At 43.4% G+C, this 57,671-nt stretch carries 48 protein-coding genes and 1 pseudogene (1 of these 49 running past the window's edge); 41 read left to right on the top strand and 8 right to left on the bottom strand.

All coding sequences use genetic code 11. The features are described 5' to 3' along the window. The 3 genes in view from JOC27_RS09385 to JOC27_RS09375 are tightly spaced (at most 9 nt apart) and all read left to right on the top strand, a layout consistent with a single transcriptional unit that may run on beyond the window. A protein-coding gene (locus JOC27_RS09385) for a prenyltransferase/squalene oxidase repeat-containing protein (RefSeq protein ID WP_205007038.1) crosses the window boundary here: on the top strand, positions 1 to 334 show its 3' end. Its footprint begins 1,034 nt before the window's first position; only the last 334 of its 1,368 coding nucleotides appear in the window; its start codon lies off the left edge, out of view; the stop codon is at positions 332 to 334. Beyond that, positions 331 to 1,041 (top strand): DUF4430 domain-containing protein, encoded by a 711-nt coding sequence (locus JOC27_RS13615; RefSeq protein WP_205007037.1) that lies wholly within the window; start codon positions 331 to 333, stop codon positions 1,039 to 1,041. The genes JOC27_RS09385 and JOC27_RS13615 overlap by 4 nt, the downstream gene beginning before the upstream one ends. Before the next feature lie 9 nt (positions 1,042 to 1,050). Next, positions 1,051 to 1,554: an ECF transporter S component gene (locus JOC27_RS09375; RefSeq protein ID WP_205007036.1), complete on the top strand. Its 504-nt coding sequence runs from the start codon at positions 1,051 to 1,053 to the stop codon at positions 1,552 to 1,554. Here the strand turns inward: JOC27_RS09375 and JOC27_RS09370 are convergent. Together JOC27_RS09370 and JOC27_RS09365 are read right to left on the bottom strand one after the other, a co-directional pair. Then, positions 1,551 to 2,150: a hypothetical protein gene (locus JOC27_RS09370; RefSeq protein ID WP_205007035.1), complete on the bottom strand. Its 600-nt coding sequence runs from the start codon at positions 2,148 to 2,150 to the stop codon at positions 1,551 to 1,553. The two genes, JOC27_RS09375 and JOC27_RS09370, sit on opposite strands and share 4 nt — an antisense overlap. Positions 2,151 to 2,252: 102 nt before the next feature. Next, positions 2,253 to 3,869, bottom strand: coding sequence for an amino acid permease (locus JOC27_RS09365; protein WP_239530224.1), 1,617 nt, complete (start codon positions 3,867 to 3,869; stop codon positions 2,253 to 2,255). A gap of 342 nt (positions 3,870 to 4,211) precedes the next feature. Here JOC27_RS09365 and JOC27_RS09360 point away from each other — a divergent pair, with 342 nt between their 5' ends. The 11 genes from JOC27_RS09360 to JOC27_RS09310 all read left to right on the top strand — a co-directional run bounded on the left by JOC27_RS09360 (position 4,212) and on the right by JOC27_RS09310 (position 18,487). Next, positions 4,212 to 5,651 (top strand): ethanolamine ammonia-lyase reactivating factor EutA, encoded by a 1,440-nt coding sequence (locus JOC27_RS09360; RefSeq protein ID WP_205007034.1) that lies wholly within the window; start codon positions 4,212 to 4,214, stop codon positions 5,649 to 5,651. Positions 5,652 to 5,669: 18 nt separating this feature from the next. Then, complete coding sequence (locus JOC27_RS09355) at positions 5,670 to 7,040, top strand: ethanolamine ammonia-lyase subunit EutB (protein WP_205007033.1); 1,371 nt, start codon at positions 5,670 to 5,672, stop codon at positions 7,038 to 7,040. Between the two features lie 203 nt (positions 7,041 to 7,243). Next, the gene (gene eutC / locus JOC27_RS09350; protein ID WP_205007032.1) at positions 7,244 to 8,044 is read left to right on the top strand and encodes an ethanolamine ammonia-lyase subunit EutC; all 801 of its coding nucleotides are present in this window, start codon (positions 7,244 to 7,246) and stop codon (positions 8,042 to 8,044) included. Positions 8,045 to 8,266: 222 nt separating this feature from the next. Beyond that, complete coding sequence (locus JOC27_RS09345) at positions 8,267 to 8,839, top strand: cob(I)yrinic acid a,c-diamide adenosyltransferase (RefSeq protein WP_205007031.1); 573 nt, start codon at positions 8,267 to 8,269, stop codon at positions 8,837 to 8,839. 338 nt (positions 8,840 to 9,177) lie between these two features. Beyond that, positions 9,178 to 10,329, top strand: a complete 1,152-nt coding sequence (queG, locus tag JOC27_RS09340; RefSeq protein WP_205007030.1) for a tRNA epoxyqueuosine(34) reductase QueG — start codon at positions 9,178 to 9,180, stop codon at positions 10,327 to 10,329. Positions 10,330 to 11,195: 866 nt separating this feature from the next. Continuing rightward, complete coding sequence (locus tag JOC27_RS09335; protein ID WP_205007029.1) at positions 11,196 to 14,051, top strand: sigma-54-dependent transcriptional regulator; 2,856 nt, start codon at positions 11,196 to 11,198, stop codon at positions 14,049 to 14,051. Positions 14,052 to 14,329: 278 nt separating this feature from the next. Next, the gene (locus tag JOC27_RS09330) at positions 14,330 to 14,827 is read left to right on the top strand and encodes a PTS sugar transporter subunit IIB (protein ID WP_205007028.1); all 498 of its coding nucleotides are present in this window, start codon (positions 14,330 to 14,332) and stop codon (positions 14,825 to 14,827) included. Positions 14,828 to 15,009: 182 nt separating this feature from the next. Next, the gene (locus JOC27_RS09325) at positions 15,010 to 15,987 is read left to right on the top strand and encodes a mannose/fructose/sorbose PTS transporter subunit IIA (RefSeq protein ID WP_205007027.1); all 978 of its coding nucleotides are present in this window, start codon (positions 15,010 to 15,012) and stop codon (positions 15,985 to 15,987) included. A 28-nt stretch (positions 15,988 to 16,015) separates the two neighbouring features. Beyond that, complete coding sequence (locus JOC27_RS09320; RefSeq protein ID WP_205007026.1) at positions 16,016 to 16,822, top strand: PTS mannose/fructose/sorbose transporter subunit IIC; 807 nt, start codon at positions 16,016 to 16,018, stop codon at positions 16,820 to 16,822. 18 nt (positions 16,823 to 16,840) lie between these two features. Further along, entirely contained in the window at positions 16,841 to 17,749 is a 909-nt protein-coding gene (locus JOC27_RS09315; protein WP_205007025.1) for a PTS system mannose/fructose/sorbose family transporter subunit IID, read from the top strand. 354 nt (positions 17,750 to 18,103) lie between these two features. After that, positions 18,104 to 18,487 (top strand): DUF956 family protein, encoded by a 384-nt coding sequence (locus tag JOC27_RS09310; RefSeq protein ID WP_205007024.1) that lies wholly within the window; start codon positions 18,104 to 18,106, stop codon positions 18,485 to 18,487. Between the two features lie 255 nt (positions 18,488 to 18,742). On the opposite strand, the gene JOC27_RS09305 is transcribed toward JOC27_RS09310, so the two are convergent. Then, positions 18,743 to 19,459 (bottom strand): SDR family NAD(P)-dependent oxidoreductase, encoded by a 717-nt coding sequence (locus tag JOC27_RS09305; RefSeq protein WP_205007023.1) that lies wholly within the window; start codon positions 19,457 to 19,459, stop codon positions 18,743 to 18,745. 467 nt (positions 19,460 to 19,926) lie between these two features. Here JOC27_RS09305 and JOC27_RS09300 point away from each other — a divergent pair, with 467 nt between their 5' ends. The 7 genes from JOC27_RS09300 to JOC27_RS09270 all read left to right on the top strand — a co-directional run bounded on the left by JOC27_RS09300 (position 19,927) and on the right by JOC27_RS09270 (position 30,339). After that, on the top strand, positions 19,927 to 20,925 hold the full coding sequence (locus JOC27_RS09300; protein ID WP_205007022.1) for a restriction endonuclease: 999 nt from the start codon (positions 19,927 to 19,929) through the stop codon (positions 20,923 to 20,925). 88 nt (positions 20,926 to 21,013) lie between these two features. Continuing rightward, a complete protein-coding gene (locus JOC27_RS09295; protein WP_205007021.1) occupies positions 21,014 to 21,997 on the top strand; it encodes a tetratricopeptide repeat protein in 984 nt (327 codons plus the stop codon). 57 nt (positions 21,998 to 22,054) lie between these two features. Next, positions 22,055 to 22,987 carry an NUMOD4 domain-containing protein gene (locus JOC27_RS09290; RefSeq protein WP_205007020.1) on the top strand — a complete coding sequence of 311 codons (933 nt, stop codon included), beginning with the start codon at positions 22,055 to 22,057 and terminating at the stop codon, positions 22,985 to 22,987. An 83-nt stretch (positions 22,988 to 23,070) separates the two neighbouring features. Beyond that, the gene (locus tag JOC27_RS09285) at positions 23,071 to 24,006 is read left to right on the top strand and encodes an HNH endonuclease (RefSeq protein WP_239530223.1); all 936 of its coding nucleotides are present in this window, start codon (positions 23,071 to 23,073) and stop codon (positions 24,004 to 24,006) included. A gap of 88 nt (positions 24,007 to 24,094) precedes the next feature. Beyond that, positions 24,095 to 24,754 carry a hypothetical protein gene (locus JOC27_RS09280; protein ID WP_205007018.1) on the top strand — a complete coding sequence of 220 codons (660 nt, stop codon included), beginning with the start codon at positions 24,095 to 24,097 and terminating at the stop codon, positions 24,752 to 24,754. 480 nt (positions 24,755 to 25,234) lie between these two features. Continuing rightward, entirely contained in the window at positions 25,235 to 29,611 is a 4,377-nt protein-coding gene (locus tag JOC27_RS09275; RefSeq protein ID WP_205007017.1) for an Eco57I restriction-modification methylase domain-containing protein, read from the top strand. After that, the gene (locus tag JOC27_RS09270; RefSeq protein WP_205007016.1) at positions 29,611 to 30,339 is read left to right on the top strand and encodes an N-6 DNA methylase; all 729 of its coding nucleotides are present in this window, start codon (positions 29,611 to 29,613) and stop codon (positions 30,337 to 30,339) included. Before JOC27_RS09275 ends, JOC27_RS09270 begins: the two co-directional genes overlap by 1 nt. Positions 30,340 to 30,513: 174 nt before the next feature. Here the strand turns inward: JOC27_RS09270 and JOC27_RS09265 are convergent, their stop codons facing one another. Then, positions 30,514 to 30,723 (bottom strand): hypothetical protein, encoded by a 210-nt coding sequence (locus tag JOC27_RS09265; RefSeq protein ID WP_205007015.1) that lies wholly within the window; start codon positions 30,721 to 30,723, stop codon positions 30,514 to 30,516. 339 nt (positions 30,724 to 31,062) lie between these two features. Between JOC27_RS09265 and JOC27_RS09260 the strand changes: the two genes are divergently transcribed. The 4 genes from JOC27_RS09260 (at position 31,063) to JOC27_RS09245 (ending at position 33,780) form a co-directional block, all read left to right on the top strand. Then, positions 31,063 to 31,659 (top strand): GNAT family N-acetyltransferase, encoded by a 597-nt coding sequence (locus tag JOC27_RS09260; RefSeq protein WP_205007014.1) that lies wholly within the window; start codon positions 31,063 to 31,065, stop codon positions 31,657 to 31,659. 380 nt (positions 31,660 to 32,039) lie between these two features. Next, the gene (locus JOC27_RS09255) at positions 32,040 to 32,609 is read left to right on the top strand and encodes a DUF3558 domain-containing protein (protein WP_205007013.1); all 570 of its coding nucleotides are present in this window, start codon (positions 32,040 to 32,042) and stop codon (positions 32,607 to 32,609) included. A gap of 92 nt (positions 32,610 to 32,701) precedes the next feature. Continuing rightward, complete coding sequence (locus JOC27_RS09250) at positions 32,702 to 33,160, top strand: ASCH domain-containing protein (protein ID WP_205007012.1); 459 nt, start codon at positions 32,702 to 32,704, stop codon at positions 33,158 to 33,160. Between the two features lie 287 nt (positions 33,161 to 33,447). Then, entirely contained in the window at positions 33,448 to 33,780 is a 333-nt protein-coding gene (locus JOC27_RS09245; RefSeq protein WP_205007011.1) for an inorganic diphosphatase, read from the top strand. 161 nt (positions 33,781 to 33,941) lie between these two features. Here the strand turns inward: JOC27_RS09245 and JOC27_RS09240 are convergent, their stop codons facing one another. Next, positions 33,942 to 34,898 carry a sugar-binding transcriptional regulator gene (locus JOC27_RS09240; protein ID WP_239530222.1) on the bottom strand — a complete coding sequence of 319 codons (957 nt, stop codon included), beginning with the start codon at positions 34,896 to 34,898 and terminating at the stop codon, positions 33,942 to 33,944. Positions 34,899 to 35,115: 217 nt separating this feature from the next. Between JOC27_RS09240 and JOC27_RS09235 the strand changes: the two genes are divergently transcribed. The 15 genes from JOC27_RS09235 (at position 35,116) to hemG (ending at position 53,476) form a co-directional block, all read left to right on the top strand. Continuing rightward, positions 35,116 to 35,931, top strand: coding sequence for an SDR family oxidoreductase (locus JOC27_RS09235; RefSeq protein WP_205007010.1), 816 nt, complete (start codon positions 35,116 to 35,118; stop codon positions 35,929 to 35,931). Between the two features lie 31 nt (positions 35,932 to 35,962). After that, entirely contained in the window at positions 35,963 to 36,394 is a 432-nt protein-coding gene (locus JOC27_RS09230; RefSeq protein WP_205007009.1) for a PTS sugar transporter subunit IIA, read from the top strand. A gap of 2 nt (positions 36,395 to 36,396) precedes the next feature. Continuing rightward, entirely contained in the window at positions 36,397 to 36,888 is a 492-nt protein-coding gene (locus JOC27_RS09225; RefSeq protein ID WP_205007008.1) for a mannose/fructose/sorbose PTS transporter subunit IIB, read from the top strand. A gap of 25 nt (positions 36,889 to 36,913) precedes the next feature. Next, positions 36,914 to 37,714 carry a PTS mannose/fructose/sorbose transporter subunit IIC gene (locus JOC27_RS09220; protein ID WP_338062799.1) on the top strand — a complete coding sequence of 267 codons (801 nt, stop codon included), beginning with the start codon at positions 36,914 to 36,916 and terminating at the stop codon, positions 37,712 to 37,714. Positions 37,715 to 37,725: 11 nt separating this feature from the next. Beyond that, on the top strand, positions 37,726 to 38,556 hold the full coding sequence (locus tag JOC27_RS09215; protein ID WP_205007006.1) for a PTS system mannose/fructose/sorbose family transporter subunit IID: 831 nt from the start codon (positions 37,726 to 37,728) through the stop codon (positions 38,554 to 38,556). Positions 38,557 to 38,582: 26 nt separating this feature from the next. Further along, positions 38,583 to 39,848: a zinc-binding dehydrogenase gene (locus JOC27_RS09210; RefSeq protein ID WP_205007005.1), complete on the top strand. Its 1,266-nt coding sequence runs from the start codon at positions 38,583 to 38,585 to the stop codon at positions 39,846 to 39,848. A gap of 196 nt (positions 39,849 to 40,044) precedes the next feature. Further along, positions 40,045 to 41,235: an SLC13 family permease gene (locus tag JOC27_RS09205; protein ID WP_205007004.1), complete on the top strand. Its 1,191-nt coding sequence runs from the start codon at positions 40,045 to 40,047 to the stop codon at positions 41,233 to 41,235. Positions 41,236 to 41,465: 230 nt separating this feature from the next. Then, entirely contained in the window at positions 41,466 to 42,353 is an 888-nt protein-coding gene (locus JOC27_RS09200; protein WP_205007003.1) for an AraC family transcriptional regulator, read from the top strand. Between the two features lie 172 nt (positions 42,354 to 42,525). Further along, entirely contained in the window at positions 42,526 to 43,395 is an 870-nt protein-coding gene (locus tag JOC27_RS09195) for a DUF2231 domain-containing protein (RefSeq protein ID WP_205007002.1), read from the top strand. 238 nt (positions 43,396 to 43,633) lie between these two features. Further along, positions 43,634 to 44,350, top strand: coding sequence for a glucosaminidase domain-containing protein (locus tag JOC27_RS09190; protein ID WP_338062798.1), 717 nt, complete (start codon positions 43,634 to 43,636; stop codon positions 44,348 to 44,350). A 461-nt stretch (positions 44,351 to 44,811) separates the two neighbouring features. Next, entirely contained in the window at positions 44,812 to 46,911 is a 2,100-nt protein-coding gene (locus JOC27_RS09185; RefSeq protein ID WP_205007000.1) for a sigma 54-interacting transcriptional regulator, read from the top strand. Positions 46,912 to 47,385: 474 nt separating this feature from the next. Beyond that, entirely contained in the window at positions 47,386 to 48,750 is a 1,365-nt protein-coding gene (locus JOC27_RS09180; protein ID WP_205006999.1) for a putrescine aminotransferase, read from the top strand. Positions 48,751 to 48,794: 44 nt separating this feature from the next. Next, complete coding sequence (locus JOC27_RS09175; protein ID WP_205007039.1) at positions 48,795 to 50,270, top strand: aldehyde dehydrogenase family protein; 1,476 nt, start codon at positions 48,795 to 48,797, stop codon at positions 50,268 to 50,270. A 105-nt stretch (positions 50,271 to 50,375) separates the two neighbouring features. Then, positions 50,376 to 51,809 (top strand): APC family permease, encoded by a 1,434-nt coding sequence (locus tag JOC27_RS09170; protein ID WP_205006998.1) that lies wholly within the window; start codon positions 50,376 to 50,378, stop codon positions 51,807 to 51,809. 305 nt (positions 51,810 to 52,114) lie between these two features. Next, positions 52,115 to 53,476 (top strand): protoporphyrinogen oxidase, encoded by a 1,362-nt coding sequence (gene hemG, locus JOC27_RS09165; protein WP_239530221.1) that lies wholly within the window; start codon positions 52,115 to 52,117, stop codon positions 53,474 to 53,476. A 222-nt stretch (positions 53,477 to 53,698) separates the two neighbouring features. On the opposite strand, the gene JOC27_RS09160 is transcribed toward hemG, so the two are convergent. From JOC27_RS09160 to JOC27_RS09150, 3 genes and pseudogenes are all read right to left on the bottom strand, one after another. Then, positions 53,699 to 53,911, bottom strand: coding sequence for a hypothetical protein (locus tag JOC27_RS09160; protein WP_205006996.1), 213 nt, complete (start codon positions 53,909 to 53,911; stop codon positions 53,699 to 53,701). Positions 53,912 to 54,109: 198 nt separating this feature from the next. Continuing rightward, positions 54,110 to 55,135: a HoxN/HupN/NixA family nickel/cobalt transporter gene (locus JOC27_RS09155; RefSeq protein WP_205006995.1), complete on the bottom strand. Its 1,026-nt coding sequence runs from the start codon at positions 55,133 to 55,135 to the stop codon at positions 54,110 to 54,112. A 763-nt stretch (positions 55,136 to 55,898) separates the two neighbouring features. Continuing rightward, a pseudogene (locus JOC27_RS09150) lies at positions 55,899 to 56,459 on the bottom strand (cupin domain-containing protein); the annotation flags it as partial. Between the two features lie 164 nt (positions 56,460 to 56,623). On the opposite strand from JOC27_RS09150, the gene JOC27_RS09145 reads away from it, so the two are divergent. Next, positions 56,624 to 57,025, top strand: a complete 402-nt coding sequence (locus JOC27_RS09145; RefSeq protein WP_205006993.1) for a hypothetical protein — start codon at positions 56,624 to 56,626, stop codon at positions 57,023 to 57,025. Positions 57,026 to 57,671 lie beyond the last annotated feature (646 nt).

Raw genomic sequence — 57,671 nt, 5'->3', positions numbered from 1 at the left:
TGCGCGGACACTTGAGTCGAGCAACCAAGCAGCGAAAACCCAAAAAACAAACGCTGTTGTTACTGAAGCAAAGGTAAAAAAAGAAACAAAAATTCCTGTGCATCAACCATCTTTATCTAAAGACGAATCTAAAGCATCACCTCCGGCATCGGTATCTAGCCCCAAACACCAGCGCCATTTGAAATCAGTTAAGAAGCACTCACCGGAACGTGAAATAAAAGCAACGAAGACGCTTCAGCTCAGTCCGCTACATCTTTATCTAGGATCCGCGTTTGTTTTATTAGGGGCGATCGGCCTTTTTGCCTGGAAGCGGTTCGGGGGTGTTCGCGGGTGAAGCGTGTCAATTGGATTGTGCTGGTCGTTTCGATCATCTTTATCGTCTCTGGTCTTGCTTTCATCGTTAGTGGAATTCAGGATAAAACAGTGACAGTGCCTCTTTCGGTCAAGGCAGATAAAATTTCTTCTGAGTCGAACAAATCGGATGCTACAAATAAAGTATCAGAGAAAAAAGCTCAGAAAAAGAGTGAGGCTAGTTCTTCGGCTATCCATTCAAAATTAAGTTCGCGTTCAGACACTGATTCAGCTGGGATTTCCAGTGCGCGTTCCAATTCTAAATCGGAATCAACAATTGCAAAGGCTGCAGCACATTCAACCGAAAAAACGCAAACCAGTTCGAAATCCTCGGGATCCAGTACGGATCAATCAAAAGCATCAAATGCTGCAGATAACACTAATCAAGCACGTGTCTTAGTCGAGATAAAAGGTTATGACAATAAAAATTTTTCTGGTCCGATTACTTTTAAAGATGGAATGACGGCGTTTCGCGCATTAAAAACGCTAGCCGATAGCAAAGGAATTGCACTCGATTATTCTGGATTTGGGTCAGCAGTCTATGTCAAGAGTATCAATGGACAAAGTGCGGGAGATAAATCCGCTCAAAGTGGCTGGATGTATACAGTTAATGGAAAAACACCCAATGTATCAGCGGGAATCTATGAACTTCACAGCGGCGATACGTTGGTATGGACCTATCAGGAATAAGGTGATCCCTTGTTAACCCGGAAAATAGCACTTATTTCATTATTAGCCGCTTTAAGTATTGTTGGTAGAATTTATATGTCCTCCATACCCAACGTACAACCGTCAACGGTGATTATTATTCTTACGGGTTTCGTATTTGGCGCCAGGTTTGGATTAACGCTAGCTTTGCTCACAGCAATTGGCTCTGATTTAGTACTCGGGTTTGGCCTGTTTACATTCATGCAGGTGATGGCCTGGGGCGTCATTGGTCTTCTTTCTGGATTTCTAGCGCGCTTTCGAACGAAAATTCCAATGGTCATGATGGCGTGTTATGCCTTAGCTTGCGGCTATTTATATGGATTTGTCGTCTCCTTGAATATGCTGATTGGTGGCGTGCCAAGTTTTATCGCCTATTGGATTATGGGCCTACCTTTTGATACGTATCATGCGTTGGGAAATTTCGTTTTCTATATCCTTTTGTCGCCAATCTTGATCAGGATGCTCGAGGCAGAGAAGAAAAAGTTGCGGATTTAATAGGGATCATCAGATGATCGAGACGCCTTGCGTGCGGAGGCGGGCTTTTCGTGGGAAAAACGAGACAAGTAGCCCCCTAGGCGTGAAAAATCAGTAGAGTAGGACGTAACATCGACAGAGTAGGAGCGAACATCGACAGAGTAGGAGCGAACATCGACAGAGTAGGGGCGAACATCGACAGAGTAGGAGCGAACATCGACAGAGTAGGGGCGAACATCGACAGAGTAGGAGCGAACATCGACAGAGTAGGAGCGAGCATCGACAGAGTAGGGGCGAGCATCGACAGAGTAGGGGCGAACATCGACAGAGTAGGAGCGAGCATCGACAGAGTAGGAGCGAGCATCGACAGAGTAGGGGCGAGCATCGACAGAGTAGGGGCGAACATCGACAGAGTAGGAGCGAACATCGACAGAGTAGTGCGCAACATCGACAGAGTAGGGGCGAACATCGACAGAGTAGGGGCGAGCATCGACAGAGTAGGAGCGAGCATCGACAGAGTAGGGGCGAGCATCGACAGAGTAGGAGCGAGCATCGACAGAGTAGGAGCGAACATCGATAGAGTAGGGGGCGACCATCGATAGAGTAGCGTCAAACATCGACAGCGTAGACCGAAACATACTTTAACAAAATAAAAAAAGCCATTCAAACGAGCGTATACTCGTGAATGGCTTTTTTATTGAAATGGAATAATTGTAGTGTTAATGCTGCACAGGATCGCCAGTAATTGCAAGATCTTCATCTTTCTTCTGCAGACGCTTACTGATTTCAGCGTAAGAGCCCAAGTGTGGTCCTTCGAAACGATTTTTCGCATAGGTGAAGAAGTAGATGGTCAAGAGGACGAGGACCGAGATGAAAATTTTTCCTGTCGCATAGTGAAGCGTATAGCTACCTGTGATAGCCACATCACTTGGCGAAATAGTCATCAGGATGACCAAGAAAATAATCCAGACACAGGCGATAACGCTGACCGGATTGCTCCAGTTTTTCAAGTTCCATGGGCCGTCGTCTTTCGCTGTCCAGACACCTTTGAATTTAGCTCTTAATTTAAGAAATATTGGGATAAAGTAAGAACCATACAGGCCGATGACGCTCAAAGAAGTAATGACTGCATAGACATTGTTGAATATGGCTGCAAGAAAAGCAATTAAAGTGATCAACCATATGGCGTAATTCGGTGTATAGAATTTCTTAGAAACATGAGCCCATAGATGTGAAAGTGGGAGCCCTTTGTCACGACTGAATGCGAAGACCATTCGTGATGACGAAGTGATTGAAGAAAGACCGCAGAACCACATCGCAATGGTGATCATCCACAGCATCGCCTGACCGAACCAGCCGCCGACCGCTTGCTGAATGGCAACAATAAATGCGTTATTTCCAGCCTGTGCGACAGCAGCTGGATCCTTGATCGACATGGTAACAATTGCGAGAAGGATAAAACCGAAGATACCAGAAATAGCTACGGAAAGATAAACGCCCCATGGTGCGCGCACTTTCGGATCGATTGTTTCCTCACTGGTATGTGCGGAAGCGTCATATCCGGTCAATGTCCATTGCGCCTGCAGAAGACCAACGAGGAAGGCAAACCAGTAAGGTGTGCTGCCGCTTGTCATTGTTGAGAAATTCGCATTGAAGAGATAGCCGACATTGTGGTGCGGACCAAAAGCAGTGAGGACACCAATAATAATAAAGACACCGATGAAATGATAGATAGCTGAAAAAGAGTTCAATTTGGAAACAACGTTGATGCCTATATGGTTAAATGTCGCGTGCATCACCAGAATGACAGCATAGGTAATTAGTGTTTGTGCATGTGTCGGATTGCCGAAGAGCAAAGCTGAAGCGAAGCCGGCACAGCCGAAGTCAATGCCAGCAACGATTGTCACCTGGCCGATAATATTTAGCCAACCGGTGAACCAGCCCCATCTTGGTCCGCCCAAAATCGAAGCCCAATGATAGATTGCACCAGACGTTGGAATCGATGATGTCAGTTCAGCCATTGCCGCTGCGATGAATAAAACAAACAGTGTAACGAGCGGCCAACCGACACCCATAATTGCCGGTCCACCTTGATTAAATCCGTAGCCGTAAAGCGTTACAGCGCCGGTAAGAATCGAAATGATTGAAAAAGAGACGGCGAAATTTGAAAATCCACCCATGTCGCGCAATAATTCCTGCTTATAGCCGAATGACTTGAGATCCTCAGATGAGACATTTTGCGCTCTGGATCCCTGAACGGAACGATTTGCTTTGAAAATAATGGCAAACATAACGACAAGCAGGATAAGATTCACCATAATACCAAATAGCAGCATAGAGAAGGAACTCCTTTTTTGAAATAATTAGCGAATGACAGCTTGACAACCTATCATTATTATTTTTAAAATAACAGAATATTAAGATATTAAAAGCTAGACTTTTAAGCAACAGGGATTCCTTTTTTATGAGGTGTTCCAATCACTGAGGATTACAAAAGACAAGAGCGTTCATTGATATCTTCATCTTTATGTTATATCACCTCACAATGATTAACCATAGTTCCATATAATGAGTTAAAATGAACATTGAAAGTAAAGATTTATAACATGTAACAATAATAGCACATCCCAGTCTTTCTGCAATACATTAATTGTTATATTGAGAGGAATGAATCGAAGTTGGAAAGTACCGTTTTAAGTGTAGGTATAGACATTGGAACGTCGACAACACAATTGGTTCTGTCGCGGTTGACGCTTCAAAATAAAGCTTCTTCGTTTTCAGTTCCGAACATTGTCATCTCAAAAAAGGAAATCATCTATCAGAGTGCTATTATTTTTACACCTTTAATGGATGGATACACCATTGATTATCCGCAAATCGCGCAATTTGTTGCTCAGGAATATCTAAACGCGGGAATAGATAGGGAAGCGATACAGATCGGTGCGATTATCATTACGGGTGAAACGGCACGTAAGGAAAATGCGGAGCGAGTCGTTCAGACACTGAGCCATGATGCTGGCGATTTTGTTGTTGCGACGGCTGGACCTGACTTGGAAGGAATTCTGGCAGCAAAGGGTGCGGGGGCAGGAAAGTATTCCAAGGGAAAAAAAGCACCAATAATTAATCTGGATATTGGCGGTGGCACAACGAATCTGGCTGCACTTGATGGTGATCAGGTTTTGGATACAGCCTGCTTTGATATAGGAGGGCGTTTAATTAGAATCGATCCGATCAGCATGGAAGTCAGCTATATTGCTCCGAAAATCAAGTATCTCATTCATCAGTTGAACATCGGGGTTCATGAAGGCAGTGTGCTACAATCGGCAAAACAACTGAATCCAATTATCGATGTGTTGGTACGCGTGTTGGAGAACAGTGTCGGTGTCGGTGAAAGAAATCCTTTTTTCGATCACTTAATCACGAATCATAGTTTTTCAAAACTGGATCCTTCATTGGTTCGGTTGATCACATTCTCAGGCGGCGTAGCGGATTGCATGGAACAGGATGAGACCCAAAATCCGTTTATCTACGGGGATATTGGTCTGCTATTAGGCCGTAAGCTTCGAGAATCAATGATTTTTCAGCATAAAACAGTTGTTCATTCGCATGAAACCATTCGAGCCACTGTTGTAGGTGCTGGATCGTATTCGGTTACTGTCAGTGGCAGTACGATTTCATACACACAGAGCGTGCTCCCGCTTCGAAATATTCCGATTCTGCGTCTTGCTATCGAAAAGGCGAAACTGGATACGGGCAAGCTTGCAAACTGTATAAAAAATCAGCTGGAAGTTTTTCGGATTAATGGTGTGCTAGCCAATGTAGCTATCTACATGACCGGACTAAGCAGCCCAACCTTTGCACAACTTCAATCCTGCGCGAAAGCCATCCGATTGGGCGCTGATGAGCTAATCAAAAACGAAGTTCCACTGATAGTGATGACCGATGAGGACATCGCTAAGGCGCTCGGCCATAGTCTATTTACTTTTCTCCCACCAAAATATCCATACGTCTGTATTGACCGTATTCGTGTGGGGAGTGGCGATTACATCGATATCGGCGAGCCGGTTGCTCATGCTGCGGTTCTGCCAGTAAGTGTGAAAACGTTGCTATTTTATTAAAATGAAGAGGTGATTTCGATGATACTAAAGACCATGCTGACTGGTCAAGTATATGCATTTCAATCGGTAAAAGAGGTTTTAGCGAAAGCAAACGAATTAAAGTCAGGGGACCAGCTAGCTGGTGTCGCCGCCAAAAGCAATCAGGAACGGGTAGCAGCTAAAATTGTGCTCGCTCAATTAACGCTCAACGATCTATATAATCATCCTGCCGTCCCTTACGATGACGACGAAGTGACGCGCACGATTATTGATGGCGTGAACCAGAGAATTTATCAATTGATAAAACATTGGACAGTTGAAGAGTTGCGCGAATGGCTGCTCTCTGATGTAGCGACAGATATTGAGATTCAGCGGCTTTCAAGAGGGTTGACTTCTGAGATGGTGGCAGCTGTCTGCAAGCTGATGACCAATATGGATTTGATTTACGCGGCGAAAAAAATACATATTATAAAAACGGCAAATACGACAATTGGCTGTCCGGGAACATTTTCATCGCGTCTCCAGCCCAATCATCCGACTGATGATCTAAATGGAATTATGGCTTCAGTCATGGAAGGCCTCAGCATGGGCGCAGGCGATGCTGTGATCGGCCTGAATCCGGTCAATGATTCGGTGGAAAGTGTACGGAATATATTGGACAAATTTGAGGAGTTCCGGAGTAAATGGGCGATTCCGACGCAAACGTCAGTGCTCGCACACATAACGACACAAATGGAGGCAGTCAGAAAGGGCGCGCCTGCTGGCTTAATTTTTCAATCAATCGCGGGTTCCGAAAAAGCAAATACTGCGTTTGGCATTAATCGGAGTCTGTTGGCCGAAGCCCGTCAACTTGCGGCGGAGCAGGGGCAGGCCTGGGGACCGAATGTGATGTATTTTGAAACCGGCCAGGGTTCTGAATTATCATCTGAAGCAAATTTTGGTGCGGATCAGGTGACGATGGAAGCCCGCTGTTACGGGTTCGCACGAGCGTTCGATCCGTTTCTTGTAAATACAGTGGTCGGCTTCATTGGCCCGGAATACTTGTATGACGCGAAACAAGTGATTCGTGCGGGGCTGGAGGATCATTTCATGGGCAAATTAACTGGGCTTTCAATGGGCTGTGACGTTTGCTATACGAACCATATGAAGGCGGACCAGAATGATGCTGAAAATCTTACCGTGCTTCTGGCCTCTGCAGGGTGCAATTATATCATGGGCGTTCCGCATGCAGATGACGTGATGTTGAACTATCAATCAACAGGATTTCAAGAGACGGCAACGATTCGTGAATTGTTCGGCCTTCATCCGATCAAAGAATTTGAGACGTGGATGGAAAAAATAGGAATATCCGAGAATGGGCATTTAACAGAGCGTGCTGGCGACGCATCGATCTTTCTAGAACGTGTCTAAAATTATTTCCCACAAGTAAAGAAAGACTTTTGACGAAAAATGGAGCAAAAGCACGAGACGCCTGCGGAAGAGCAGGACAAAGGAGGCTCCGGAGATTCCAACTTGTCTGAGGAGATCCTGTCCTGCCACGGCAAGCGAGCAACTGGAGCGTAATAAGACGAGGCGAATCCTGGTTTTTCTAAAATGCCGAGGAGATGAATTATATGGAACAAGAAAAGGAACAAATACTAAGCGACATTTCTCAAATCAATATGAAAGAGCAGCTTCTCGTCCCGAATCCGAATAATTATGAAGGGTACATGAAAATAAAATCATTCACGCCTGCGCGTCTCGGTCTCTGGCGTTGTGGGCCAAGATACAAAACGCAGTCGGTCCTTAGATTCAGAGCTGACCATGCAGCGGCTCAGGACTCTGTCTTTTCATCTGTCAATCCAGAGTTGATAAAAGAAATGCAATTTATTGCAATCCAGACACTCTGCCAGTCAAAGGATGAGTACTTGACACGCCCGGATTTAGGTCGCCGATTTTCAAAAGAGAATGAGGAGAAGATAAAACAACAGATTACGGGTCATCCAAAAATTCAGCTTGTCGTCGGTGATGGTTTAAGTTCGGCGGCTATTGAAGCAAATATTAAGGAAATCATTCCTTCGATTAAACAGGGATTAAATTACTATGATTTAGACTGTGAAAAGCATATCTTTGTCAAATATTGCCGGGTCGGCGTGATGGACCAGGTCGGCGAAATCACCGATGCAGATGTCGTTTGCATGTTGATCGGCGAACGGCCGGGGCTCGCGACCGCTCAGTCAATGAGTGCCTATATCGCTTATCGACCAACCATGGGGATGCCCGAGATGAGACGGACAGTTGTATCGAATATTCATGCACAGGGAATACCCCCTGTCGAAGCAGGCGCCTATATCAGCGAGCTTCTCTATAAGATGCTGCACTATAAAAAGTCAGGCCTTGATTTAAAAGCGGTTGAGAATGAAAATGACAATTAAAACCGATTTTTATAGAATTTTTACGCGGAAAATGCAGCGAGGATGCGAGGCGCCTGCGGGAAGAGCAGGACAAGGGAGACCCCACAGATTATTGCCTGTCTGAGGAGGCTCCGTCCTGCCCGCGGCAAGCGAGCGACCGGAGCGCATTGTTACAAAAAAGGATTTGGCAAAGCTAAGTTTATCTTAGAGCTTAATAGAATAGAAGTAAGGGAGTAACGGGGTGTGAAGTTATATACGAAACGTGGCGATCAGGGGATCACGCAATTGATTGGTGGCAGCAAGGTTTCAAAAGATGATAAACAAGTGATCGCTTACGGGACAATGGACGAATTGAATGCATGGCTGGGTTATACTATGGTGTGCTGTAGCAGTCGTGAAGTGCTCTTCATTAAAGAGTTGCAGGAAATTCAGCAATGTCTCTTTGATGCGGGACATGATCTGGCAACACCAACGAAGCATCCCGCCTACATTTTTAATGAAAAACAGGTGGGATGGCTCGAGCAGCGCATTGATTTTTACAGCGCCCATTCTCCGGAAATCACGCAATTTATTCTCCCAGGTGGCAGCCGCGTGGCAGCGGTTCTGCACGTTGCGCGTACGATAACTCGAAGGCTGGAGCGGCAAATTGTCGCGCTGCAAAAAGAGGCACCGATAAATGGCTCGGTGTTAAAATATGTCAATCGATTATCCGACTATTTCTTTGCCGCGGCAAGATATGCCAACGTAATAAACAATGTCGATGATATTTTCTATGATAGCGGAAGAAAAGAATTTGAGAGACGAGAAGATGATTAATATTGAGCAAATGAGTGGGTTCAGTTACTCATGCGAAAAAATCATAGGAACAAATTAAAGGATAAATTTGGAATAACTTGGATAGTTTAAGTTCCAACAGAAGACCTCTACGCATAGCGGCGCAGAGGTTTTTTCGTGATCAGACAGCTTGCCTAACTTATTTCTCAGATCCATCCGTTACCCAAAATCACTGGTAAGAAAAGGTGTTCCGTAATGATTTGCGGGCCGTGATTAATCACGTTATGATAGGGATCAGCAATCTTGAAATTAAAAAATATTTTCAGAGCAGAATTAACGATAGAATTTTTATTGGTAGATGATGAAAGGATATAAAAGGAATGAAGGATTTTCAAAAGTTGAAAGAACAACTGATCGCCTATAGCAAAGAGATAGGGGTGGACAAGATTGGTTTCACAACCGCTGATCCGTTCACTGAATTAAAGGCGCGACTCTATCAGCAGCAGGCGCTCGGTTATCAATCCGGATTTGAGGAAAAGGACATCGAGAAAAGGACCGAGCCGTCTCTGCTTATGGACGGCGTACAATCGATTGTCGCAATAGCAATGGCTTATCCGAAAAAAATGGCTGAGCATCCAGTTAATCGAAAAGGTGAGCGACGCGGCGCTTTCGCTCGGGTCTCCTGGGGACAAGACTACCATACCATTCTTCGCCAAGCGCTGCAGAAGCTGGGCGAGTTTCTGGTTGAGTCGCTACCCAGTGCCCAATACAAGAGTATGGTTGACACAGGCGAATTGTCTGATCGGGCGGTCGCTGAACGTGCGGGCATCGGCTGGGCAGGAAAAAGCACCAATCTGATTACTAAAGAATTCGGCTCGTATGTGTATCTAGGCGAGATGCTAACCAATATCCCGTTTCCGCCAGACAAGCCTGCAACTGACCTGTGCGGTGATTGTACACTATGCATTGACCATTGCCCGACCGAAGCGCTCGTTCAGGGTGGACAGCTCAACAGCCAAAAATGCATCGCCTATCTCACGCAAACAAAACAGGAGCTTCCAGAAGAATATAAAAAGGCGATTGGCAACAGGGTTTACGGTTGCGACATGTGTCAGCAGGTCTGTCCGTATAATCGTGATGTGGATAGCCATTTTCATGAAGAAATGGAGCCAGACCCAGAAATTGCCCGTCCGCTTCTAAAACCGTTGTTGTCCATGTCCAATCGTGAATTTAATGAAACGTTTGGTGAACTGTCCGGCTCATGGCGGGGGAAAAAACCAATCCAACGCAATGCAATTGTGGCGCTCGGAAATTATAAAGAAATCGATGCCGCGCCGGAACTGCTTCGCCTGCTGCATGAAGATCCACGACCGGTGATTCGTCGCACGGTTACTTGGGCGCTTGAGCAAATGTGGGATCGATTCGAGTCTGACCAGCGTGCGCAAATGATTCAATCACTGAAAAAACTACGCGAAATTGAAAAAGATGAAAAAGTTCAGCAGTGGATTAAAGGTAGATTGAAAGTGGATTAGGATTTGTGAAAACACCATATCATCTAATAGATTTAATGGAACGGATTCAGGTTCCGTTTGAGAAGTGTAAAATCTGTTAATCGCAACTTGCTACGTGATCCGCAAAATCAAGTCTCAATTAGAAAAAACCAGGCGCAGCCTGGTTTTTTTGATCCCCTTCCTAAGGCAAGAGCCAAGCAGCGAAATCTCGACTTTAGCTGTAGCATCAGCAGAGTAGGTGGGTTAGACCGAATTTCAGAAGTTAGGCCGAACCCGGAAAAAGTTAGACCGAATATCGAGAGTTGCACCAAATCGAGCAAAAGTCGCTCCTAAATCAAGGAAAGTTGCTCCTAATCATGTAAAAGTAGCACCGAATATCGAGAGTTGCACCAAATCGAGCAAAAGTCGCTCCTAAATCAAGGAAAGTCGCTCCTAATCATATAAAAGTAGCACCGAATTTCGAGAGTTGCACCAAATCGAGCAAAAGTCGCTCCTAAATCAAGGAAAGTCGCTCCTAATCATGTAAAAGTAGCACCGAATTTCAGGAGTTGCACCAAATCGAGCAAAAGTCGCTCCTAAATCAAGGAAAGTCGCTCCTAATCATGTAAAAGTAGCACCAATATCAGGAGTTAGACCGAAACGATGAAAAGTTAGACCGAAATCAGCAAAAGTTAGGCCGAATTTCAGGATTCGCACCAAATCGAGCGACTGGAGCACATTTGCTTCAAAAAAGGACTTAGCTGAGCCAAATTTTAAAAAATATATGATTTTGATCGAAAAATGCAGTCGAAATGAATTTATTGCAAAAAAGGACTTGGCGACGCCAAGTCCTTCCTAATTTGTGATACACTAGCGATACACAATACAATAAAAAAGGCGGCTATTGGATGACACGGCGTGAAAAAGTTTTAGCGTATCTGGAAAAGCACGCATTGAGTATCGATCAGGGCGTGACAACGAGCGAGATATCCGAAGCGATCGGTGTGCTACGCCCGAATGTGAGCAAGGAGCTAAACCAGCTGGTCAGAGAGGGAAAGATCGAGAAAATAAATGGTCGACCCACGCACTATTTCGTGAATCACGCAACCAAGAAACGTGAAATTAAGGTGGAGCAGCAGAAACCTACGATCGGATTCGCAGGAGCTGCCAAGATCAGCGAGCAGAGCATTAAAGAGCACGATGCGACGAATAAGAACGAAGTGGATGTTTTTGAGAACATGATTGGTAGTCGTGATAGCCTGAAGAATCAAGTCGAGCAGGCCAAAGCAGCACTGCTTTATCCGCCGCATGGGCTGAATACACTGATCATTGGGCCGACAGGATCTGGTAAGACGTATTTTGCCAATAAAATGTACCATTTTGCGTTGGATCGGGAGATTATCTCCAAAAAAGGATTTACCACATTCAATTGTGCCGATTATGCCCACAATCCGCAGTTATTGATGTCGCATTTGTTTGGCTACGTCAAGGGCGCATTTACTGGCGCCAACAGTGATAAAGATGGCCTGATTCAGGAAGCGGATGGCGGCATGCTTTTTCTTGATGAAGTCCATCGTCTGCCGCCTGAGGGGCAAGAAATGATTTTTTATTTTATGGATCATGGAACATATAGCCGTTTAGGCGAAACGACAAAAGTGCATCATGCAGACGTTCGACTAGTTTACGCAACGACTGAAGACCCGGAGAGCTCATTGCTGCAGACTTTTGTCCGGCGTATCCCGATCATCATTCAGCTACCGGACCTGAAACAAAGGAGCGCCCGTGAAAAGCTGCAATTACTCGAACAATTATTAACTCTTGAAGCGAACCGAATCCATAAAAATATTCGCTTAAATGAAGACGTCGTTCAAGCCTTGCTAGGAAGTGTCACCTACGGAAATGTTGGGCAGTTGAAATCGAATATTCAACTCGTGTGTGCACAAGGTTTTTTGAATAGCATGCATGATAAAAATGAAATAACCCTGCTTTTTAGCCAGTTGCCGCCAAATATCAAAGATGGGCTTTCCAATTTGGCGGACGATCGGAAAGAATTGGGGAATCTGAGCCGCTTGCTAGAACCGACGATGGTGATCAAGCCCGATGCGAAGCGCGGTTTGCCCGAAATTGACAGTTATGAACTGCCTTATAATCTGTATGAGATCATTGGTGATAAAGCGACGCTGCTGAAAGACGAAGGATTGGACCAAACAGCGATAAATAACTTCATTATGACGGATATCAATTTGCATTTAAAATCCTTTTATCGTCAGGGGAAGCTAGAAAAAATTGTCAGCAGCCTGAATGAGATCGTGGATCAGGAAATTATTGACTTAACCAAGCAGATTCAGCGGCTGCTTCAGGAAAAAGAGGATTATCCGGTCAGAGATAATTTCATCTACGCGATGAGTTTACACATCAGTTCTTTTATTAAACGGATTCAGTCAGGAAAACCGTTGCGCCATATTTCATCGGATTTGATTTCAATGGTTCATGATTATCCAGATGAACTTAAGATTGCTGAACATGTGAAAGATTTGATCGAAGAACATTATCGCTTTCCAGTCCCTGAATCTGAAGTGTATTATATGGCGATCCTTTTAGTTTCATTAAAATCAGAACCGAAAGCCGGAAAGGTTGGCATCGTTGTTGCCGCCCATGGGAATAGTACCGCATCCTCAATGGTGCAGGTTGTTTCGCAACTTTTGTCTGTTGATAATATTGTTGCCTATGATATGCCGCTTGAAATGAGTCCTAAAGTCGCTTTGGATGGCATTGCTTTGCAAGCTAAGAATATTGATCGCGGCAACGGGGTTTTACTCTTGGTCGATATGGGGTCTCTTAGCACATTTAGCAGTAAACTGACAGAGAAAACAAATATTCATGTCAAAACGATCGATATGGTGACAACAGCGATGGTGCTCGAAGCAGCACGTAAAACAGCGCTGATAGATAGTGATCTTGAAACAGTCTATCGCGAATTACGTGAGTTTAATGGCTATTCACGAACAATCGAAAAGGCTAAGAAAAAAAAGAATACTGTTCAGAAAAAATCCGATCATAGAGAAAAAGCTATTCTCGCAATTTGTTCGACAGGTGAAGGAACAGCCCGGAGAATTAAGGAACTGTTAGATGAGATATTAGTCGACAATCTGATTGATGATATCACAGTGATCACCGTATCGGTCGTAACTATGAAAGAACAAATTGCGAAAATCCAGCAAGACTATCAAATCGTAGCGACGACTGGTGTTGTGAACCCCCAACTCGCTGTTCCTTTTGTTTCATTAGAGAACCTATTGCAAGGTGGCGGCGAAAGTTTTGTCAGTCTGATTGAAGAGATAAACAATCATACCGCACGTGAGGCGGTGAATCTGGAACAATCGGAGTCATTAACCGAAGAAACGAGCCAGAAATATTTGGGACAGTATTTTACATTTATTAATCCCGCAAAAATTGTAAAGACATTGTGGGGGTATTGTGATTTTATGCAACAACGCAGTAACTCGCATCTGTCAAATGCTTTCAAAATTAGTTTGATCATGCATCTAGCAGGAGCTATTGAGCGTTATCTGACACGCTCAGAAATGAGTGTTCCTGATGAAAAACTTTCGCGCATCCGAACGGATAAATTGTATCCGATCGTGAAACAGGCGAATGAGCTGCTCCGTAAGAAATTTAATATCAATCTTTCAGATGACGAAGTGTATTATATCGTTGAATTATTTAATACAGAAAAAGAAAAAATTGATACACAAAATAAATGATACACTTTTATGTGTGTCATTTATTTTTTTTATTAGCAGAAAAAGTCTGCTATACGCGCTTTTTACTATGATACACAAAAATTGGCACGAATCTTGCTTATACAATTGTGTAGTATTCTGAGACGTTTCGGGCGTTCCGTGGTTTGAAACCCAAATCATGAAAACGCTCTTGCGGATTCAGAAACTACGAATAGGTGCTGTGCGTGGATTACTTACCTCGGAAAAGGCAGAGCGGGTTATTCGTTGTTTCGGTCGCATGAGTAGGTGGGTGGATTGTCATGACGATGGATGTTCGTTTATTACGTATTGACAGTCGCTTGTTACATGGGCAAGTGACGACGAATTGGGCAAAAGCGGTCAACGTAAATCGCATTTTGGTTGTGTCCGATCGTGTGGCACGCGACCAGACACGCAAAACATTGATCGTGCAAGCTGCCCCTCCTGGCATTCGCGTGAATGTCATCACATTAGACAAAATGATAAGAATCTATCACGATCGACGTTTTGACATATTAAAACCAATGATTCTGGTAGAGGACGCAGTGGACGCAAGGTGTATTGTTGAAGGCGGCATTAAGATTGATTCGATCAATATTGGTGCAATTAGCTTTGACGATACGCGGGTCATGGTTACCGATGCGATCGCTGTTAATGCGGCTGATGTGGCGGCTTTCAAGTGGTTTCATGCGCACGGGATTAAGCTTGATGTCCGCAAGGTTTCCAATGATAGTTCAAAGAATCTTTGGAAATCGCTCTCCGAAAAGGGTTTGGTGTAGGTCAAATGATGCTTAAACTTTCTGCTCTTTCTCGTTGCGTTCTTCCCTAAACATGAAGGGGGTGAGACGCGTTTCAGCACGGCTCGATCCGGTATGTTGTTTTTAATTTTATGAAAGCGATAACAGAACTGGGTGCTTCATTAATGTGCTAAAGAAAATATTTAAATAGGAGGTATGAAACAATGGTGGGTATTATCCTAGCAAGCCACGGCGATTTTGCCAAAGGCATTTACCAATCCAGCTCAATGATTTTTGGCGAGCAGGAAAATGTCAAAACTGTTACCTTAATGCCAAAAGAAGGTCCAGATGACTTTAAGGCAAAAATGAAAGAAGCAATTGCATCGCTCGACGATCAAGAAGAAGTACTGTTCTTAGTCGACCTGTGGGGCGGCACACCTTTCAATCAAATCAATGGCTTGTTTGAAGAACACAAAGACAAATGGGCAATCGTTGCCGGTATGAACTTACCGATGTTGATTGAAGCTTATGCTTCACGCCTATCGATGAACGCAGCACGTGAAATTGCTGCGCATATTTTGGGCACAGCCAAAGAAGGGGTCAAAGTAAGACCAGAGGAATTAGCGCCAGCAAAAGCAGCTGCCGCAACCCCTTCGAAACAAGCGAATTCAGGTGCTCCTGGCAAATTTGAGTATGTGCTCGCACGGGTCGACTCCCGTTTGCTTCACGGGCAAGTAGCGACTGCTTGGACCAAGACGACAAACCCGACACGGATCATCGTTGTCTCTGATGCAGTCACGAATGATGAACTTCGTAAGAAATTGATCCAACAGGCTGCGCCACCAGGCGTTAAAGCACACGTTGTTCCTGTTGACCAAATGATCAAGCTTGCGAAAGATGATAAACATTTTGGTGGTCAACGCGCATTACTTCTTTTCGAAAGTCCACAAGATGCGCTTCGAGCGGTTGAAGGTGGCGTTCCATTGAAGACAATCAATGTGGGTTCTATGGCGCACTCACCGGGTAAAGTGCAACCGAACAAGGTGCTTGCCTTCAGCCAAGATGATGTCGATACTTTCAATAAGCTAAAAGAAGCTGGTTTGAGTTTCGATGTTCGTAAAGTGCCAAACGATTCAAAGGGTGACATGGACGAAATTCTCAAGAAAGCTCAAGATGAGTTAAACAAGTTAAGAAAATCTTAATTATCAGGAGAAACGGAGGATTATTATCATGGATTTAAACTTTATTCAAGTGATATTAGTCGTTATCGTCGCATTTCTAGCTGGTATGGAAGGAATCTTGGATGAATTTCACTTCCACCAACCTGTAATCGCTTGTACGTTAATCGGCTTAGTTACAGGACACTTAATCCCTTGCCTTATTTTGGGTGGTACGCTTCAAATGATTGCGCTTGGTTGGGCCAATATCGGCGCCGCTGTAGCGCCTGATGCCGCATTGGCATCCGTTGCATCTGCAATTATTCTCGTTCTTGGTGGGCAAGGCACAGCGGGCGTTTCTTCTGCCATCGCGATTGCCATTCCGCTTGCCGTTGCCGGTCTCTTATTAACGATTATCTGCCGTACGATTGCAACAGCCTTTGTACACTTTATGGATGCTGCAGCTAAAGAAGGAAGTTTCAAAAAAGTCGAGTTCTGGCACATCACCGCTATTTGCATGCAAGGGGTACGTATTGCGATTCCAGCTGCCCTGATTCTAGCAGTTGGTGCAGGCCCTGTGAAAGGCTTACTTGCATCGATGCCACTTTGGCTGACAAGCGGTTTAGCAATTGGTGGTGGTATGGTCGTTGCCGTTGGTTATGCAATGGTTATTAACATGATGGCAACAAAAGAAGTATGGCCGTTCTTTGCAATTGGTTTCGTACTCGCGACAGTTACACAAATCACACTTATCGGTCTTGGTGGTATCGGTGTGGCTCTTGCGCTTATCTACCTCGCACTTTCCAAACAAGGCGGTTCAGGTAATGGCGGAGGCACAAACACGGGTGATCCATTAGGCGATATTATTGATAATTACTAAGAGGGAGGAGGAAATAAAATGGCACAAGTGAAATTATCAAAGAAAGATCGTGTTTCTGTTTGGTGGCGCTCAACTTTCCTTCAAGGTTCATGGAACTATGAACGTATGCAAAACGGTGGTTGGGCATATACAATGATTCCTGCAATTAAAAAATTATACAAGACAAAAGAAGACCGTGCGGCGGCATTAAAACGTCACTTGGAATTCTTTAATACGCACCCTTATGTCGCTTCACCGATTATTGGTGTTACCTTAGCACTTGAAGAAGAACGGGCCAATGGCGCACCGGTTGACGATATCGCCATTCAAGGTGTTAAAGTCGGTATGATGGGGCCTTTGGCAGGTATCGGCGATCCAGCTTTCTGGTTCACAGTGAAGCCAATCCTTGGTGCGCTCGCTGCTTCTCTTGCGATGACCGGTAACATCCTTGGACCAATTCTTTATTTCGTTGCATGGAATATTATTCGTATGGCATTCATGTGGTCGACTCAGGAATTTGGTTACAAAGCCGGTTCTAAAATCACTGACGACTTGTCGGGTGGTGTCCTTCAAGATATTACCAAAGGTGCATCAATCCTTGGTATGTTTATCCTTGGTGCGTTAGTTAACCGTTGGGTATCCGTCAAATTCACGCCAATTGTCTCGACAGTTAAACTTGACAAAGGTGCCTATATTGATTGGAATAATCTACCTGCTGGCGCGCAAGGGGTTAAAGAAGCATTGCAACAGCAAGCTTCTGGTCTCGCATTAGATGCGCATAAAGTAACGACGTTACAAAACAACTTGGATAGCCTGATTCCTGGTTTAGCTGCACTGGGATTAACCCTCCTTTGCATGTGGTTACTGAAGAAGAAAGTTTCGCCAATCGTTATTATTCTTGGGTTGTTCGTCGTTGGTATCGTTCTGCACTTGATCAATCTGATGTAATCGCGAAACGTATTATTCAATAACCAGTGTCATTAAATCGAGTATAAATCCTGCATGCCAGGTATTGTATACCCACAAATTAAGCCTGATTCCTCTTCAGTCAAGGATTTCAGGCTTTTTTTTTAAATAAGTAGGCTGTGTTAAAATCTGCTGTTGTTTTTAATCGTTTATTACCCTGTGTTCGCTTGCCGCGGGCGCACCGCAAGCTTGAACACGCGAATTGATCTCGGATTCAACTATCGAGAGCCTATCCACATCGCTTTTATGGCGCGATGAACGCTTGATTAATATTGTTTGTTTGATGGGAAAAAAGTATAATGACTGAAAATAGTCAAAGGGATTGGAGCAAAGAAAATGGTTCAATCAATTAATACAAAAGTCGATTTTGTAACCAACGCCACTTCATTTATTGGCATGGGTGATTACGGCAAAATCATGATTGGCGACAAAGGATTTGAATTTTATAATGAACGCGATGCGCGAAAATTCATCCAAATTCCTTGGGAGGACGTCGATTACGTCATCGCGTCAGTAATGTTCAAGGGAAAATGGATTCCACGCTATGCGATACGAACGAAGAAAAATGGAACGTACTCTTTCTCTTCGAAGCACCAGAAAGAAGTTTTGCGCGCCGTGCGAAAATACGTGAACCCCGATCGAATGGTTCGGTCGCTGACGTTCTTTCAAGTGATTAAGCGCGGTCTAAAAGCCCTGTTCAGTCGAAAAAGAAGTGATTAGTATTGTGTTACCACGGATAAGCTAATTTGTGCTTAATATAAAGATTGACTAGGAATTGATAGGAATTGCTGGTGTAACGATTTAGTGTAGCTTGCTTTAAATTGATATTTAATTGAGGTGATCAGTACTCACAAGGTATTGATCATTTTTTTGCGCCTTGCATGGGTGACAGATAGGCGTGAATATTGGCGAAGAAACTGTAAAGAAAAGGGGGTCCGCTCACACAAGTGAACGGATCCTATTAACGTCAAATAATTATTGTGCCGTGTAACCACCATCCGCATTAATTAAGGCGCCTGTAACGAAAGAGGCTTCATCACTCGCAACAAAAGCGATGACATTTGCAATTTCTTCTGGTTCTGCCAAACGACCTATTGGCATTTTTTCAATCATACTCGCTCTAACTTTTTGTGGAAGTGTTTTTAAGAGTGGCGTATTCACGTATCCTGGAGCAACTGAATTAAAACGAATTCCTTGCGCAGCATAGGTAATCGCCTGCGATCGCGTGTAATTCGCAACGCCTGCTTTGGCAGCCGAATAGGCTTGGGACTTAACCCCACCAACAACACCTAAGATAGAACTCATATTGATGACACTACCGCTCTTTTGCTTGACCATTTGAGAAACGACATACTTATTTGTTAAGACAACGCCGGTTAAATCAATAGCAATTACTTTATTCCAATTATCTAGATCTAAATCTGCTACAGCTGATTTTTTCTCCGCAACACCGGCATTCGCAACTAAAATATCAATTTTCCCGTATTGATCAACAACTGTATTGACCATATCTTGCAAGGATTGAGGATTAGTAACATCGGTTTTTACGAAATCAATGTTTTTATTTTCTGGTGCGGCAATATCCGCCGATATAACAGAAGCCCCTTCAGCAATGAATTTATTGGCCGCGGCCAAACCGATACCGGATGATCCACCCGTTATAATCGCAACCTTATCTTTTAACCGATTCATTATAGATAACCCCCCAATTAATTTATTTTAGCTCTTCACATAAAAAGTCTAAGCTCATATGTAATCGGTTACAAACTTTTAATACTGGATAAAAGAAACTTTTTAATTAAGTTTCCAAAAGCATGGTTCCAATCTATCTCTAGTTGCTTGAAATGATAGCTCACAAATAACCTATTTATCTTATTGATTGGCCGAAATGGAACACTGAAAAATATGGTATGGATTTTCTGTAATTATTGAAGGAAATTACCATTTATTGTCGAATGGTGATTAATAAAAACGTAGCAAAGATTGTGAAGTTGATGGGTATGCCAATCAAAGCTCTAACGCTTCAATTGAGCGGTATTGCATACGATTTTGTCTTTACGAAAATCAGTGATCCTGTGACATGATTATTCGTTTGGATCCTGCTTATTTAAGTAAAAGATTTTGATAAAGAAATAGCTAGAATTTGGAGGGAATAAGTAGTGACAAATTGGTGGATGGTTCGAGCTGGTGACAATAATGAACTAGTAGAAGAATGGTTAAAATTGGGGATTGCTTCAATAGGATGGCCGGAATTAGGGGATCCTGGAAGATTTAAAGCGAAAGAGCAAATATTAAAATATGCTGAAAACATCTATGCTGATGGAAGACCGCAATCGATAATGAATTGGGTAAGTCAAATTTGGCGATTTAAAAATGAAATCAAGGAAAATGATAGAGTGGTTTCTTATTCAAAGGAAAAAAGGGAATATATTGTTGGAACAGTTGTCGATGAATTTTTCTACGCTCCTTCATCTGGTGACGTGAATTATCCGAATCATATAAAAGTAAACTGGGAAGAAGCTATGGTCAATAGGGATTCATTAAGCCAGAGTGCAAAAAATAGTCTTGGATCGACTTTAACGATTTTTCAAATTACTCAATGGGGGAATGAATTCCAGCAGCTTATACAAAATCCTCATGCAGAGATGACTTTTATTCCTACAGATATTAAAGCTGCTGATGAGAGGGATGCGGTAGATGATTTCATAGCAAAGGCACAGTCAATGGTTGAGGATAGAATTGATCGTTTGGATCCATGGCAGATGCAAGATCTCGTTGCCGGATTGCTGGAAGCGATGGGTTATAATACACAGGTAAGTCCTAAGGGACCGGACGGCGGAATTGATATACTGGCCTATAAGGATGCATTTGGATTTGAACGCCCTATTATTAAGGTTCAAGTTAAGCATCGGAAAAGTTCTACTGGTGGTCCTGAAATACAACAATTGCTAGGTGCGAACCCATCTGACGCAAATAGTTTGTTCATTTCAACAGGAGGATTTACAAATCAGGCAGATAGAATTGCAAACAGAAATGGTGTAAAACTATTAGATCTTGAAAAATTGGTCACATTAATTATGGAATGGTATGATAAACTGCCCACTGACAAACAAGCACTAATACCACTTCAAAAAATTTATGTTCCTGATATAAATTAAGCCAATGATACAGAAGGTGGGGATAACTTATTAGGTCAAAACACCAAAAGAATCATGCATAATTTTTATAAAAATTGAGGCGGGCAATGTGAGAAAATATTTATCTTATTTATTGATATCGGCTTTGTTACTTAATTTAGCGGTATTAACATCTTGTGCGAATAATGCCGCAGACGTATATATTGAAAAAGGGAAAGTTAGTTTAACAAATGATAATTATGTGCAGGCAGAGAACTATTTTAAGAAAGCATTACAAAAAGAGCCGGGTAATAAAAAGGCAGCCCCTTATGAAAAACAGGCGGTTTCTTTGGAAGATGCAAGTATGGCTATTAGCAATAAGAATTATAACTCGGCAAGTATAAAGCTGGAAAAAATCAAGTCGTATCCTTCATTACTTGCCAGTACCAACACATCGATTAATAAATTGGAATTGAAGATACAGAAGCTAGAAAAACAGAACATGACTGAAAGTTATAAAAAAGAGTTAAAGAAAATAAATTCATTGATTCAGGATCAGCAATATGATAGTGCAATTGTTCGCTTGAATACCTTTAAGGATTTGAAAAGGGCTTCTTCTGCCTCAGTTGATAAGGAACTAAAAAAAACTGAGGATAATCTATCATCTGCAATAAAAAGCGGTAAGCAAGCAAAATCGGACAATATTAATACTTCTTATAATAAATATACAAATAACCGATTTGGATTCAGTATAGAATATCCTTCGAATTTTAATATGGGGGAAGCACCGACAAATAATGACGGACGTACATTTTCAGATGGACAATGTAATATAATCGTTTCTGGCAGTAACAACTCGATGAATGAGACGCTTAACGATAATTTTTCAGAAGCGGCAGTCGATGTCTCTAATTCGATAGACTATCAAGTTCATAAGAAAAACTATTATGTTTTATCCTATGTAAAAGGTAACAATATTGTATATATTAAAACATTTTTAAATCGCGGTGCGTTTGCCCAATTAAATATAACTTATCCTTCTTCTCTAAAGAGCAAATACGATCCAATCGTGGCTCATTTGGTTCAGACTTTCACACCTGGCCACGAGGGTTAAGTGATGGGACTGTTATCTTGTATGGGATAAAGATATTCAAGACAATTCTTACGAGAAATGAGGTGTGTTTCTATCAATTCTGTTAAATGGCTCGACATTGAAGGGTATGAGGAAATCTATCAGATTTCGAATGATGGAAGAATAAGGAGCTTAGATAGGAGCATAAATGGTAGGAACTATAAGGGGAAAATAAAAGTCAGAAATGGAGATCCTTATGGTTTCTCAACTGTTAAATTAGTTAATAAATATGGGGATGCGAAAAATTATAATGTGGACAATCTTTACCAACGATATTTTCCTGGAAATATGATGCGTGAAATTCATCGAGATCGTTTTAACATAGACTCTGAGCATGAATTGGTAAAGATCAGGAAAGTAATGAGTAATAAAGTGCAAACTTCCATAGCAAGTGAATCAAAAATAAATAATAATTTGAAAACAAACTCTATCACTAATGTAATAGAATCCCCGTATCGCAAGAAATTTATCGATTTTTTAGCACATAATATATTTGATGTAATCATGCTTAATAAAGAAATCAAAGATAACGATTTGCGAGCTTATTTTTTTAAAAGGGGAATGGGTGAAAACCTATACTTCTTAACACAAAGTTACTACAGACAAAATAAATTAAAATGTAATAAACACAATATGTCCGATTTTATTACTGAGGAAGCAAGAGAGATTTTATTATCTAAGGATACGAATAATAGTCTCATATTTGAACATATGGTGCCGAAGAATATTTACTTGAAAAAGATTTCTGATGCAGCAATGAATGGATCGTTGACAGAAAAATTAATAAACGAATTGTTTGATCAGTTTCTTTTTGTGTGTACAGTTGCAAAAAAGAATGAGAACGAAAGATTACCTGCAAACTCTATGGGGATGGATTGGGATCATCGGGATCCATTTTTCAGATATAAAGCTGTAGGAATACCATTCTATCCAAATATCTATAATCAACTGTATTTTCCTTCAAAAATATAACTTAAATATCATTGAACCATTGAGAATAGTACTCGTTATATAAATTCGTCAGATTCTTTTAATACTTTATAAGGGCGATGATGATGCCAATGAAAATGTATGTTGGCGTTACGGATTTTGATTGGTTTAAGACTTTGAAACAGGCAAACTGTGATGAGGTGAACTTTTGGAAGCCAGGTGGGCGTACAAATTTTAAAGCATTGAATGAGGGGGATATATTTTTATTTAAGACACATAGCCCGCGGAACTACATTGTTGGCGGTGGTTTCTTTTTAAACTATTCTATTCTCCCCACATCTCTTGCTTGGGATGCGTTTGGAATCGCCAATGGGGCAAATAGCTTAATGGAACTCAATAATCGTGTCTACAAATACAAAAGAACCAATCATTTTTCTGATCCGGATCCACAAATTGGTTGTATTATCCTTTCAATGCCATTCTATTTTGACGAAAAGGATTGGATCGCTCAGCCTGAGAACTGGAACAGTAATATTGTTCAGGGCAAAACTTATCAAACATCTGAACCTATTGGCTTATCATTATACGAACAAGTACAGGAGCGGTTGAGAAACATAGAAGACAGCCAAGCGTATATCATCAAGGAAGGCTCATTCAATCGCTTTGGCAAGGAACGCATCATCAAACCACGAGTTGGTCAAGGTGCTTTTAAAGTGATGATTGCAGATGCCTATCATAGAAGGTGCGCCATAACCGGCGAAAAAACGTTGCCTGTATTGGAGGCTGCTCATATTAAGCCCTATAGTTTGAATGGGCCTCATGAAATAACGAACGGCTTGCTCCTTCGAAGCGACTTCCATACTTTATTTGACCGTGGCTATATCACCATAGATAAGACTCTGACCGTAGAAGTGAGCCATCATATTAAAGAAGACTTTGGTAATGGCAAAGAGTATTATGCCTTTCACGGCAGCAAATTGGCCGTTTTGCCTGACCGCGGCGATCAACTTCCGAACCGGAATTATCTCGAATGGCATAATGAAAATGTGTATTTGGGATAGTCAATATGATTCAAGTAAAACGAATTCCAGTAACTTATTTTAGGAATCTTTAAAAATTATCAAGAGAACCGGATTAGGAGGAGTGGATATGGATCTCATTAGTAAAAAGGAATTATTAATGGAATTTGAAGTGGAAGCCAGCTTTTATAATGTGGGGATTGGTAATAGAGTATTTGAGTGTAGAAACCAAGCCAGAATAAAGCGAATCGGTTTTCCATCTAACACACTTGATGCCATTTTTATCCTTTGCAATCCAGGATCATGCGATCCTTTAATGAAGGAAATGGTTCCAGTACTCGATCCAAGGAGCGCAGAAGTTCCATTCATTAAAGCCAATTCAGATCCGACACAGGAACAAATCATGAGGCTTATGAAAATAGAACAGTGGAATCTGATATCCATTATAAATCTTTCTGATTTGTGCTCTGGTAATTTAACGGACTTTAAAGCCAAGTTAAAGGACGCAATGAACTGTTCTTTTACCTATCATTCTATTTTTTCTAGAGAACGAGAGAATGAACTAAAGAAATTGTTACAATTTAATCCGAGTGTCGAACTAATTGCCGGCTGGGGCACTGAGCCTTTTATCAAAAGTATGGTTGAAGAAGTATTTCAACACAAGTTAATTAAAAATATCAAGGGTTGGCGGCACAAAACCCGTCCCTATTATTATCATCCCAATCCACGTATTTACGAAAGCAAAAAAGAGTGGATTAATCGAACGCTTCAATCAATTGAAGCAAATTAGTTTATGGGGGAAAACAAGCGCTTATTCAAGAAATTAAAAACTTTTTTGGAGTGAAGGATTCAAGTAACAATAATAGATTTTCATGATTATGGCTCCAGTATTGTGAAAGCTGAAACCGTCGATTACAGGGAAATACCTGGTACGAGTAGTGCGTTAGAACTGGATCATGATGCTTTTATCTGCTCTACCAAACAAAATAAGATTTGTGAATTAATTTCTAATTTACAACCTGCATTCCCGGTTTCTGTAATGATGTTTGAGTAAAATCCTTGATTTAAAGCCATTTCCAATTCAAATCACTCGTTATAAATATCAATGTATAACAAGTGTGTGAAATCGGTGCAAACGGCCATACATCAACGTTTTCAAGTATTTATCGTTATACATTTCGGGAACTCAGGTTACAATTTTCATCTCGCTCAATGGTAATTTATGAGATAATTCTTTTGAGAGAAACAGTTCATGCGGGAGATGAATAAGATGAGCAGAAATTTTGAGTATTTAAAGCTAAACGAAGATAGTGCGAACTATTTTCCAGTAGCAGAAACAGCGGAGCGGCAGTTTGCTTCAGCTGAATATGCTTCAGAGCTAACAACTGCTCGCAAAATTGCGGAAAACATTTCAAAGTTTGTGCTGGATCAAAACTATATGCATGACAACGAAACATTCAGTCAGAACCTGTTGGAAATTAAGCACCATAATCTGCTGCATACCCGCATTCTTGATTTGTTGTATGCAATCAAACGTGCAGGAAATAGTGCTACGCACACGCTTAATCAATTCTCCCGTGATGAAGGACTTAAGGTACTCAGACAGTTGGCTGACTTATTGTATTGGTTTGCGGAGCGGTATTGCGATTATACAGGTGCACAACCGATTTTTACTGAACCTGTAGTTGAGCAGCCTTATACGACGTTTGATCGGAAAGTGATCTATGTCCAGACTGGGGACAATATTTCTGGCAAATGGCCGGCGTATGTTGGACGAGAAAAAATCGGCGAAGCAACCGTTGATGGCTATGAAACAGACCTGACTAAGAATAGCCCAGATCTTCGCGAAGCTTCTGAGGCTAGGATTCGTACATACATGGGGACATCCGCCGTACCGTTTAAGCTTGAATGGGCAGAATTGGCGTATCGCAAAGATAAGCATGTTTGGTTCAGTGACCACGATGTCCATCGTGTTTTGGATAGATCAGGTATTAAACGCGACCCTGAGTTGACTGAGAATGGGGGCCGCGAATGGTTTATAACCAATGTTAATACAGTCAAGTGCGCAATTGCGGCAGTTAAAGAAGGACGCGAATATATCAATGCACCAGTTACAAATACAAATGCTAAGCTCATTCTTCGGCCAGAGCAAATAGAAGCAGTTGCGCGAACCAAAAAAGTGTTTAAGCATTATAATAGGATGCTGTGGAATGCGAAGATGCGTTTCGGAAAAACTCTTTCTGCCCTGAAATTGATAAGAGATGAACAGTACGCAAAGGTGCTGATAATGACCCATCGGCCTGTAGTTAATAATAGTTGGTTTAATGATTTTAAGAAACTTGATATGGCCTCTGCTGGCTACATGTACGGTTCAAAGACTAAAGGCGCTTCGCTTGATAAGCTGTTCCAGGCGGATCAACCTTTTATTTACTTTGCTAGCATTCAGGATCTGCGGAGTTCAAAGACTTTCGGAGGTAAGGTCAAAGATAAAAACCGGTTGGTAAAGGAAGTTGATTGGAGCCTGGTCATTATTGATGAGGCCCATGAAGGCACTCAGACAGAACCTGCGCAAAGGGTGATCGCCGGTGTTACCAAATCGAAGACCCGCCTTTTGGAGTTATCTGGCACGCCGTTTAACTTGATTGACCAATATAATCCGGAGCAGGTGTATACCTGGGACTATGTCATGGAGCAGCAGGCTAAGGTGAAGTGGACGAGTGAACACCCAGATAAGGCGAATCCGTACCTTGTTCTGCCGAAGGTTTCAATGTATACATTTGAGATGAAAAAGCGTTTCGCGGATAGCAGGTTCCTGGACATAGATCAGCGTTCATTCAATTTCCATGAATTCTTCAAGGTAAACGAAGATGGCCAGTTCGTATATGAATCCAAGATCAACCAATTCTTGAATAACATCACGACCCCATCGAAAGAGACAAGCTTTCCGTTTTCGACCAAAGAATTTCGTGAGAAATTACGACATACACTTTGGCTTATGCCTTCTGTTGCCGCCGCTAAGGCAATGAAGGCATTGATGGAGCGGCATCCTATTTTTGGTTTTGATTACAAAATCGTCAATGTAGTTGATAATGGTGATGCGCTTGAAGCTAATGACGGCGACCTCGAGAGAGTTAGGAAGGCGATCACTGACCATCCAGCCCGTACTAAGACGATCACTCTGACAGTACGTAAGTTAACTACTGGAGTAAATATTCCAGAGTGGACGGGGATTATCTTTCTTTCGAATACCAATAGCGCCATGCAATATCTGCAAGCAGCGTTTCGTGCGCAGACGCCGTATGCCGATGAAGAGCTAGGTATGAAGAAAAATTGCTACATATTCGACTTTGCACCTGATCGTGCACTAACCGTCATAGCTGAATCTACACGGCTAAACACTGGCGCCGGCAAGCTTCAGACTCATGATCAACAGTTAAAGATGGGAGAACTTCTGAACTTTCTACCGATCATTGGTGAGCAAGGTCAAGGAATGCAGCCGTACAAGGTCGACAGTCTTTTAACACAACTGAAGCGTGTCTATGCAGAAAGGGCCGTACGATCTGGTTTTGACGATGATTCCTTGTACAGCGATGAGTTGCTGAAATTGGATGAAGCTGATGTTTCTAAATTTAATGATTTAAAGGCTATTGTTGGCACAACGAAGGCAGAAAAGAAAAAGGTCATAATTGATGTAAACTCCCAAGGGTTGACTGATGAAGAATATGATAAGGCAACAAAGGCAGAAAAGAAGCCTAATAAGGAACGAAGCGCCGAAGAGCAAGAGTTGCTCGATCGGATGAGGCGCCTCAAGAAACAGCGTAAGACTATGATTTCAATCTTGCGTTCCATATCGATTCGCATTCCGATGATGATTTATGGGATGGCAATCGATATCGGTAAGGATGTAGACATCCCAACTTTTATTCGCTTGGTTGATGATCGATCCTGGGAAGAATTCATGCCGAAGGGTGTCACAAAGGTTAAGTTCCGTCAGTTTGCAAAGTATTATGACTCACAAATCTTTATTGAGGCTGGACGTATTATTCGCCAACGTGTCCGTCGACTCGATAAGTTAGAACCATTTGAGCGTACTGCTGAAATAGCTGCTATTTTCGGCACATTTAAGAATCCAGATAAGGAAACAGTTCTTACTCCTTGGCGTGTGGTCAACATGCAATTGGGTAAAACGATTGGCGGTTATTCATATTATGACGATGATTATCGCTATACGTCCAAAGATGGCGTTCCGGTGAGACACTGGATTGATACCGATGAAACAGCTTCTGTGTTTAAGCCTGATGCGCGAATACTAGAGATAAACTCTAAGACGGGTCTATACCCGTTGTATGCGGCGACCTCACTGTATTCCCAAGCACAGAGTGAGCTGAATAATTATCGTGCTGGTAAGTTCACACCAGAAGATGAGGATAACTTATGGGAGAAGATACTTCAGGAGAATATCTTTGTTGTTGCGAAGACTCTGATGGCTAAGACGATTACTCAGAGAACCCTATCAGGATATCGAGATTATCAGACGAATATTGCCTATATTGATGGTATTGTTGAAACAGCTAAGGCCAGCATTGATGCTGGTGTAGAAAAAATTGAGGGGGCGTTTGCCAATATGAAGTTCGATGTTGTGATTGGAAATCCGCCTTATCAAGAAGAAGTCAAAGGAAACGGTCGAAGCAACCCCATTTATAACTTGTTTATGGATATGGCTATTAAAGTTGGGGAAAAGGTATCACTAATTACACCCGCTCGATTCCTATTTGATGCTGGTCAAACACCGCATGAATGGAACCGGAAGATGCTTGAGAATAATCACTTTAAAGTAGTTTACTACAATGCAAACAGTGCGGAAATATTTCCCAGAACAGATATTAAAGGGGGAGTAGCGATTACTTTTTATGATCAGCGATCGGAGTTTACCCCTGTCAAAATTTTTACTCCATACAATGAGCTAAAGACAATAATGACAAAGGTAGATAAACGTACTAAACAATCATTGTCAAATATCGTTTATGGTGGAGTAGCATACCGTTTTGCCGAACTTGTTGATCGAGAACATCCTGAAGTTCATAATCTGATGGGTAATTCATTTGATTTACGCTCTAACTCAATCGATAAGTTAAATAACATTGTTTTTTTGAAAGATAGACCAAGTGATGGTTTTGAGTATGTACAAGTGCTCGGCCTGTCTGATAAAAAACGATCGTTCCGGTGGATACGACGCGATTATTTGAAAGCACCGGACAACTTTGAACACTATAAAGTTATTCTTCCTGAATCCAACGGTAGTGGCGCACTGGGCGAAGCAATCAGTACACCTTTCATTGGTCAACCTTTCGTCGGCCATACGCAAACGTTCATTTCAATTGGTAATTTGCAAACTGAAGCTGAAGCAAAGGCACTGTTTAAGTATGTTAAAAGTAAGTTTGCGCGTGTTATGCTAGGAATTCTTAAAATTACTCAGCACAACCCTGTTTCAACATGGAGCAAGGTTCCATTACAAAACTTTGCACCGACATCAGATATGGACTGGTCTAAGTCAGCTGCCGAAATTGACCAGCAATTATATACCAAATATGGTTTGAGCGATGCAGAGATACACTTCATTGAGTCAAAGGTGCAGGAGATGAAGTGATGGTTGATGAGAAACTGATCAAGTCAAGTCAGCGCGTCAGAGAGCACGGCGAGGTGTTCACGCCCAAGCGGATCGTCAAGTTGATGCTCGACCAAAAGGAGTTGCAGGAAAATTTGCATTCTCTGACGGCAACTTTCCTAGAACCTGCTGCTGGCGAAGGTGCATTTCTAACTGAAATTTTGCATCGTAAACTCTGCCTTGCGGAAAAAATGAGTGCAACATTGGCAGAATATGAACAAAATTCGCTGATTGCGTTATCTTCGCTTTATGGTATTGAACTACTCGAGGACAATGTTGAGATGCTGGTGATGAATATGTTTGGCGTCTTCTATCGTGCTTATTTGAAACAGGTCGAACATTATACTGGAACGGACAACAGGCATGTGATAGATAGTGCAAAAATTATTATTCAGGCTAATATGGCGCAAGGAGATGCACTAAAGCAAACCACGACGAACGGACGGCCAATTATTTTTAGCGAGTGGCAGTTGCTGCCGGTTAGGCGTGGTGTACAGAAGGTCCAGCGTACGGAGTACACTCTGGGATCAATTATGAACAATAGCCAACCACCAGTTGGCAGTTCAGTGTCAGAGCGAGTAAACGAGCAGCTTGAGCTTTTTGTCGAGGTAGACAATTCGCTTCAAGAGTATTCTGCCGAACATCTGACGTATAGATACGTTCCGGTCAAGATAACAGAGGTATATAAGGAACTCGTGGAAGAGGTCTGAATGGGGGAAATTAAAGGTAAGTATAGCACTCTCTAATTGATGGTTCATTTTAAATAGGGGAGGATATTTAACATCTTCTCGAAAATTAAAATATTCGATATCTGGCCTAGGCATGGTAAAGTTAAAAAATGGCCAATAATTAAAAAGCATCCGTTTAGGGATGCAGTCTATCAATCAATATCGTTTGGTTTCCTCAAGATGTAATAAAAATGAATGTGATGTTACTCCATCAAACGCAATTGTATTAGGATCAGGTTTTAAAATAATCTTAGAATCACAATTGTTACTAGCGTTGTACTCTGATTGATAATTTTTTACACGCCTTAAAAGTTTTTCCTTATCACAATCAACAATTGCCATATCAACTGTAACCGGTTCAGTCATTATATCAACTCCTATATTTTATTAATAATCACATTATAAAATTACATTCTTTAAATCTGCAATAACCTTACATTATTACAATGTCATCGTGAACATACTTATTGGCAAATTGCTGATAATATTTTCTACAGTTTTGCATGATATTTGTTCATACTCTAAAGAGGTTTTAACACATGTTTTGATTAATACCAGTGAAATATATCAATATTGCCACCTCTTTTACCACTGATTACCAAGTATTTTATCAAATATCTTAGAGGATACAAAGCAGAATTCTTTACGCTTTTCGAAGATACTTTTAACGTCTCAACGAATATTAAAATTTCCGGGGGTCAACCAATGCTTCATTTTGAAGGAAAGCAAATTGTCATTCGTGATTGGCAGTTGAAAGATGCGGAGGATTATATTTTCTGGAGGCAGCCTGGACAAACCTGGCAAAAGTTTGATGGCCCGTATTATCCACGGATGTCACGAGATGAGGTGATTAAACTCGTCGATACCTTGTGCATGAAAATAAAGACGGATACTTTAGAAACGCCTCGTCTTGATTTGGCCATTGCGGATAGAAACACAGACAAACTCTTAGGAATGGTCGGCTGGTACTGGGAAAGCAAGGAGACGAATTGGCTGTGTGCCGGCATATCTATTTTCGATCCGAATTATTGGGGTAATGGACGTGGATTTGAGGCATTCGGATTGTGGACGGATTATCTGTTCGATGCCATGCCGCAAATTGTACGGGTTGATTTGCGCACGTGGTCAGGCAATTTTGGTATGATGCGCTTGGCGGAAAAACTAGGCTACACGAAAGAAGCATGTTTTCGAAAAGCTAGAATCGTCAATGGCGAGTATTATGATTCCATAGGTTATGGGGTGCTAAGAGAAGAATGGCTGCAAATGCATCCGGAAGGCTTTCAGAAAGACATTCTTCGATAAATATACTTGTGTAAATGGCTTTTCGTGATTAAATTTACAATAAACGTGATCTCAGAATTTAAATAAGTGTGTTTGACAGTAGAGTGGATTAAATCTATTTTCTTTGAAAGATTAATAAGTATAATGGTTTTTGCGTGAAAATGAAGCGAAGGTGCGAGACGCCTGCGGGAAGAGCAGGACAAAGGAGACCCCGCAGATTATCGCCTGTCTGAGGAGGCTCCTGTCCTGCCCGCGGCAAGCGAGCGACCGGAGCGCATTTGATACAAAATATGAAATGGGCGTTTGCCCAGATGTTACAAGTTATGAATCTAATAATCCTATCATTTCTCTCTCTCTTACTGCGTATATTAATGAAAAGACGTATAAATGGAGGAAGAGAAATGAGAAAAAATATAGCATTGATAATAGTAGTCGCGCTAGTTTTCTTTGCTCTACTCGCGGGGTGCTCAACGGACAAAGGATCAGGCACAGCCAAATCGGAGAAAATGGTTAAAGCCGATAGTGTGGTCAATAAACTAACAACTAGTGATTCGCCTGAAGCGCAGAATAAACAAACAGAGGTTGATTGGGTATTAACTGAGATCCAATTGTTTCAAAAGATGGAAAGTGATTTTAATACTTATAATACGCTGCTGAACAACCCGAAAAATACGAGCAAATGGGCAACAGACACGAATCAAGCCACGCTCCAGATAGAGACAGATATTAAATCGTTTCAGCGACATAAGCCGATTGGTAAGCAAACTGCCACTATCTACACTTCTATGAGCCCGGCACTGGCTACTGCTCAGAAAGCCATGAAACAAACCGAACTGGCGCTTCACACTGGGAAAACGAATGATATTCTAAAAGTTAATGAGTATCTGAACAAGGCGGCGAGTCAGTTAACTAAAGCCAACCAAGCGATGATGGTCATTGAGAACAAGATGCTTACAAAAACAGCCAAATAAATCCAATTGTCAGGTGCAGCACGCCTGGCATTCGCTTTAGATAAAATGCAGATGTATATTAAGAGAGAAACATAGCGAAGAGGAAAAATTTTATGGAAAACGAAGCAGCAATCCAACAGTTTTGGAATACATTTAAAGCCAAACAGGGGTTAACGAATGCCAATTATCTGGCATGGTCGTTTGGCAATAACCCGGAAATGGCCAATCGTTTGGCTGAATTAGTCGTCAAGGGCGTCAAGACAGCGACAACATCCGCTTATGCGTTGTACGAAGAAAATGAACCACTTCCGAAAGTCGGCGAGTATAATATTATCTTGAACGGCAATGGTGAACCGGTCGCGATTACGCAGACAGTTGTCACGGAAATCATTCCCTTTGATTCAGTATCTTGGGAACATGCTTACCATGAAGGCGAAGGCGATCGCTCATTAGCCTATTGGCGAGAAGTCCATGAAGCGTTTTTTAAGCGGGCGTATGCGGAGGCAGGATTAGCGTTTGATCAATCAATCCCTTGCGTTTGCGAGGTTTTTGAAGTGGTCTATAAAAAATAGGACAAGCTTTGACAGCAACGACGCAACGCTTGCCGTTGGAAAATGCTCAAGCTACATCATAGCGGCTTCTTGTTCGAAAAGTTCCACATTCAAACACGTAAGCGCGAGACGCCTGCGGGAACAGCGTGCCAGCGAGACCCCGCAGATTCTAGTCTGTACGAGGAGGCTCGCGGTGCGCCCGCGGCAAGCGAGCAGCTGAAGTGTGCTTAGTATAAGCTTAGTGGCTAAAAGCCGCATTCTGATTAAAGGTTGAGAACAAGGTACAGCCTGTTTGAGGAGCCGTTCCAATGGATTATCTATCACAAACGGTTAAAGTCATCATTGATCGCCCGATGTGCTCGCGGCATCCGGAACACGAAAACCTATATTATCCGATTAATTATGGTTATGTGCCCCATACCCTTTCTCCGGATGGTGAAGAAACAGACGCCTATGTCATCGGTGAATTTGTGCCTTTAAAAGAATATACCGGAGTCGTTGTCGCGATCATCCATAGAACGAACGATGACGATGATAAACTAGTTGTGACCAACAAGATTAATCGATACAGCAAGGAACAAATTATGGCGTTGGTCGAATTTCAAGAACGCTTCTTTGATTCGAAAATCATTACCGAATAACTGATGCGATGCGTCGATACATACCTGTCTTTGCTAGAAGAGCAATCCTCTAATAAACGTTGCAAGAAATGCTCAATGACAACATGCTTGCAACGTTTACTTTTATATCTATTTTTCCAAAATCGATTTAAGGAGTAATTAGGGTGCAATGGCCCTATTAATCACGCGTTGTCATTCAATAATGCTGCTGCTGTCTCAGAAGTCGTTACCAAAACGTTCATCTTCCCGCTTCTCAAAGCCCCCAAAATCCCCTTTACTTTGTCTAATGATTGAGCAACGCCGATAGAGTATCTGAGTCCCGCTAGTTGTTCGAGTGGAATTGAAATGGTCCTATCACTTAAATGGGTTTGGGCCGTTTTTCCATGAATGTCAAAAAACCGGGAACAGATATCGCCAGCAACGCCTTCACTAATAAGTTGTTCAATTGCTGAATTCCCATAAAAAGCCTGCCACGTTGAACTGCTGTGCACGATATCGATCGAACCAATGCCAAAGACAGCAACATTAATTTGCTGCCAAATGTGCTGTATCTCTTTAAAATACTCCGTTTCAATAATTCCAGTGCGCATGGCTGGTTTCTCAACGATGGCGGGAAAATCGATCATGATTGATTTTCCGTTAAATTTACGCGCAGCTTGGTAGCAGATCGTATTGACGTGACAATCACTATCTAGCTTGTTTGCGGGTCCTCCAAGTAAAGGCACACAGCGAATATTTTCGCGCTTAACGGTTACGTCCAGCGCTTGAACGGTTTTTGCCAGACTACTTCCCCAGGAAAAGCCAATCGTGTCATTGTCTTCAATAATTTGATCGAGAAAACGTGCGCATGCTTGGCCAAGCGCAGTCAATTTAATATCGTCGCTCTGGTTTGAATCAACGGTGGTCACAATCGCTTTTTTTAAGCCGAATTTCTCTTGGAGTTGTCTTTCCATCGTTAGATCATCGAGATCATAATTAATAATTATTTTGACAATCCCTTCCTCTCTAATTTTCTTTAAGAGTCGACTGATTGTGCTTCGATTGATTCCTGTTTTCTGTGCGATCTGGCTTTGTGTCAAATCTTGGTTATAGTACATCTCGGCAATCTGTATATAAAGTCTTCTTGTGTCTGTATCCAAAACAACTTCCCCCTTTCACACCGCTGCGATCATTGATCAGTGGTGCTCTTCTCTATTATAGAAAAAATTAAGTAATTACACAAATGTGATCTAATTTCACAAATTCTCAATAATTCCGGAATTGACTTCTAATGAAAGCGTTTTATAATAAACAGTGTAAAGAACAAATGTTCAAATGAATCACAAATGTGATTTTTATTCTGAGGAGGAATGCATCATGGGAGATTGGCTAGAAATAGAGGGTCGGACTTTTGTCGTCACAGGTGGTTCTTCAGGTATTGGTCAGGCAATCGTTAAATCTTTGCTTGAGAACAAAGCGAATGTCGTATTGGCCGATTTGCAAGAACCGTCTACTGAACTGACGCAGCTAGCGGAACCGAATCAGTTGCTATTTGTGAAGACAAATGTTGCGCAACGTGAAAGTGTCGAAAATTTATTTAAAGAAAGCATCGAGCATTTTGGAAAAATAGATGTGTTGGTCAATAATGCTGGAATCAATATGCCGCGGTTGCTCGTTGATGCGAAAGAATCAGGAAGCAGATATGAATTGAGTGATGAAGTGCTTGATCGGATGATCAGCATCAATCAGAAAGGCGTTGTTCTCTGCTCACAGATTGCAGGTCGCGAAATGGTCAAATCGCAAAAAGGCGTCATTATTAACATGGTGTCTGAAAGTGGGCTTGAGGGTTCGGAAGGACAAAGTGCCTATGCGGCAACTAAAGCAGCAATTTACAGCTATACACGTTCCTGGGCGAAAGAACTCGGTAAGTTTAATATTCGGGTCGTCGGCGTAGCACCTGGCATATTGGAAAAAACAGGCTTGCGCACGCCAGCGTATGAAGATGCTTTGGCGTATACGCGTGGCATCACCGTTGAACAATTGCGTCAAGGGTATACGAATAAATCGATTCCAATCCGTCGTGATGGCAAACTTGCGGAAGTTGCCGATCTCGTTCTGTTCCTAGGATCGGATCGCGCAAGTTATATAACCGGTACCACTTATAATATTGCCGGTGGAAAGTCGCGTGGCTGAGATTATCAGGATTCAAAGGAGATGAGCAGTTTTGGAAGAACCGAAACAGCAGTATTCCATTATTGTTTGTGCACACGGTGATTTGGCTGAATCTTTGAAACGATCTGTTGAGATGATTTTCGGCAAAACGGAAGCGCTTTATCCGATTCGCTTCGTCCCAGGTGAGAACCTCGAAGATATTAAAAAGAAATTGGTTGCTGTTATCGAGAGATATGAGTTGAACAATATTTTGGTCTTGACTGATTTATTCGGTGGTAGTCCTTATAATGCCTCTGCAACGTTAGCGTTTGAGAGGAATGATATGGATGTCGTCAGCGGGGTCAATCTTCCGATCTGCATCGAGGCTGTTGCAAATCGGACGCAAAAAAGTCTGGAACAAATTGTTCCGTATCTTCAGCAGATTGCGGTTGATTCTGTTAAATCCTTCAGAAGCCTAATGACCGAAGAAGAGGAGGAGCTCTAATTATGAAAATCAATTTTTCAAGAATAGATGATCGATTGATTCATGGTCAAGTCGCCACGGTATGGTCCAAGAAAGCAAATGCAAAAAGAATCATTGTATGCAGCGATGAAGTCGCCAATGATGATGTACGCAAAATGTTGCTGAAACAGGCAGCACCTCCAGGTATTAAAGTCAATGTTTGCTCGATTGAAAAGGCAGTTAAAGTCTATTTTAATCCTGTATACGAAAATGAAACCGTTTTCTACCTATTTACGAATCCGACCGATGTGTTGCGGATGGTGAAACAGAATGTCCCAATTCAATCGCTCAATATCGGCGGGATGGCTTTCAGAAATGGGCGAAAGCAAATTACCAAAGCGGTTTCTGTCGGAAAAGAAGATGTCGATGCGTTTAAAGCGTTAAATCAATTAGGGGTGAAACTGGATCTCCGAGTTGTAGACAGCGATTCACCTGTCGACATGATGAAGAAAATAGAAAACATTGCACTGACCTAAAAAAGAGGTGGGATGGATCATGGATATTAATGTCGTTCAGATTGTTCTTATTTTCCTTTTTGCGTGTATTGCCGGCATGGGGAGCGTTTTGGATGAATTTCAGACGCATCGTCCGCTAATTGCCTGTACGATTGTCGGCCTGATACTTGGTGATATCCGAACCGGCATTATATTAGGCGGTACGCTTGAATTGATTGCGCTCGGTTGGATGAATATCGGTGCCGCTCAGTCACCCGATTCGGCACTAGCCAGTATTATTTCGACCATTCTTGTTATCATCGGAAAACAGGATATTCAAGCAGGTATTGCGATTGCGTTGCCTGTGGCTGCAGCAGGGCAAGTGTTGACTGTATTTGCGCGAACCATTACCGTGTTCTTCCAGCACGCGGCAGATAAAGCGGCCAGAGAAGTCAACTTTCATATGCTCGAATTTCTTCATTTATCGGCCTTACTCGTACAGGCGTTGCGTGTCGCCATTCCAGTCTTGCTTGTTACCATCTTTATGAATGCGGGTAGTGTGCAGCATCTTTTAAGTTCCATTCCACCTGTTGTGACCGGCGGACTGAATGTTGCCGGGGGCTTTATCGTCACTGTCGGGTATGCGATGGTTCTTAATATGATGGGCGCTAAATATCTGATGCCGTTCTTCTTTCTCGGCTTCCTCATTGCTTCGTATCTCAATTTCAGCCTGGTTGCTTTCGGAGCCGTTGGTCTGATTATCGCTTTCATCTACATTCAGCTAAATCCGAATTACCACGAAAACCAAACAGCATCGGCTGCTAGCGGACAGTCATCAACCGTTGCAGACGATATGTTGGAAGACTAGGAGGTGCGGTCATGAGCGAGTCAAAAAGAAAGTTAACAAAAAGAGATTTATTCAGTATGTTCGTCCGTACGAATTTTCAACAGGCCTCTTTCAACTATGAACGTATTCACGCACTGGGTTTCTGTTTCGATATGATTCCGGCGATTCGTCGCATGTATCAGACAAAAGAAGAACGAGCGAAAGCGTTGGAACGCCACTTGGCTTTCTTCAACACCACGCCAGCCGTTTGTGGCCCAGTGGTCGGTGTAACCGCTGCAATGGAGGAAGCACGTTCGGATGGCGAACCGATTGATGATGGAGCGATTAACAGTTTGAAAGTGGGTATGATGGGACCACTCGCTGGTGTCGGCGATCCATTGATTTGGGGGACGTTGCGCCCGATCACAGCAGCGCTAGGCGCGACATTTGCCCTCACTGGTAATATTTTCGGACCGATCCTTTTCTTCCTAAGTTTCAATATCGCACGTCTTGCTTTGAAATGGTACGGCTTAAAATACGGCTATGATGCTGGAATGAATATTGTCAGGGATATGGCGTCAAACACCCTGAAGAAATTGACGGAAGGCGCAAGTATTCTTGGCCTGTTTATTATGGGCGTTCTGGTTACAAAGTGGACGAAAATCAACGTACCGATTGTTATCTCGCAAACAACGAACCAGCTCGGTCAAAAAACAACAATGACCGTTCAAGGAATATTGGATCAATTATGTCCCGGATTGCTTGCCCTGGGAATGACGCTGCTGATGATGTATCTGCTTAAAAAGAAAGTAAGCCCGATTCTGCTCATCTTTGCACTATTTGGTTTCGGCATCCTAGGTTTCTGGCTTGGGTTCTTGAAATAAATATTAATTAATAAGGGGAGATTCTAATGGAAACGACAGCACTTCGTTTGTATGGTAAAGAAGATTTGAGACTTGAAAAATTTGAGCTTCCGGAAATAAAAGAGGATGAAATTCTGGCGACAGTTGTGACGGACAGTATCTGCATGTCTTCTTGGAAAGAAGCGAAAATCGGTTCGGATCATAAGAAAGTGCCGAATGATATTGCGGAGAAACCAATCATTGTTGGTCACGAATTCTGCGGCAAGATTGTCAAGGTTGGTGAAAAATGGAAAGACAAATTCCAAGAGGGCAGCAAATATGCGATTCAGCCGAACCTGCAGCTACCGGATCGCCCAGATTGCCCCGGCTATTCTTTTCAATATATTGGCGGCGATGCCACTTACGTAATTATTCCAAAAGAAGTTATGGAACAGGATTGTCTGCTTGAATATAATGGTGAAAGCTATTTCGAAGGATCGTTGCTCGAACCGCTCTCATGTGTCGTCGGGGGATTTAACGCCAACTACCACTTGATCGAAGGCACCTACGATCACAAAATGGGCATTAAAGAAAACGGCAATCTGATGATTATGGGTGGAACAGGACCGATGGGTTTGCTGCAAATTGACTATGCGCTGCATGGACCGATCAAGCCGAAGACGGTTGTTGTCACTGATTTGTCCGATGAAAAGCTCGAAAACGCCGCTCGTTTGTATAGCCCGGTAGAAGCGGCAAAATCAGGCATTCAACTCCATTATGTGAATGTCAGCAAATACGATGATCAGGCCGCTTATTTGCAATCGCTCGTGGATCAGGAATCTTTTGATGACATTTTCGTACTGGCTCCTGTAAAACCTTTAATTAAACAGGCGTCAAGCCTGCTTGCGAAAGACGGTTGCCTCAATTTCTTTGCGGGCCCACGCGATAAAGAATTCTTTGCGGAAATTAATTTGTATGATATTCATTATAATTTTACCCACTATGTTGGTACATCAGGTGGCAATACAGATGACATGCGGGCAGCGATTAAATTGGTTGAAGATCGAAAAGTAAATGTCGAGAAAGTTATCTCGCACGTTTTGGGACTCAATGCAGTAGCTGAGACAACACTTAATTTGCCAGGACTCCTGCCAAGCGGCAAAAAACTGATTTATGTACAGAAAAATATGCCGAGAAAATCGCTCGAGGAAATCGCGACAAACACTTACTCGGATGCATTCTACCAGGGACTGAGCGATATCATCCGTCAGAATAACGGTCTATGGTCGAAAAAAGCTGAAGATTATGTGCTAGAAAACGCGCAAAATATCTAAACAAAAATGTTGCTTTAAAAACTAAATCATTCTCCTAATCATAAAGCCTCAAATCTATTTCTAAGATTTGGGGCTTTTTTGCACATGCGTGTCTATGATTTTTCGTCGAAAATGCAGTGAAAAGCTATTGTAGTCATGGCCGACGTTCGAAAAATTAGGCAAAACGCTCGAAATCGGGTCGGATCCGCTCGAAAAAGTGGACAAAGCACTCAAACCGAGTCCAAAACAGCTTGAACACGCAACGATTAATCGCTACACTGGTCACATGAAAGCTTATTATCCTGTCCTCATTAAAAAAATTCGAAAGGATACGCTGCTCTGGATATCCTTTATTTTCGCGATCGCGAGCCTGTTCTTAAGCAGGCCACAGCTCAATGATATTAACTGGAAGACGATGACTTCGCTTTTGTCATTGATGCTAATAGTTCTTGTTTACAAAAAGCTCCATATCCTCGATTATTGTGCGATGGTGCTCATCTCCAAGGTCAGTCATCTGCGTCAATTGATTCGTTTCCTATTACTCTTATCTTTTTTCAGCGCGATGCTGTTTACCAATGACGTAGCGATACTTACGTTGGTACCCTTTTTCGTGGCGATCGCCAGAAAGATTGACGCCCCACTGATGCTGCCTGTCACGCTGATTACGCTTGCGGCGAACTTGGGCAGTGTGCTGACACCCTTCGGCAACCCGCAAAATTTATTTCTCTTGGCGCATTATCATCTAAGCGCCGGCGCGTTCTTTCGTTTGTCCTTGCCGATCACCTTAGTTAGCTTTCTATTGATTCTGTCCACATCCTTTTTGTTCGGCAAACAAGAAGTAACGACACCGAAGCTGATCAAATATCAGATTGCTGCGCGTCCGCTGACTTTGACCATTCTGGTGACGCTTTTTATCTTTCTCGGCGTCTTTTCGGTCGTTCCAAGTTGGCTAGCGGCCGCGGTAACTGTCCTCTTCGTTTGTCTATTTGATCGCCGATTAGTGAAGCAAGTCGATTATGGACTGCTTGGCACATTTCTCTGTTTCTTTATTGCTGTCGGCGATATCAGTCGTTCGCCGATCATTGCTGACCTCATCCGTCATTTAGAAAACAATCGCTTGGCCGTTTACATGAGTGGGCTTGTGACCAGTCAGTTGATCAGCAATGTCCCCGCCGCAATTCTGCTCGCTAAATTCACCAGTCACGTGTCCGCACTTTTTCTAGGCGTCAATATCGGCGGTTTAGGCACGTTGGTGGCCTCGATGGCGAATCTGATTGCTTACAAACAATATCGGCAGCTTGTGCATCAGAACGTCGGCACATTTCTTTGGCTGTTTTCAGCCGTGAATTTTGCCGGTTTGCTGATCCTCGGCGGCATCGGTTGGCTCCTGCTCGCGCTGATCGATTAATAGTGGTGGCGATAAAGCGCCTTAGGCAAGCGAGTAGCCGAAGCACATCTGTTGCACTGATGAGCTGGGGCAACCACTCGATGGACAACGGCGCACGTTTGACGCGACAAAAATGAGATTTTTCTAATTTATATTAATGCGCAAACTCTCATCAAACATGCTATGCTTTGCTATGACATAAGTCATCGAGAATCGCTGGAAAAGTGTCAGAAAGGGGATGAATGGCAATTATGTATCGTTTAAAAAAACAGAATCCTGTCGGCCAGGAATTTCCTTTCCAACTATGCATCGATGAATATAAAAGCGGCGAATCGGTCGAATTGCACGTTCATGAGTTTACGGAAATGGTTTATATCGCAGGTGGTCAAGGGATTTATCAATACAAGGAGCAGAAAACGCGTATCAGACAAGGAAGTCTCCTTATTATCCAGCCAGGCATGAAACACGCTTTTCAAGTGGCCAGAGGCTCTTATCTTAAGCTGTACCGTATAACGTTTGACCAGAGTCTTTTTAGCGATGATTGGACCGTTTTAGATCATGCGCTAACGGATATTGATCCTTTTTTTATTGATCCTACGCTTGTGAGACGGAATGATTTCACGTCTTCCTTTGTACTCGATTCGGGTCAACAATTTGAGTTGTTAGTGCTGCTGAATCGGATCTACAAAGAATATAACCAACGCATGTGGGGGCAACACTGCCTGATTCGCCTGCAATTGATGGAGTTGTTTCTGTATCTCGGAAGATGGTCGGCGCATGAACACCATGAACCCTCGGAGACTACTATTGAGAGTAACGAAGATTTGTTTGATACGATCAGAAGCTATGTGAAGACGAATTATATGCAGCCGATCAGTTTGAAACAAATGTGTGATTATTGCGGGATGAGCCGTTCAACCTTCACAAAGTATTTTAAAGAAGCAGCCGGTATGTCATTTATCGACTACCGGAACACCATACGTATTCAAGTGGCGAAAAAGCTTTTAATCACAACGAGCTTGACGATTACAATGATTGCTCAAAAAGTCGGTTTCAGTGACATCAGCAATTTCAACAGAACATTCAAGCATTTTGAACATTTAACGCCATTGATTTATCGAAAAAGTCAAGCAGAATAAACTGCTGAATCTTTATCGATGTTCACTTTTTTATCACAAATACCCATTCATTTAGCCGATTAGCTAACTTCTTTGGTCGATTTGCAAAGTTTTTCTCCGCTTACCCCCTTAAAATAAAAAAGGAATCAAATGGATTTTCTTTTTTATATTATTCGAAAGTGGGGGTAAGAAATTGGTAACACCAAACGTTTTTAACACATTCCATTTTCTCGTGCTGCATTTCCCAATTGCACTGATTGTTGTCAGCTTCCTCTGTGATCTCGTTGCATCGGCAATGAAACAGTCGAAGTGGAACCAAACACTTAAAAAAGCAGGTTTCATTACACTCGTTGCGACAGCCGTCATGGGCATCGTCACTTGCCTTGCAGGACTCGTCGCTGCAGAATCACTTGGACTGATGGCAAAAATCGGACCACATGCGACAAAAGCTATTATTTTTACTATCTATGTGACGATTTTGGCTGTTGTCCGAATCGTATTTTACAAATCAACAAAGAAAGATATCGGCGACAATCTGTTCTATCTGATCTTTTCATTGATTGGCGCGATCCTTGCGTTTACGCTATTCAAAATTTATCGCTACCCGCATTGGGGCGTTCTTCAATTTACAGTTCCGCTTGTGATTATCGGCTTCGTTGCTGACGTCTCTGCCTTGATCGGAAAAACCAAGAGCTGGGCGAAGAGCCTGCAGGACATTGGCTACACCTTCTTGATTCTAGGTACGGTAACAATTATTGCGACGGTTATCACCGGTTATATGCGCGCCGCACAAATGCCTGCATTGGCGCATGCTGCTGTGGAACCGGTCAAGTATAATCCAGCAGCGCTTGATCTTCATGAATTCTGGGGTGTCATTACGATGATCGCCTTCATTATTCTGAGTGCTATCCGCTCTTATTTTCATTTTAAATTCGAAGCAAAAGATTTGCTCAAAGGCAAAACCTTCTATATTGTCGGTGCAGTTGTTTGCATCGTGATTATTTCGGTCGCTTCGCACATTGGCGGCACGGTTGCTCTGTTCCCAGAACTGTTTGGAAAATAAGACTTACAAATTAATGTGAATTGCATTCATTCAAAACCCACATCTGATGTGGGTTTTGTTTTGCATCGAACCCGATTTTTTTTCGCGTAAAAAAAGGCATTGTGTCAGGAAAATTTGTCTAGTGAATCCGAACACTCTTTGAATAAATTGAATAGTGATCAGACAGAAATCTGATCACGAATTTCGGCGCAGTACAGCTTGATGGGTTCGATGAGTTGCTGCCCGCGATTGGTGTTGGATTCGGAGGCGATTTTTACTGAGTAAAGAAGCGTTTATCAAAAAGATTAGTGGGTACGCGCAGAAAGCAGGTGACGCGAATAAAATTCTGCCGTCGCTTATTATCGCCCAGGCCGCGCTGGAGTCGGCATGGGGGACTTCGGTGCTAGCGGTCAGGGACAGCAATTTATTTGGCATTAAAGGTGCGTATCGCGGTCAATCCGATCAGTTAACGACCTCGGAGTACGACGCGAAGAATGGCTGGCGTAAGATTGTCGCTCCGTTTCGCAAGTATCCGAATATTTATGCATCTGTCCTCGACCTGGTTGCTTTATACCAGCTGCCCAGATATCGAACTGTGATCGGTGAGATGGATTATAAAAAGGCGGCACAGGCGATTCAAGACGCGGGTTTTGCGACCGATGCAAACTATGCGGCTAAACTGATTACGACGATTCAAGTCAACGATCTGCAGCGCTTTGATGGGAAAAAAGTCAACACGGTTAAAAAAACGGTTAAGCAAGTGACATCGCGGCTAGCGATTGTGCCGTATCCGGGCCGTGTGCTCAGCATCGGTAGTACAGGAAAGGATGTGCAGCGCATCCAAAACGCGGTCGGTATCCAAGCCGACGGTATTTATGGACCACAGACGGCAGCAGCGGTCAGAGCCTATCAACGCCGCCATCGTTTGGACGTAGATGGGCAAGTTGGCCCCGTAACATGGGCGATCATGTTCTGAAGATCACTTAACACCCTCTGAATTTTTTTTCCGAGGGCGTTAAGCGATCTACTTATTTAAGAAAATATAAAACGAAACTGAAGCAGCGAGGGCGGTCAATTGCTAAAAGTGCGCGTCCTATCGCTAGAAGCGCAGGCTCAAACGCCAGAAGAGCCGGTTCAATCGCAGCAGCGCCAGCCCAATCGCGAAAAAAATGCGGCGGAGGCGCGAGACGCCTGCGGGAACAGCGTGCCAGACGGGCCTCGCAGACTCTAGTTTGTCCGAGGAGGCTCGCGGTGCGCCCGCGGCAAGCAAGCAGCTGGAGCACATTGGTTGAAAAAGGACCTGGCTCAGCAAAGTTTCCCTATGAACATATAAAAACGAAAGCAGCGCCCGCTCAATCGCCAGAAGCAAATTCATGAAAGCTGTAAGATCGATAGGATGTGTTAAAATAGTTAACAAAGCAGGAGAGGAGCGCTGGCATGGTCGCGATTAATTATGAGAAAATCAAACCGATACGAATGGTTTCTTTGAGCGAAATAGAAGAAAATCCCTTGTTCTTTACGGATGACTCGTGCGATGATTATATTTTTATAAAAAATAACGAGCGCCTTGCTGGTTATCTCTATGCGAAAGAATTGCAGCGGGACAATACGCTGCCCATTACGACAGACTACATAAAGCATCATATCCATTCATTGTCCTCCGCCTGTTTTCTCGATCATGAAATCTCTCCAATTGATCTATTTCGTGTGATTGGTGAACCCGTTACCCTCGTGAAAAATCAGAATCAGCAGATTATCGGCTATATCACCCGTGAAGATCTGATCATTGCGCTGTTTAAAGATGATGCTCAGAATACAGATCTACTGAAAACGATACTGACCTCGATTCCAATGGGGATATTCGTCCTCGATTCCTTGGGACGAATCATTAATTTCAATGATGCCGCCTTGAAAATGACGAAGCGGCAGCCAGATAAGGTTTTGAATCAGCCAGCCACGATTATTTTTAATGCTCAGGATATCGCGCATGTCTTTCAGACGGGCGAGAGTGTCCTGAACCAAATTCTTGTGACTGATCAAATGGGAATACTTGCGGATTACAGCCCCATTCTAAATTTAAAAAAAGCGGTTGACGGCATCGTCATTGTCGTTCAGGATCTGCCAATGATTGAAAAAATGGCAATGGAAATCGAATCTGTGAAAAATTTGAACGCGGACCTCAACGCGGTTTTATCGAGTATTTACGATGAAATCCTTGTGCTAAATGATCGTGGCGTGCTGATTCGTTGCAGCGAGACGATGACACCGGAATACTGGGTGATTAATTTCAAAAAATTCATCGGCAAGAATTTGCTGCAACTTGATGAAGGTGGTCCGATTCAGCCAACGGTGATCCGCCACGTGATCCGTGATAAGAAGAAATACTCGGCTGTCGAAGAAACACCGCTTGGGAAAAAAGTGTTATTGGTCTGTACACCGATTTTGGATGCAGATGGAGAGTTGCGGCGGATGATTATTGCTTTGCGCGATATCACCGAAACGACGCGGCTCAAGTCAGAATTGAATAAGTACAAAAAAGAACTCGATGATTTTAAAAAAGAAACAATTCTTCAGCAAAAAATGATTTTTCGAAGCGCGAAGATGGAAGAATTAATGATTCGGGCGCGTAAGGTCTCCGAATTTTCGTCCACCGTTCTGATCAGTGGTGAATCAGGCGTCGGCAAAGAGGTAATTGCCCAGGCCATTCATCAAATGGGCAAACGCAATAAACTGCCATTTATTAAGCTAAATTGTGGGGCAATCCCAGAAAATTTGTTGGAGAGTGAGTTATTCGGTTATGTGAATGGCGCGTTTACAGGAGCCAGTGTAAAAGGGAAAAAAGGGTATTTTGAACAGGCGAACGGTGGCGTGCTTTTTCTTGACGAAATCGGTGAATTGACGCCGCAACTCCAAGTGAAACTCTTGCGCGTCCTTCAAGAAAGTGAGGTTGTCCCGCTTGGCAGTACACGGTCGATTCCAATTGATGTCCAGATTGTTGCAGCGACCAATCGGAATCTAAAAGAAATGGTGCGTGCCGGCAGTTTCCGAGAAGACCTCTATTACCGTCTGAACGTCATACCTATTCATGTTCCGCCGCTCCGGGAACGTCCTGAGGATATTGCTGTACTCGCCCTTCACTTCTTAAGGCAATTCAATCAGCGCTATCAAAAGAATTATCTGCTAATGCCGGATGCGTTGAATTTGCTTGAACTCTATCACTGGCCGGGAAATATCCGAGAATTGCAGAATGTGATGGAACGATTGATGGTTGTTTCTGAAAATGAAACGATACAAGCGTCGCTGGTCAGTAAATTGATCCGCTTCGATCAGCCGCTTGCATCCAAAGACCTGATGATTCGTCAGATACTTCCAATGAAACAGGCGAAAGAACGCTTGGAAGATGAATTGATTACACTCGCGATGAAGAAATTTAAAACCACGACACGAGCTGCCGAAGTGCTTGGTATCAGCCAATCCTCAGTCAGCAGAAAATATCAGAAAATCGTCGCCGCTCGCGTCGCGTCAGAAAAACAGTGAACGCAGGATCGCTAAGGGTCCTGCGTTTTATTGCAAGATAAGATAATATAAAAAATTTGTGTAAAAAAATGGAGCGAAAGCGCTCGGACGCCTTGCGGGAAAGCGAGCCGAGTGAGCCCCGCAGACTCCAGCCGTTTGAGAAAACGCGCGGCGCCCGCGGCAAGTGAGCAGGTGGAGCGCAATCTTTGTAAAAAGACTTGGCGTAACCAAATTTATTTATGCATCATTGCATTGGTTATTCAAAATTGAATAATATTCTGATCTTTTTTTATTTTTGAATTTATATGTCATTTATTGTAACCTTTCTTGTGAACTACATATGAAATATGCGCTAATAGCATAATGATAGGACAGAATATCTGACATAAAGACGCTTTTTTCTGTTTTGGCATGAAGTTTGCTTATAGTGTTGTGTAACAGTTAAGAGCTGTCGGAAGAACCGATGGCAAAGGCAAACAAACAGGAGGATTTTTTATGAGCATTGATTGGGAAACACAGGCCAATGAGAAATATGCCGATGCAAGTCAGTATGCGCAAAAAGTTCTGGATCTGATCAACAAAAGCAATGACGCGATAACGGATGAGGATGCGTCATGGATTACCCAGGAGACGGTCGATTGTTTCCGTGATTTTGTCAATCCGGGTTTTCTCGATTATCGAAAGACAGTGACTAAAGACAAGCAATTTGCCGCAGTTGAATGGTCGGATGAAGGGGAAAGTTTCAAGGACGTCAATGGCAAGAAATATATTGATTGTCTGGGCGGCTTCGGTATTTATAATGTCGGTCATCGTAATCCTAAAGTCGTTCAAGCAGTTGAGAATCAGATGCATCGTCAGGCGCTGCACAGCCAGGATCTGCTGGATCCACTTCGGGCTTTTCTCGCTAAATTGCTTGCTCAGATCACACCAGGCGACCTACAATACTCTTTCTTCACGAATAGTGGCACTGAGAGCGTTGAATGCGGCTTGAAGCTTGCTAAATTGTACAGCGATCGATCGACGATACTTGCAGCGACGAAAGCTTTCCATGGCAAAAGTCTTGGATCACTAACGGCAACGGCGAAAGGCGTCTTTCGCAAGCCATTTATGCCGCTTGTCTCCGGATTCCGCCATGTCGCCTATGGGGATATCGAGATGATGGAGAAGACGATGGAAGCCTGTCATCTCGTCGGTGAAGATGTGGCAGCCGTTCTGCTTGAACCGATTCAAGGAGAGGGCGGCGTGATTGTTCCGCCGGATGATTATTTGCCGAAAGTTCGCGCGCTCTGCGACAAATATGGGGCCTTACTTATTCTCGATGAAGTGCAGACCGGGATGGGACGTACCGGGAAGATGTTCTGCTGTGAACATTACGGTGTCGCACCGGATATTATTTGCCTCGCTAAAGCGCTTGGCGGCGGCATTGTTCCGGCTGGTGCAGTTGTGGCCAGCGAAAAAGTCTTCAAGAATTTCTTCCCTAATCCCTTTATTCATACCACGACGTTTGGCGGCAATCCGCTCGCTTGTGCCGCAGCGATTGCGACAATCAATGTATTAATTGACGAACATCTGCCGGAACGCGCGGCGGAAATGGGCGCTTATATGCTTCAGGGGTTGCGGGATGCGGCAAAAGGTCATGAAGACAAAGTGATGGAAATCCGCGGCAAAGGTTTGATGATTGGCATCGAATTCCAGGAAGACCAAATTGGCTATGACTTTTCTAAGAAATTGTTTGATAAAGGGGTTCTCGTCGCTGGAACATTAGTCAATGCCAAAACCATCCGAATTGAACCGCCACTGACCATTAAAAAAGAAGATATCGACAAAGTGATTGCGACAGTGGCTGAGGCATTGAAATAATCCATTAATGGGGGGATATCATGCAGACGGCGGTGGATCACAAAATGCTACAGCTCAGCATGTATATTAACGGCGCATGGCAAGCCAATAACAGCGTCGCAAAGCGGCAGATTATCAATCCAGCAAATGGAACGGTGATTGCTGAAGCGGCTGAAGGCACAGAATTGGATGCCGAGCAGGCGATCCAAGCGGCCAAACAGGCTTTTGAGCAAGGGCCGTGGCCAAGGATGAGCGCCGAGGAACGTGCCGGTTATCTTTTGAAAATTGCCGAACGAATCGAGGCGCATCACGAAGAACTCACGCGTTTAGAGACAATGGACAATGGCAAGCCGCTTCGTGAAGCTGGCTATGACGTCAGCGACGCAGCCGCGTGCTTCCGGTATTATGCCGGATTGATTCTTGCCCCGCATGGAGAAACCTATCCGGTGCCTGATCAGATGCAAGCGATGGTGGTTCGTGAACCGATTGGCGTTTGCGGGCTGATTGTCCCTTGGAATTATCCTTTACTAATGAGTGTTTGGAAAATCGCGCCGGCACTCGCTGCTGGAAACACGATTGTCTATAAACCGTCTGAATTAACGCCGGTTACGGCAACGAAACTCTTTGAATTTTTTGATCAAATTAAATTACCGAAAGGCGCAGCCAATATGGTGCTGGGTGCAGGAGAAACCGTCGGCCACGCGATCGCCGCGAGCGATGACGTCGCGATGGTTTCGTTTACCGGCGGTACGGCTACGGGACGCAAAATTATGCAAGACGCGAGTGGTAATATGAAAAAAATCTCGCTTGAACTTGGCGGGAAATCTCCGAACATCATTTTTGCGGATGCTGATTTCGAAGCTGCGGTGGACTATGCCCTGTTTGGTATTTATGCGGGTGCGGGCCAAATTTGTTCCGCAGGATCACGGATTTTAGTGGAGGAAAGTATTAAAGAACGTTTCATCACACGATTCGTAGAGCGCGCCAATCAAATCGTTGTTGGCGCAGGCGATAATCCAATCACAGAAATGGGACCGCTTGTTAGTCAACAGCAGATGGATAAAGTGCTGCATTACATTGCGCTCGGTCAAAAAGAAGGGGCGAAGCTGGTGTGCGGCGGTTGTCGTCTCACAGGCGGTGCCTATGACAATGGCTTTTTCGTCGCGCCGACTGCATTTGCGGAGACAACGCCGGAGATGCGGATTGTGCAGGAAGAAATATTCGGACCGGTGGCTGTTTTTCAAACCTTCCGCGACGAAGCGGAAGCGATTCAATTGGCAAACGACACGAAATATGGTCTGGCTGGCGCTGTGTTCACAAATAACGCGGCCAAAGCGATGCGCGTGATCAAAAAAATCCGCGCCGGGATCACTTGGATCAACACGTATCACGGTACCTATAATGAAGCGCCTTGGCATGGCTATAAACAAAGCGGGATTGGCTCTAGCCTTGGAACATATGGTCTCGATGAATTTATGGAGGTCAAACAAATCAATTTCAATCTTGACGTCGCGCCTATTGGCTGGTTTGCTAATCGCTAATTTTTTTAACTGTAAATATCAGAATACAGGAAAAATTCTTTTTAAATGAAGGCGAGATAATAAATTGAGTATATAATCTAAATTATTAAACGGGGTGATAGGGTTATGGCGGGAAACCACGAACTTAAATCCAATGAAATTACGGCTTTTGACTCGGTTATTATGGGAATAGCTGGAACGGCGCCGGCTTATACGATTTCAGCAAGCACTGGGGCGTTGATTGCGGCAGTCGGTGTGATGGGTCCTGGATCGATTTTATATGCGGCGGTTGTCATGTTCGGTATTGCCTTTGCTTTTATGTACTTAAATAAGTGGCGCTCCGATGCGGGTGCGAGTTATGCCTGGGTTGGCCGCGCGATCCATCCAGCGCTTGGCTTTATGAGTGGTTGGGCCTTGATTGTGGCCACCTGTCTCTTTATGGTTGCAGGTTCACTCCCAGTCGGTACAGCGACCTTGGATTTAATCGCGCCATCACTCGCGAACAATGTCGTCGCGGTGACGATTGCCGGCGCGTTCTGGTTTCTGGCGATGAATACACTTATTATGCTCGGTATACAAATCACGACAAAATTTCAGAAGTACATGACGATGCTTGAAGTCGGCATTCTGCTGATTATCGCTGTCGCTGCCTTTTTAAAATTTGGCATGCATCCGGTCAAAGCTTTTTCATGGTCTTGGTTCTCGCCAATGAATTTCAATTTGAACACGTTTATGTCTGGTTCACTTATCGCCATTTTCTATTATTGGGGCTGGGATGTAACGGCCAATCTGACTGAAGAAACAAAGGACAGAAATCGTGCGCCGGGCTATGGCGGCGTTTTTGGGATGATTGGTATTTTCGTCTTATTCGAGTTGATGCAGATTATTTTCCAAATGGGGCTGACAACCAAACAGATTACCACAGCAGGCGCCAATCTGTTGCCGGTTATCGGTAATATGATTTTTCCTCGGCCATGGGGCGATATTGCACTGATTGCTGTGACAGTCAGTACAATCGCCACGTTGGAAACGTCTTTGCTCCAGGCGAGTCGCACGCTTTTCTCAATGGGACGTGACCATGTGCTTGGGGAAAAATTTGGCCACTTGCATCATCGCTTCCAAACACCGTGGCTTGCCGGCATCGTTATGGGGATTGTATCCTTGCTGTTGTTTGTTATCTCCAGTTTCAGCTCAGGCGTAAACGTCGTGATGACCGACGCGATCACAGCTATTGGCTTGCAGATTTGCTTCTATTACGGATTGACGGGTTTTGCATGTGCCTGGTATTATCGCCACGATTTGCTGCATAATTTTAAAACATTTGTCATGCGCGGCCTTTGGCCTGTATTGTCTGCGATGTTCCTATGGACGATAGCCATCTATGATATTCCATTGATGGGTTGGCAGACAGACGTCATTGGCCTCGGCACTTTGGCATTAGGCCTCATCCCATTGCTCTATTATCGGTTTAAACTGAAAAGCCATTTTTACTCCGAAAATCGGGAAACCAGCCGGGTCAATCCAGTAATGCCAGCAGCAGACAATATCGTGCTCAAATAAAAGACAGAAATATAAGTGAAAAGAAGGATCAGCCGAAAGGAGGCTGATCCTTTTTTATACGCGTTAAGAAAGAAAAACTAAGACTTCACCATTGTTCAAAGGACTTGGCTCGCCAAGTTTTTCTAAGCAGCTAAGAATGTAAAAAGTTTTGTACAAATAATCCAATGCATGCGCGAAACGTTAAAACACCCAAGAAAATGGGCCTGCCAACGGACTAAATAACCGTTTGAAACTACAAATTGTGATTCATCTCGCAGGAAATATGTGAAAATAAGTTTACAATTGCGCATGTTGGGGGAATGAATATGCAGAAAAAAGTGATTGTAATCGGCGCCGGAATTTCAGGCTTGACCGCAGCTTTTTACATAAAAAAATTAGCAAAGGACGTTTCGGTGACCCTTTTAGAGGCTTCCGATCGGCTCGGCGGCAAAATCAAGACGGTTCGAAAGTCCGGATTTACGATTGAATGTGGCCCAGAAGGGTATATGGCTCGGAAACCCGCGCTGACCGAATTGATTCGCGAAGTCGGTCTTGGCGATCAACTGGTCAATTCAAAAAGCGGTAGCTATTCGATTTATGTGAATCACCGTCTGCGACCGATGCCGAAAGGATCGGTCATGGGCATTCCAACGAAATTACTGCCGATGGTGACAACCGGTCTGATCAGTCCTCTTGGAAAAATTCGTGCCGCGATGGATTTAGTGCTTCCTAGAGTTTACCAGAATAAAGATATGTCACTCGCCGAGTTCTTCGGCAGGCGCCTTGGGCACGAAGTCATTACGAATATGATTGCACCGCTCTTGTCTGGAATTTACAATGGCGACCTTGCAGATATGAGTCTTGAGGCAACGCTTCCGCAATTTGCCGGGATTGAGAAAAAGCACAGAAGTTTGATTCTCGGCATGAAGCATATCCAGCCACCCAAACAGGTCGGTGTTTCCAAAAAGAAAGCGGGTCAATTGCTCAGTCTCTCTTGCGGCATGGACGTCTTGGTCGAAAAATTGGCCGACGCAATCGATGATATCCGTCTCAATGCGCCTGTCCGTCATGTGCAGACAGGACGCGTTGAAATGGAGGATGGCACGGTTCTCAAGGCGGACGCGATCATTGTCGCTGCTGCGCCGAAACAGCTCGGTCCGCTCCTTGATTTTCCAGAGGCTTGGGCGCTGAGCCATGATAAACGGACGAGCACGGCGACGGTCGCATTGGCATTTAAAAAGAAGGACATTGCCGCAGTAGCGGGTAGTACTGGCTTTGTTGTGTCCAAAAAAGAGGGCTTGTCAATCACCGCGTGTAGCTGGATGAACCACAAATGGGCCAATGCCGCACCCGATGACTGTACGCTTGTTCGCAGCTACATCGGCACCGAAACCGATCCGAAGATGGCTGAAGAAACAGATGAAGCGATTGTGAATAAAGTGCTATTCGATTTACGGAAAATCATCGAAGTCGGCACACCGCTCTTTTCAGTTGTGACTCGGCAGATGGATAATATGCCGCAATATACCGTTGGCCACAATCAGCGTGTGCAGGAATTTGAGGCGGCATTGGGGAAAATCAGCGGTGTCTATGCGTGCGGCGCCATCTTGCATGGTGTCGGCGTTCCGGACTGTGTAGACAATGCGAAACGAGCGGCTGAACAAGCTGTAGCCGCATTGACTGAATAAGAATCCGCCCGAATATGGATTTTGCGGAGTCAAACTTTTTAAAGCAAAACGAGCCTTAGAAACAATTCGAGAGGCTCGTTTTGTTATATGGAAAGAATGTATTTAATTTTTGGGTAAAAAGTGGCGAAAGCGCTCTAGTGCTAGCGAGCAGCCGAAGCGTATTTGATTCAGTAAAGTTTTTCTAACAAGAAGCCTATGCTATTGCTCCGTTTAAGCTAAAGCTTAGCGGCCGCCATTACCTGTAAGGTTTTGAAAAAATTTTCTGAGCCATTCATCAGGAGTTGCGCTCGCTGTCTCTTTTACAGGCTCGGAAGTCGAATCGGACGATAGTGGTAGTTCGCGAATGATCAATTCCACATTTTTTCCCCAGAATTTGCTGATCTCTTTCATTGCTTTTTCGTCAAGGGTCCCTTTGAAATCAAAAGCTTTGTACACGTGCGTCAGCTCCTTTGCTCTATCCTATTCTCCTAAATTTAATGGTATGCAGGACCGCTTAATGAGGTGTTCGTGTGCCCGCAGAAAATTGGTAATTATTGCTTCAGTTGTTTTTACTAGTCATTCGTGAGCGTTTCAAGCAAACTGACCGGCTCTTTTATTGAATTTCTGAAACTTTTAGCAAACTTTGCGACACGCTTAAGCTTCATATTGTTTCCAACGGTCTTCGATTCGAAAAACTTTCCAAATAATCATCGAAAGTGTCCACAGCCCAATGAAAAGAATGACGAGTCCGTAACCAAGCCAATTGAAATTCAGCTGCTGCAGCCAGGACCAGAAACCACCCTTTAATCCGAATGTATTTGAAAAAACCTGGATCAGTTCGACGCTGCCTATCAAGAAGGCGGCAAGCACCGAGATAGAAGTAATTGTGATATTATAATAAACTTTTCGGATCGGTGTGTCGAAGGCCCATTTATAGGCGCGTGCCATCATTACAGAGTCCGTTGTGTCCATGATATTCATGCCAGCGGCGAAGAGCAACGGGAGCGCAAGGATACCAAGAAAAGGCATGGCTGACTTTGCGGCGCCAGCCGATAACGCGAGCAAAGCGACTTCCGTTGCTGTGTCGAACCCAAGACCAAAAAGAAAGCCAAGCGGGTAAACCTGCCAACTCTTGTTGATAAACTTAAAAAAAGGTTTAAATAAAGTTGAGAGCAAACCGCGCGATAACAGTGCTTTTTCAAATTTATCTTGATCAAATGCGTTATGCTTTAGTTTTATAAACATTTTCTGCAAATCAATCAGGATGACGAGATTTAATAAGGCGATTCCAATCAGGAACGTACCGGAAACGATCAAGCCAATGATGCCGCCAATATGCTCGAAAATCGGCAAATGCGCCGTTGCCCAACGAACTGACAGGCCTAAAATGACAGACATGAGAAAGACGACAGTCGAGTGGCCTAATGAAAAATAAAAGCCAACGCCGACAGGGTCTTTCTCTTGATGCATCAGTTTGCGAATCGTATTGTCGATTGCTGTGATATGGTCGGCATCAAACGCATGGCGAAGGCCGAGTGTATAGGCGAGCAGTCCGAGACCGAGAATGACCGGATAGTGGCGGGAAGCGAGAAAAAGAAGTAAGATTCCGGTAATATGTAGCATGAATGAAGCGAAATAATAAGGTAGCCAAGTTTTTTTTGAAAGTTTTTTAATTCGCATAGAAACACTCCTCATGGACGACACCGGTAGGGCTCAGTACGTCGTTTTCCTGTACGTAAAAAGATTTCAAAGAAATTAAGTATAAGAAAAACTAAAGCTTCACATTGTTCAAAAGATTTGGCTCGCCAAGATTTTCTAAAGAGATAAAAAAGTATAAGGATTTTTGCACTAAAATGCAGCGCAGGTGCTCTGGCGCCTTGCGGGAAGAGCAGGACAAGGGAGACCCCGCAGATTCTAGCCTGTCTAAGGAGGCTCACGGATTGCCCGCGGCAAGCGAGCAACCGAAGCGCAATTGTTGAAAAAGGACTTGGCTATGCCAAGTATTTCTGATTGCAAAATAAAAAGACCGCAAAAGATCCTCACATGAAATCAGTGAGCGCAACCTTCGTGGTCTCTAAGCCGTTATTTGCTGTCAATAGAATTTCAATCAATCCAGGACTTCGTGTCCCGCGTCTCTAGCATACGATAAGCCACTGGATCTGTAAACCTGAAAAATATTTTTCATGATGCATGAAAAAATTTGCGAAACGAGCTTCTTGATTGGCCACAGTTCCACGAATAGAGCGATTCGTTAGGTTAAGCTCTGTTTCGTCAGTAAAGCTGCTCATAAGAAAAACAGTTCTTATGAAAAAGGAACTGTTCGTGTCTCATTTAAATCGATGGATCTTGAATGGCATTGCTTTTTCTACTGCCAGGGATCACTTGCGGCAGTATAGGGGGGATCGAATCGGCACGCATCGCTTGGCACCGGCCATTGATTGGCAGAACTCTCGTAGGCTTCTTCTGCTCTCTGGGTGCAATCGGCTGGCGGACCAATGATCGTCGTATTTGTAATCGGTGCGATCGCCTGCTGCCATTGAGACGGATTGAGGCAATAGCTGTGGCTCATTATAGCGCTTGGCGTCAGACGGAGCATATCGGAAGCGAAAATGACCTCCGGGGTTGAAGCGTTAAAAATAGCGAGTAGGTGCGTCGAATCCGCTGTGGCTATTTCATAGTGCCACCAGCCTTGCGGAATATTTGCCACTTGACCAGGTATCACGGGGAAATTTAAGATTTCCTTGGTGAATGGGTTCAATAACGAAATCACAGCCGAACCAGAGATACAGAAAACAAGTTCCGCGGCATTCTGATGGATATGCGGCTCAATGATATTATTTGCACTCAGATAGATATCGAGAAGTGAGGTGTTCTGGAGTGTATTTAATTGATCGATGCCAAGTGAGTTAATGAAATTATTTTGATCTTTTGTGAAATATCGGTTTCTATTGACGTCAAAACTGAATTGAATATTAGGCGATGTGTAATCTAAGGAGGAGACCATAAGCACCCTGCTTTCATTAGTCTTTGAGGTAAGCCGAGATCAGCCTATTCAGAGGTACTCAATTTGTTGCGCAAAAGGGACGACCAGCTGCATTTTTTCCTGATCGAATCAGTGGGATTTTTTCTGAAAATCGTCTACAGTTGAAGGAGAAAGAGGTGATTTGCATGGGCTTTTGGCGAGAATTATTTCGTGATCGCGTGAAGGTTGGCGTTTGTACCGATTATCCAGAAGCGGCGCATTGGATTTACGTTGAAGACGGCGATAAGTCTGGGGAAGTCTATCTCGTCTTGCCAACTGGAAAAAAGAGAATCTGCCGACCCATTGCTATTCATTGGATCAATGAGCCGCGGCATTTGACCGGTTCCGAATTTACCGAGCAAAAATTGGCCGGCGCCGATCAATTGTCAGGGAGCGATACATGGATCGGGAGTGAATCGGCGAGACCAACTGCCAGCCTGACGGTTTGGGACAATGAAACGAATGAACGGATGGTATGGTCCGTGAGCTGTACGGCGGCGCAATTCCGCCATATTCGCAGAATTTTTAATCGCGCGGATCGAGCCTGAATTCGAGCGTGTGTCAAGACTCTGAGCACTTTCGTAACTAAAATGAGCGGTGCTCTGAAATCAGGGAAAGTTGCTCCTAACCATGTAAAAGTCGCACTGAATCGAAAAGTTAGAGGTCAAATCTGCAAAAATTAGACCGAATATCAGGAGATAGACCAAAACCGAAAAAAGTTAGACCGAAACGCGACAAAAAGTTAGGCCGAAAAACAAGAGTTAGACCGAACCGGGAAAAAGTTAGGCCGAAGCCCTGAAAAGTTAGACCGAAACGACAAAAAGTTAGGCCGAAAAACAAGAGTTAGACCGAACCGCGAAAAAGTCGCTCCTAAATCAAAGAAAGTTGCTCCTAATCCTGTAAAAGTCGCACCGAATTTCAAGAGTTGCACCGAATTGAGCAAAAGTCGCACCCAATCCGAGAAAAGTTGCTCCTAATCATGAAAAAGTCGCACCGAATTTCAAGAGTTGCACCGAATTGAGCAAAAGTCGCTCCTAAATCAAAGAAAGTTGCTCCTAATCATGAAAAAGTCGCACCGAATTTCGAGAGTTGCACCGAATTGAGCAAAAGTCGCACCCAATCCGAGAAAAGTTGCTCCTAATCATGAAAAAGTCGCACCGAATTTCAAGAGTTGCACCGAATTGAGCAAAAGTC

It is taken from the genome of Sporolactobacillus spathodeae (genome assembly GCF_016908935.1).
GTDB classification, from domain to species: domain Bacteria; phylum Bacillota; class Bacilli; order Bacillales; family Sporolactobacillaceae; genus Sporolactobacillus; species Sporolactobacillus spathodeae.
The sequence above is the reverse complement of the archived record's forward strand: the minus strand, read 5'-3'. Positions and strand labels throughout refer to the sequence as shown.

Excerpts from the sequence above, each read along its gene's own strand:
- JOC27_RS09370 (WP_205007035.1), bottom strand. The coding sequence starts at position 2,150 with ATGTTTGACGCTACTCTATCGATGGTCGCCCCCTACTCTATCGATGTT.
- JOC27_RS09365 (WP_239530224.1), bottom strand. The coding sequence starts at position 3,869 with ATGCTGCTATTTGGTATTATGGTGAATCTTATCCTGCTTGTCGTTATG.
- JOC27_RS09355 (WP_205007033.1), top strand. The coding sequence starts at position 5,670 with ATGATACTAAAGACCATGCTGACTGGTCAAGTATATGCATTTCAATCG.
- eutC (WP_205007032.1), top strand. The coding sequence starts at position 7,244 with ATGGAACAAGAAAAGGAACAAATACTAAGCGACATTTCTCAAATCAAT.
- queG (WP_205007030.1), top strand. The coding sequence starts at position 9,178 with ATGAAGGATTTTCAAAAGTTGAAAGAACAACTGATCGCCTATAGCAAA.
- JOC27_RS09335 (WP_205007029.1), top strand. The coding sequence starts at position 11,196 with ATGACACGGCGTGAAAAAGTTTTAGCGTATCTGGAAAAGCACGCATTG.
- JOC27_RS09330 (WP_205007028.1), top strand. The coding sequence starts at position 14,330 with ATGACGATGGATGTTCGTTTATTACGTATTGACAGTCGCTTGTTACAT.
- JOC27_RS09325 (WP_205007027.1), top strand. The coding sequence starts at position 15,010 with ATGGTGGGTATTATCCTAGCAAGCCACGGCGATTTTGCCAAAGGCATT.
- JOC27_RS09320 (WP_205007026.1), top strand. The coding sequence starts at position 16,016 with ATGGATTTAAACTTTATTCAAGTGATATTAGTCGTTATCGTCGCATTT.
- JOC27_RS09315 (WP_205007025.1), top strand. The coding sequence starts at position 16,841 with ATGGCACAAGTGAAATTATCAAAGAAAGATCGTGTTTCTGTTTGGTGG.
- JOC27_RS09310 (WP_205007024.1), top strand. The coding sequence starts at position 18,104 with ATGGTTCAATCAATTAATACAAAAGTCGATTTTGTAACCAACGCCACT.
- JOC27_RS09305 (WP_205007023.1), bottom strand. The coding sequence starts at position 19,459 with ATGAATCGGTTAAAAGATAAGGTTGCGATTATAACGGGTGGATCATCC.
- JOC27_RS09290 (WP_205007020.1), top strand. The coding sequence starts at position 22,055 with ATGAGGTGTGTTTCTATCAATTCTGTTAAATGGCTCGACATTGAAGGG.
- JOC27_RS09285 (WP_239530223.1), top strand. The coding sequence starts at position 23,071 with ATGCCAATGAAAATGTATGTTGGCGTTACGGATTTTGATTGGTTTAAG.
- JOC27_RS09280 (WP_205007018.1), top strand. The coding sequence starts at position 24,095 with ATGGATCTCATTAGTAAAAAGGAATTATTAATGGAATTTGAAGTGGAA.
- JOC27_RS09275 (WP_205007017.1), top strand. The coding sequence starts at position 25,235 with ATGAGCAGAAATTTTGAGTATTTAAAGCTAAACGAAGATAGTGCGAAC.
- JOC27_RS09270 (WP_205007016.1), top strand. The coding sequence starts at position 29,611 with ATGGTTGATGAGAAACTGATCAAGTCAAGTCAGCGCGTCAGAGAGCAC.
- JOC27_RS09265 (WP_205007015.1), bottom strand. The coding sequence starts at position 30,723 with ATGACTGAACCGGTTACAGTTGATATGGCAATTGTTGATTGTGATAAG.
- JOC27_RS09260 (WP_205007014.1), top strand. The coding sequence starts at position 31,063 with ATGCTTCATTTTGAAGGAAAGCAAATTGTCATTCGTGATTGGCAGTTG.
- JOC27_RS09255 (WP_205007013.1), top strand. The coding sequence starts at position 32,040 with ATGAGAAAAAATATAGCATTGATAATAGTAGTCGCGCTAGTTTTCTTT.
- JOC27_RS09250 (WP_205007012.1), top strand. The coding sequence starts at position 32,702 with ATGGAAAACGAAGCAGCAATCCAACAGTTTTGGAATACATTTAAAGCC.
- JOC27_RS09245 (WP_205007011.1), top strand. The coding sequence starts at position 33,448 with ATGGATTATCTATCACAAACGGTTAAAGTCATCATTGATCGCCCGATG.
- JOC27_RS09235 (WP_205007010.1), top strand. The coding sequence starts at position 35,116 with ATGGGAGATTGGCTAGAAATAGAGGGTCGGACTTTTGTCGTCACAGGT.
- JOC27_RS09225 (WP_205007008.1), top strand. The coding sequence starts at position 36,397 with ATGAAAATCAATTTTTCAAGAATAGATGATCGATTGATTCATGGTCAA.
- JOC27_RS09215 (WP_205007006.1), top strand. The coding sequence starts at position 37,726 with ATGAGCGAGTCAAAAAGAAAGTTAACAAAAAGAGATTTATTCAGTATG.
- JOC27_RS09210 (WP_205007005.1), top strand. The coding sequence starts at position 38,583 with ATGGAAACGACAGCACTTCGTTTGTATGGTAAAGAAGATTTGAGACTT.
- JOC27_RS09200 (WP_205007003.1), top strand. The coding sequence starts at position 41,466 with ATGTATCGTTTAAAAAAACAGAATCCTGTCGGCCAGGAATTTCCTTTC.
- JOC27_RS09185 (WP_205007000.1), top strand. The coding sequence starts at position 44,812 with ATGGTCGCGATTAATTATGAGAAAATCAAACCGATACGAATGGTTTCT.
- JOC27_RS09180 (WP_205006999.1), top strand. The coding sequence starts at position 47,386 with ATGAGCATTGATTGGGAAACACAGGCCAATGAGAAATATGCCGATGCA.
- JOC27_RS09175 (WP_205007039.1), top strand. The coding sequence starts at position 48,795 with ATGCTACAGCTCAGCATGTATATTAACGGCGCATGGCAAGCCAATAAC.
- JOC27_RS09170 (WP_205006998.1), top strand. The coding sequence starts at position 50,376 with ATGGCGGGAAACCACGAACTTAAATCCAATGAAATTACGGCTTTTGAC.
- hemG (WP_239530221.1), top strand. The coding sequence starts at position 52,115 with ATGCAGAAAAAAGTGATTGTAATCGGCGCCGGAATTTCAGGCTTGACC.
- JOC27_RS09155 (WP_205006995.1), bottom strand. The coding sequence starts at position 55,135 with ATGCGAATTAAAAAACTTTCAAAAAAAACTTGGCTACCTTATTATTTC.
- JOC27_RS09145 (WP_205006993.1), top strand. The coding sequence starts at position 56,624 with ATGGGCTTTTGGCGAGAATTATTTCGTGATCGCGTGAAGGTTGGCGTT.